This window comes from Christiangramia sp. 3-2217-3z (assembly GCF_051195275.1).
Taxonomy (GTDB): domain Bacteria; phylum Bacteroidota; class Bacteroidia; order Flavobacteriales; family Flavobacteriaceae; genus Christiangramia; species Christiangramia marina.
The window spans coordinates 173,015-230,685 of sequence record NZ_JBNJLI010000005.1 but is presented as its reverse complement, the minus strand read 5'-3'; the positions used below and the strand labels follow the sequence as shown (position 1 = coordinate 230,685).

The window sequence follows — 57,671 nt, the reverse complement described above, 5'->3', positions numbered from 1 at the left end:
ATCGTGGCTTCTCTGCTTACGAGAAAACTAAGTACCGTAACAACCCGGAATGGCAGATTCCTATCGAACTACAAAATAAATTCCCGGACCTTCCTTTAATCCTGGATCCATCTCATATTGCAGGAAGAAGAGACATCATCTTCGATCTTTGCCAAACAGGACTTGATCTTAATTTCGACGGAATCATGGTGGAGACGCACCATACTCCAGATAAAGCATGGAGTGATGCGGCTCAACAAATTACACCGGCTGCCTTGATCCAGATGATGGAGGATTTAAAGGTTAGAAAAGAGATCTCTGCCAGTCAGGATTTTCAGAATAAGCTAACTGCTTTGCGTTCTAAGATTGATATTACCGATAGTCAGATTCTGGAGATCTTATCTAAACGTATGAAAATTTCCGAAGAAATAGGACAGGTGAAGAAAGACCAGAACGTAGCAATTCTGCAAACTAAAAGATGGAACGAGATCCTTGGGAAAATGGTACTGGAAGGTGAAGATAAAGGCCTGAGCGAAGAATTCGTTTTAAGATTATTCAAAGCTATTCACCAGGAATCTATTAATCACCAACAGAAAATCCTTGATGTATAAGGGATGATTTCACGCTACCCGGTAGCTTCATAAATTAATGCCTAAATTTGCGGAAAGAAATTATTAGATATGAATAGTTTAGCTTAATGCAGGGAGTTGTTTATAAGTCTACCGGGAGCTGGTATCATGTAAAAGCCGAGAATGGCCGTTTTTACCAATGTCGGATCAAAGGAAAGTTCAGGATACAGGGAATTAAAAGTACAAATCCTGTTGCTGTTGGAGATGTCGTAAGATTTGATGTGGAAGATGGCGAGGAGGAAACCGGGGTGATCAAAAAGATCATCGAACGGGAAAACTATATTATCCGGAAGTCGGTTAATCTGTCAAAGCAAACTCATATCATTGCTTCAAATGTCGACCAGGTCTTTTTGCTGATAACCCTTAATAATCCGCCTACCTTAACCACTTTTATAGACCGCTTTCTGGTGACTGCGGAAGCCTATGCTATCACCGCAGTGCTGCTTTTTAATAAAGTTGATACTTATAGCATTGAAGAACTTGCTGAGGTGAAATACCTGGCAGAACTTTATCGAGGTGCAGGTTATGAGTGTATTGGAATTTCAGCTAAAGAAGGTAAAAACGTAGATAAGGTAAAAGATAAGATGATTGGAAAGACCAGTATGATCTCTGGTCATAGTGGTACCGGAAAATCTACTCTTATCAATGCTATAGAGCCTACTCTTGATCTTAAAACTTCGGAAATTAGCAGGCAGCACAGCCAGGGGCAGCATACCACGACTTTTGCTGAAATGTTCGACCTTCAATTTGATGCTAGAATCATTGATACTCCCGGAATCAAAGGTTTTGGAGTGGTGGATATGGACAAGGAAGAAATTGGCGATTATTTCCCGGAATTTTTTCAGCTAAAACAGCATTGTAAATTTCATAATTGTCTGCATCTTAATGAACCAAAATGTGCTGTAAAAGATGGTCTTGAAGAAGGTGAGATCGCCTGGTCCAGGTACAAAAGTTATTTGCAGATCATGGAAGGTGAAGATGAAAACTACAGAGTAGATCAATACCAGAAATAATGCGAGCAGTAATACAACGAGTTACAGAAGCATCGGTCACGGTTGATCATAAAGTATGCGCGGTAATGCGCGATGGCTTATTGATCCTACTTGGAATAGAGGAGGCCGATACGCAAGAAGATATCGACTGGCTCTGCCGTAAGATCATCAACATGAGAATTTTTGGCGATGGTGAGGGCAAAATGAATGAGTCTCTCAAAACGGTGGATGGAGATGCTATTGTTGTAAGTCAGTTTACCCTACACGCCAGTACGAAAAAAGGGAATAGGCCCAGTTTTATAAATGCTGCAAAACCTGATATCGCAGAACCATTATACCAGGATTTTGTAAAGTCCTTCGAAAAGGAATTTGGTAAAAGCGTTGGGGTAGGAGTCTTTGGAGGAGATATGAAAGTATCCTTGCTCAATGATGGTCCGGTAACAATTATCATCGATTCGAAAGAAAAGCGTTAAAAAGAGTTAATTTTTTATATATTGCCGGCTGAACCAACCTATTTTCAGCTTAATGCGCAAAAGAATCATCACTTTTTTGCTGCTGGTCTGCATGTCTTTCATGTATTCCCAGCAAGAATATTCTATTTTAAAAATTTCCCCGGAATTATTGGAAAATGCAGATGCGGTCGTTCGCAAGATGCATACAAAACTCGTTGTTGAAGACATAGATAAAGTTGTAGTATATACTACGCGGATAGTCACTGTTTTCAATGAGAATGGTGAATACTTCATTGACGCTTACCAGCACTATGATGAGGGTGATGGGATAGAAAAACAACAGGCCATCATAGTTGATGCTATGGGAAATGAAGTTGAAAAGTTCAGGAAAAAAGACTTTTCAGACGTTAGTGCTTTTGGTTCAGGGACCTTATTTGCAGACAATAGGGTTAGTTATTTGGATTATAACGCCAGGAACTATCCATATACCGTAATTTATACCTGTGAATTTGAGAATGAAGACACTGTATTTCTCGATCAATGGTTTCCTCTGGAAGGTTATAATGTAAGCATTGAAGAATCTATTTTCGAGCTTGAAAATCCTGATGCGCATGCACTTAGATTTCAGGAAAACAATTTCGACAAGGTTTCAATAGAAGATCATTCGGTGGAAAATCATTTCCTTTATAAACTGCAAAATGTCAAAGCCAGAAAACACGAAGATTTCGAACCCTCTTTACGCAGAACTACACCCAGCCTTCTATTTAGCCTGGAAAAATTTGAGCTGAAGGGTGTGGCCGGGGAAACCAGAAACTGGAAACATTTTGGTAAATGGATGTATGATAATCTGGTTGCAGAACATGATCACCTTCCGGAGAGCACTATTAAGAAAATAGAAGAGTTGACCAGCTCTGCCAGTAGTATTGAAGAAAAAGCCAGGCTTATATACCAGTACGTTCAGGAAAATACCCGATATATTTCTGTGCAATATGGCATTGGTGGCTGGGAGCCTGAAACTGCCATGAAGGTGGACAGGCTGGGCTATGGCGACTGTAAAGGATTAACGAATTATACGAAAGCTTTGCTTAAAAGTCAGGGGATCGAATCTTATTACACTGTAATCCATGCAGGCGATTCAAAACGTCATATAAAGCCAGATTTCACCATCATGCAGGGGAATCATGTGATCCTGAATATTCCTTCGGAAGATGGTACAGATCTGTGGTTGGAATGTACAAGCCAGACTACTCCTTTCAACTATATGGGTGACTTCACAGATGATCGCTACGCGCTAAGAGTTACAGAAGAAGGTGGAGAGATCATACGTACCAGAAAATATGAAGTATCAGATAATGTACAGGCGATAGAATGCGATATTCAGCTGGACGAAAACGGTAATTTCGATGCAGAATTCATCAGAATCTCAGAAGGTATTCCTTATGGTGATCGCTACGGATTAAAGAGAGAAACTGAAGATGATCTTAAAAAATACTATAGAAATGAATGGGGCAGACTTCAGAATCTGCATTTTGAGAACATTGCTTTTGAAGATGATCGGGTCGCTATTCAATTTCAGGAGAAACTGAAGTTTAGTGGTAGCAGGCTGGCGAGTCCTGCCGGGGAGAGATTACTGGTTCCGCTCAATTTTATTCAGCAGGGAAACATCATGAAGAAAACTTCACAGGAGCGAACGATGCCTTTTGTGTTCGAACGTGGAAAAACCTACAAAGATCACTTCAGCTTTAAGATTCCGCTAGGTTATAAGATCGAAGCATTACCTGGAAGTGACGAGATTGCTTCAGAATTTGGAGAATTCAGCATAAGCATAAGCGCTTCCGAAGAAAATAAAAGTATAGAAGTAGAAAGAGTTCTCATTATTCACGAAGGGGAGTGGCCTAGGGAGCAATTCCAGAATTTCACCCAGTTTATTGACAAAGTAAACACCTTAAATAATTTAAAAGCAGTAATCGCCAAATCTGAAAAATCCTAACCATGACCAAATACCTTTTTATCCTCAGTTTCCTAATTCTGAGCAGCACAACCTATGCGCAAAATTATAAATTCGGGAAAGTATCTAAAAGTGAAGTTGCCCAGAAACAACATGACAAAGATCCGGATGCGAATGCTGCCATTTTATATAAATATCAGCGCACATACTATGATTATAAACAAAACACCGGCTTTTTTGTGGTAACCGAATATCACGAGAGAATCAAGATCTACAATAAAGATGGTTTTGACTGGGCAACGCATAGTATAAATGCCTATAAAGGCGGTTATGAGGAAAGTGTTTCTGGAGTAAGAGGAGTAAGTTATAACCTGGAAAACGGAAAGGTTGAGGAAACCAAGCTTGATCGTAAGGATATTTATGAGAATGAGGCAAGCAAATATCGCGAGCTTACTACGTTCACCATGCCGGCAGTAAAAGAGGGAACGGTGATCGAATATGAGTATAAGAAAATCAGCGACCGAATCACGACCTCCATGGATCGTATCAATTTACAGTATACAATTCCTATTGACAAGCTGAACATTAGCGTGACAATTCCGGAATATTTAAATTTTGGAGTTTATAATAATCCAAAAGCAGCTTTTTACGCTAAAATTAATCAGGGAACCAAGCCATTTAAAAGATCCTTTTCTAATAATCAGAGAAATTCTTCCTACGGCGGAAAAGTTGTTAGCCATTCTACCAGTAACAGTGTGCTAGATTATATGCAGAACACTTATGAGATCGACCAGGAAGATATCCCTGCCCTGAAGACTGAAAGTCACGTAGATTATATGGAGAATTACGCAGCATTTTTAGATTGGGAATTAAAGTTTACCAAGTTTCCAAATTCTCCTATTGATAATTATTCGCAAACCTGGGAAGGTGTTTCCAAGTCCATTTATAATGATAGCGGATTCAATACAGAACTACGCAATCAGCGTTTTTTCGATGATGATATCGATGCTTTGCTTGGCACATTGACCAACCAGGAACAAAAAATGAATAAGATCTTCAATTTTGTAAAGCAGAAGATGACCTGGAATGATTACGTGGGATATATAGCTGAAAATGGACTGCGTGATGCTTACGAGGAAGGCATTGGAAATACCGGGGATATCAACCTGTTACTGGTTTCCATGCTGAAGTATGCTAATATCGATGCAAATCCAGTCCTGGTAAGTACGGTTAGCAATGGAACTCCATTGTTTCCAACAAAAAATGGATTTAATTACTTAATTGCTGCCGCAAAAATCGGGGATAAAGTGATCCTTATGGATGCAAGTGATCCACTGGCTATTCCTGGGGAGCTGCCTAAAAGAGCAAGAAACTGGCAAGGTAGATTGATTCGTGAAGATGGTACTTCAGAATGGGTGAACCTGCAACCTTTATATTTTTCAGAAAATAAAACCAGGCTGAATGTCCAGCTGGCAGAAGATGGAATTTCAGGTAAATACTTCAATAATCTTGATGCTCTTTATGCTAGAAACTTCAGATTAAATCATGGGAATTTAAGCGATGCTACGGCCAACCTGGAATCGGCATCGAGCAACTATTCCATTTCCGAAGTAAAGATTGAAAACTTTGAGCAGCTTGGAGAAGGAATTCACAATACCTATGAGTTCAATACCCAAAGTGGTCAGGATGTGATCGGGGACAAGATCTACGTAAAGCCTATGTTGTTTGATGTAACTTCTGAAAATCCTTTTAAAGCTGAAACCAGAACACTTCCAATCTATTTTGATTTTCCAATGAAGAAGCATCACCAGGTGAATATGTTGATTCCTGAAGGCTATGAGGTAGAATCGCTTCCGCAGAGCGCTATGGTACATTTAAAAGATGCCGCCGGAGAGTTTAAATACCTGGTAAAGCACAGCAACAATGTGATAAGAATAGATTCTGAAGTGAATCTGGCACAAACAATTTTTGCTGCGACAGACTATGAATACATTCAAAAGTTTTACGACAACATTATCAAAAAACAAAATGAAAGCATAGTTTTGAAGAAAATTTCAGCAGATGGACTTGAAGAACGCGCAGATAGCGGTAGATAACTGGATACAGGAACACGGGGTGCGATATTTCAATGAGCTTACCAATATGGCTCAGTTAACAGAAGAAGTTGGAGAAGTTGCCCGTATCATTGCCCGTCGTTATGGGGAGCAGAGTGAGAAAGAAAGCGATAAGAACAAAGACCTTGGTGAGGAGCTGGCAGATGTGGTATTTGTAGTGCTTTGCCTGGCAAACCAGACTGGAATTAATTTGCAGGATGCATTTGATAAAAAGCTTGACCTCAAGACACAACGTGATAAGGACAGACATAAGAACAACGAAAAACTGCAATAATGAAGTTCAAAGAAATGGTTTCTGAACGTCCATTCTGGAAGTCGGTTTTCTGGTTAGGTATTTCATTTCTCGTATTGTATAATGTAATCACGATGCTATTCGAATATGGTGGTTTCGAATTTACGAGGTTCTTTGAAGAGCGTACGGCAAATGGGAAATTAGCTCGCTTTATTATAGGACAGTTGATCGCTTCGTTTCTTTACGGTTTTATTTTGTCTTTTGGACAGTTTCGCAGTAAAGAAAAGAAAGAGTAATTTCGTAATTCATCTTTACGAACTCTCATGAATTTATCCCTACATACCGAAGAAAAAAATCTGAAAGCAGCGCTTCAAATCACCGGTTCTAAAAGTGAATCGAATCGTTTGCTAATTCTGCAGGCATTATACCCTGAAATTTCGATCGAAAATCTTTCGAATAGTGATGATTCTGAAGTATTGAAAAAAGCCATTGAAAAAGGGAACGGGATCATAGATATACATCACGCGGGAACGGCAATGCGTTTTCTAACGGCTTACTTTGCGGTGAAGGAAGGCTGTGAAGTTGAGCTTACCGGAAGCAAAAGAATGAAGGAGCGACCAGTTAGATTACTGGTGGATGCCTTACAACGTATGGGCGCCGATATCACTTATAAAAATGAGACCGGTTACCCACCTTTAGTGATTAAGGGAAAAAAATTACACGCTTCTTCAGTCAAGCTGGAAGCCAATGTGAGCAGCCAGTATATTTCTGCATTGATGCTCATAGGTGCAACCTTACCAAAAGGGCTTGAGATCATTCTGGAAGGTCCCGTAACTTCCACGCCCTACATTCTTATGACGCTGGAAATTATCAAACAGGTAGGGATTAATGGTAAATTTGTAAAGGACCGGATCTTTATTGAACCTCAGGAATCTGTAAAAACTGTAACTATTCCTGTGGAATCAGACTGGAGTTCTGCTTCTTACTTCTATAGTCTTGCCGCTATTTCTGAAACTGCGGAAATTAAACTTAATAATTACCAAAAGGAAAGCAGGCAGGGAGATTCTTCCCTTGCTGAAATTTATAAGCATTTTGGTGTGGAAACCATTTATACTGAAAATAGTATCACACTGAAGAAGACAGGAAAGGCTCGTGCTCGAAGTCTTCGGGAAGATCTTCGTAACTCTCCTGATATCGCACAAACTATCGCCGTTACCTGTCTTGCAACAAAAACCGAGTGTATGCTCACAGGTCTACATACTCTGAAAATCAAAGAAACTGACCGGTTGCAGGCTCTCAAAAATGAAATTGAGAAATTTGGTACAGAAGTCAGAATTACTGGAGATAGTTTGCAACTAATTCCAAATCCCGAATTGAAGCAGGGTGTTGAGATCGAAACTTATAATGATCATCGCATGGCGATGGCTTTCGCTCCACTTGCTTTAAAGACAGATCTCCGTATTCTGGACGCTGGAGTCGTGTCTAAATCTTATCCAGATTTCTGGGAAGATCTTAAAGAACTTGGCTACACCTGTAAAGAATAGAATTATTCTATAAATAAACCGCCATTTACTTGACAACGCCTATGTTGAGATTGTATATTTGCAGCTTTTAAAACAGGAACTATGGGAATGAAACTTTCTAATTTCAATTTTGAACTGCCTCAGGAACTTTTGGCTGAATATCCTTCTGAAAACAGGGATGAAGCAAGGCTAATGGTTCTAAACCGCAAAGAGCAGACGATTGAACATAAAAAATTTAAAGATTTAATTGATTATTTCGAACCGGAAGATGTGATGGTTCTTAATAACACGAAAGTTTTTCCTGCGCGGCTCTTCGGAAATAAAGAGAAAACCGGGGCCAGAATTGAAGTTTTCCTACTTAGAGAGTTGAACCCAGAAACAAAATTGTGGGACGTACTTGTTGATCCTGCAAGAAAAATAAGAATTGGTAATAAATTATACTTCGGTGAAGACGAAAGTCTTGTTGCTGAAGTAATCGATAATACAACCTCAAGAGGTAGAACGCTTCGTTTTCTTTACGATGGATCTTACAGTGATTTCAGACAGAAATTAAAGGATTTAGGGCAAACCCCTCTTCCGAAGTATATCAAGAGAGAAGTAGAGCCTGAAGACGAAGAAAGATACCAGACGATCTACGCCAAAAATGAAGGTGCTGTTGCAGCTCCTACTGCAGGACTACACTTTTCCAAGCACTTACTTAAACGCTTGGAGATTAAAGGTGTTGATTTCGCTGAGGTTACACTCCATGTTGGACTGGGAACTTTCAGCCCGGTGGAAGTTGAAGATCTTTCCAAGCATAAGATGGATAGTGAGGAAGCTTTTATTGAAAAGAACGCTACAGATGTTATCAACCAGGCGAAACGCGATAAGCGCAGAGTTTGTGCCGTTGGTACAACTGTAATGAGGGTGCTTGAGAGTGCTGTATCTTCAGACCAAACCTTAAACGAATTTGGTGGATGGACTAACAAGTTCATCTTTCCTCCATACGATTTCAATATTGCAAACTGTATGATCACTAATTTCCATACGCCAAAATCTACGTTATTGATGATGGTTTCTGCATTTGCCGGTCATGATTTTATGAAAAAGGCTTACGAAGAAGCAGTAAAGGAAAAATACAGATTCTATACTTATGGTGACGCAATGCTGATCATCTAATGAGTTTTAAATAAAATTTAAAGGCCATAATCCGATGTCGGTTTATGGCCTTTTTTGTAAGCTATTGTCTGGTAAAAGACTGAAGCTTCGGTAATAACTTTGTAATTTAGCAGCGTGAAAGACAGGAAAAAAGATATACGGGCATTAACCAAGCAGCAATTGCAGGAGTTCTTTGTATCACAGGGAGATAAATCCTTTCGTGGAACTCAGGTTTATGAATGGCTATGGAGTAAAGCAGCGCATTCTTTTGAGGATATGACGAACCTCACGAAGTCTACCCGGCAAATGCTGGATGAGAACTTTGTGATCAATCATATTCGGGTAGATCGTATGCAGCGAAGCAGTGATGGTACGATAAAAAATGCGGTGAAACTACATGATTCACTTACTGTAGAATCTGTATTGATCCCAACAAAAACAAGAACTACGGCTTGTGTTTCCTCACAGGTTGGTTGCAGTCTTGATTGCCAGTTTTGTGCTACTGCAAAGTTAAAACGCATGCGTAATCTTAATCCTGATGAAATTTACGATCAGGTGGTTGCGATCGATAACGAAAGCAGGTTATATTTTGACCGACCATTGTCCAACATCGTATTCATGGGAATGGGTGAGCCTTTAATGAATTACAATAACGTAATGAAGTCTATTGAAAAGATCACTTCTCCGGAAGGTCTGGGCATGTCACCAAAAAGAATAACAATATCAACCTCTGGCGTTCCCAAGATGATTAAGAAGCTGGCTGATGATGAAGCTAAGATCAAACTGGCAGTATCACTGCATTCGGCCAGAAACGAAGTACGGACACAGATTATGCCTTTCAACGAAACTTTCCCGCTGGAAGATCTTAGAGAATCTCTTGAATACTGGTATTCAAAAACCGGAAGCCGGATTACTTACGAATATATTGTCTGGAAAGATATTAACGATACCCGGGAAGATGCGCAGGCGCTGGTACGTTTCTGTAAATATGTTCCTTGTAAGGTTAACCTTATAGAGTACAATCCAATTGATGATGGTAATTTCCAGCAGGCAGCTGGAGAAGCAACGAGAATGTACGAGCAAATGCTGGAAAGAAACAATATTACAGTAACGGTAAGGCGTTCAAGAGGTAAGGATATTGATGCAGCCTGTGGGCAGCTGGCGAATAAATCGGCTTAATGATAAAGGATAAAACCTCTTTAAAACTCTTATATTTACAGCCTTAATGAAGGTCATCTCTCAAATAAAGCTACCGGTAGAAAAAGAGATGGAACTTTTTGAAAAAAAGTTCTTCGAATCCATGTCTTCCAAAGTAGCCCTTCTAAACAGGATCACTCATTATATCGTAAACCGAAAAGGGAAGCAAATGCGTCCCATGTTCGTATTCCTGGTTGCCAAAATGGTTTCTGAAGGTAATGTAAACGAGAGAACTTATCGTGGCGCATCTGTCATTGAGCTGATACATACTGCCACCCTGGTACACGATGATGTTGTAGATGATTCCAACAGAAGAAGAGGTTTCTTCAGTATAAACGCTTTATGGAAAAATAAGATCGCCGTTCTTGTGGGCGATTATTTGTTAAGTAAAGGATTATTACTTTCTATAGATAATAATGATTTTGATCTGTTAAAGATTATTTCTGTAGCTGTTCGCGAAATGAGCGAAGGAGAGCTACTGCAAATCGAGAAAGCCCGAAGACTTGATATTACCGAAGCGGTTTATTATGATATTATAAGACAGAAAACTGCAACACTAATCGCGGCTTGTTGTAGTCTTGGTGCGGCTTCTGTAAATCCTGAAAGTCCTGATGTCGCAAAAATGCGAAGATTTGGGGAGCTTATAGGTATGGCCTTCCAGATCAAGGATGACCTTTTTGACTATGGTACTGAGAAGATAGGGAAACCTACGGGAATTGATATTAAGGAGCAAAAAATGACCTTGCCTTTAATCTATACCTTAAATACTGTTTCTGAAAAAGATCAGAAGTGGTTGATCAATTCTGTCAAGAATCATAATAAGGATCGCAAAAGGGTAAGAGAAGTAATTGATTTCGTGAAGGACAACGGCGGACTGGACTACGCAGTTAAACGTATGAAAGAGTTCCAGAAAGAAGCTCTATTATTATTGCAGGACTATCCGGAATCTGAATACCGGGACAGTTTAGAGCTAATGGTAAATTACGTTATAGAACGAAAAAAATAAAGCGACACATCGTGCCGCTTTTCATGCTACTGGACAGCATCGTTTGTCGCTTCCTCATTATTCACATCGTCTGTATCGTGAATTTCTTCATCGATCTCTTCACCAACTTTCTTAGCTCCGCGCTCGATCTTTTCTCCAGCTTCTCTCGCTCCATCTTCAATGTCATTTCCAATCGCTTCTGCTGCTTCCTCAGTTTTTTCCTGGGTTGTTTCTCGGCAGGAATACATAGAAATACTCATTGCAGCTAAGGCCAGGATCATTACAGTTTTTTTCATTATTTATAAATTTTAGGGTTAAACTAAAAAAAGCCATTCAAATGAATGGCTTTAATCATATTAAGAAAGAAAATGATTACATATCATCATCACCGTTCATATCGTCAGTTCCTTCTACTTCTTCTTCCATTTCGGTTTCAGCGTTCTCAGCAGCAGCTTCTACTTCCTGACCAGCTTCTTCCAATTCGTTTTCTACGTTTTCACCTGCTTGCTCCATGTCTTCTTCGATGTTCTCTTCAGTAGTTTCTCTACAAGAATAGATAGAAAGGCTCATTGAAGCAACTGCAAATAATAATAAAAATTTTTTCATTGTAAAATGTTTAATTAGTTGAAGACACAAATTTAAACAAAATTTTATTATGCAAAAGGACTCTTTTCACTTAAATATTTCCAATATCTTTTAGGAACGTGTTGTATGTGAAGCCGCATATTTACTCGACTTTTGATATTTGTAGAGTCAAAATAATCTTTCCATAAATGCTGAAAGTAGATTTCGCCTTCAGCAAAATAGTCGGGATTTCCGCCTGAGATGCCTATATCTTCGGGTAATTCCATCGAAACATATTCTGCCTTCTGAAGATCATAGTGTACACCTAATTTTCGCTTAAGATCATAGATCAACCATCGCTGGTCTGCATATCTGCTTTTGAAATGCTTCGTGATCACAGGCAATACATTAAAGTCTGGTTCGATCACCGCGAAATAAAGATCATCTTTAGTAAGTCTGAATCTTATGAATGCCTCCATTCTATGCTTTTCGCGTCCAACTTGTTTTGCAGCTTTAGATATATCCAGCACTGAAGGATGCGAATAGTCCAGTTCTGCTTTCTCCTGCGAACTATAGACATATCGTATCATATCATACATCTTAAGTTCGATCCCGGGAATTTCACTCAGGAAAGAATAGTACAATCTCGTAAACCCGTTAGATGACAACTTTTTCTTCAACGATTTTAAAACTCTCTGTACCTTGAAATCTTCAGTTATTACTTCTAGAGTTTCACTAAATAGTTGTTTTTGATCTTCTCCTTCAGGAATGATCTCAGCGATTTCCAGCTTCTGCTCATAGGCATTGAAGACACAGGTTAAAAATCCCGGAAAACTACCATCATATTTCAGTACAACGCTTTTCATTAAAATAAACTAAGTTGCTGATTAAATTCCTTTCGATATTTACTGAAGGAATTCTGAATAATTAACTGCTTTAAGTTTTCACTGCTTACGTCTTTAAGTTCCTTTTCCCTGGCATCACAAGTGATAAAATATTTAGCGCGATTCATAGAAATGCCGATCTTTTTAAGATGCTCCCAATTCAATTTTCTAAATTTTCGTGCCTGAAGAATTTTATTAACCGACTTTAGTCCAATTCCCGGAACGCGTAATAATAACTGCTTGTCGACTTTATTGATATCTACAGGGAATAAATGTCGGTTGCGAAGTGCATAACTCAGTTTAGGATCTATGTCCATTTCAAGATGCTGGAAATCATTATTTAAAAGTTCCCGAACATCATAGCCATAGAAGCGCATCAACCAATCTGTTTGATAGAGCCGGTTTTCACGCATCATGGGTACCTGGGTCCCTAATGCAGGTAAACGCGGATCATTACTAATCGGGACATAACCAGAGTAATAAACACGCTTCATATTATAGTTCTTATAGAAGAATGCTGATGAATACATGATATCCCGATCGCTTTCGCCAGTAGCCCCAACAATCATCTGGGTACTTTGACCAGCGGGAGCATATTTAGGAGTGCTCTTAATAAGTTTCGATTCAGATTTGTACTGAATGATCTCATTCTTCACCTTCTCCATTGGCTTCATAAAGTCCTCATGTTTCTTCTCGGGCGCAAGTAGTTTCAAACCGGATTTTGTTGGGATCTCAATATTTACGCTTAGTCTGTCCGCGTAGAGTCCGGCCTCTCTCATTAATTCATCACTGGCTCCGGGAATACTCTTAAGATGTATATAGCCATTAAAGTTCTCCTCTTCCCGCAACTTTTTGGCTACCCGAATCAATCTTTCCATCGTATGATCGGGACTCTTAAAGATTCCGGAACTTAGAAAAAGACCTTCGATGTAATTCCTACGATAAAAGCTTATGGTAAGATCTACAACTTCCTGTACTTTAAAAGCAGCTCTTTTAATATCATTAGATTTTCGAGTAACGCAATAAGCGCAATCGAATATGCAATAATTCGTAAGAAGGATCTTTAATAAGGAGACGCAACGGCCATCCTGAGTATAGGAATGGCAAATGCCCATCCCTGAAGAGTCACCCAGACCTTTCTTAGTATTGGTTCGCTTAGATCCACTACTAGAACATGAAACATCATATTTTGCAGCGTCTGCAAGGATATTTAATTTTTCTTTTATTCGATCGAAATCCATAATTAGGAATTTATCCAAAAATAGGAAATATTCCATAACCGTACTGACTACTAAACGATAAACTATTAGCTCAAAAGATTAATTTTGTTTTAAATATTGATAACCTTCATAAGTATCTGGCTCCTCATCAGCAAGACGTGCAAAATTTTCATAGGCTTTTTTAACCTTTGCTTTTGGCGTAGTGGCAAATTCCTCTTCGGTCACTGCGTATTTTTTCTGCAGTTCTTTCAACTCTAAGTATAGTTTTTGCTGAATGTCCGCGTACTTTTGATCACCATATAGATTATTCAATTCTTTTGGATCTGTCTCAAGATCGTAAAGTTCCCATTCGTCAATATCATCGTAAAAATGAATCAGTTTATACCGGTCCGTTCTTATTCCGTAGTGCCTTTTCACCATATGAAAAGCTGGAAAATCATAATAATGATAGTAAATGGCATTTCTGAAGTTCTTATTGTTTTCAGAATTGGAGAGTAACGACTTAAGAGTTTTGCCCTGCATTTTTTCAGGTATTTTAGCGCCGGCATAGTCCAGAAAGGTTGGAGCGAAATCCAGATTTTGAGTCAGTGCGTCGATGACAGTTCCTTTTGCAATCGCTTTAGGATATTGAATAAGCAAAGGCATGGCCAATGACTCTTCATACATAAAACGCTTATCAAAAAAGCCTTTCTCACCCAGATAGAATCCCTGGTCTGTGGTATAAACGATAATGGTGTTCTCAGTGAGTCCTGCTGCATCCAGGTAATCGAGGATTTTTCCAACACCTTCATCTACGGCCTGTACAGTTCCCATATAATCTCGCATATATCTTTGCCCTTTCCATTCCGCAAGATCTTTTCCTTTCAGATCAGCTTCATGGAACGCGTCATTTTTGGGTCGGTAGGCTTTATTCCAGTTGGCACGCTGAGGTTTTGTCATTCTATCAAAATCTGTTTTCCACGGATTATGTCTCAACGAATCACTGCCTTTCTCAATGCTCATTTTGAGATCATGGCCTTCATACATGTCATTGTAAATAGTTTGTAACTGGTGTTTTGCAGCAAGCTGATTTTCATGTTTACTGTAAAAACTTTCTGGAAGTGGAAATTTGATAGAATCGTAGGTGTTGATGTGTCTTATTGGTGGCATCCAGTTTCTATGTGGAGCCTTATGATGAACCATCAGAAAGAAAGGTTTCTTCTTTTCATCGGAATCTCGGTTCTGTAACCATTCTATACTCATATCGGTAATGAGGTCTGTTGCATATCCTTCAACAACGCTGGTGTCATTTTTGGTAATAAACTCGGGGTTGTAATAATTTCCCTGGTCGTTGAGGATCTGCCAGTGATCGAAACCCTCTGGCTTACCATGCAAATGCCATTTTCCAACGATAGAGGTATTGTATCCTGCATTTCTAAGGTATTTTGGCAGTGTAGGCTGAGAACCATCGAAGGTGTCCCCATTCATTCTGAAGCCATTAATATGACTGAACTTTCCAGTTAAGATCACAGCCCTGCTGGGACCACAAATAGAATTCGTGCAGAAATTATTCAAAAAGCGAGCTCCATTATTTGCAATCCGGTCAATATTTGGAGTTGGAGCTAGTTGACTTACCGGATGCCCATATGCGCTTATAGCCTGAGCCGCGTGATCATCTGTCATAATAAAGATGATATTGGGTTTTGTATCTGTAATTGGATCTTCAGAAGTTTTTTCCTGGCAGGATTGCAAAAGGATCAAGGATAAAAGTGTTAGAAATTGAATAGGCGAGATTCGATGTAGCATTAAGATAGATTTTGTACTGAGGAAAAATACAAAAGTTTTATAGAAATTGTTTAATTTTCACCTGCTCATAGCATGCACAATTACCTGTACGTAATGATTTATAAAATCTTTAAAATACTGATAATCATATTTATAGCCCTGAATACGGCTTATGCTCAGGAACTACTTCCACCTATACAAAACTATAAACCTACTTTATATAACGCTGCCAGCCAGAATTGGGATATTGCAGTAGACGACCGTGGGGTGATTTTTGCCGCAAATAACCAGGGTCTTCTTGAATTTGATGGATTAAGTTGGGAATTGCATAAACTTGAAAGTGGTTCCATCATTCGATCTGTATTTCCAAAAGGAGAGAGAATATACACAGGATCCTTTAGAGAATTTGGTTATTGGCAGACCGATGAAAAAGGTAAAATGGTTTATCACTCATTGAGTGAATTAATGGCGGGACTGGAATTGCAGAGTGATGAATTCTGGAGCATAGAATCCCTGGGTGAAACCATTTACTTCAGATCTTTTGGAGGTGTTTTCAAATATGAAAATAATGAGATCTTAAAAGTTCAGAACCATATTTCCACGGCAATGGAAGTTTTTAAAGATCGGTTGGTAATTGCCGAAAGAAGCAAGGGAATATATTATTTAACGAATGAGAATACCAGGCAGGAACTGGAAGGAGATCTTTCAGATCTGGAAGGATTAAATATTGTAGAATTATTCGCTCTAAACGATACCATATATATAGGAAGTAAAAATTCTCTTTTTATTTTTTCCGAAGGGGAATTAGAAAAGATCGAGGACACAGTACTAAATGAATTTCTATCAGAATCTGAGCTTAACCATATTCTAAGCGTTTCAGAAGAAAAAGTTCTTATAGGAACCATCAATAATGGTGTAGCAGAATACGATCTTGATACTAAAGAACTTCGGTTTTACAATCGTATTGAAGGTTTACAAAACAATACGGTCTTAGGGATGAGTTATCATCAGGGCAATTTATGGTTGGCACTAGACAAAGGAATTGACAAACTTGATCTTGATTCACCTTTAAAATTCTTTACAGATCATTCTGGCGAACTAGGCGCAGTCTATGATATCGAAGAGTTTAAGGCTAAAACTTATCTGGCTAGTAATACAGGCGTACACACTTTTCAAAATGGAAAGATGAGATTGCTGGAAGGAAGTCAGGATCATGTCTGGAACCTTGAAATTGTTGATGATCAACTTTTTGTGAATCATAATACAGGTATTTATCAGGTACAAAATGATCAATTCATTCCAGTTAAGAAAAGAACGGGTAGTTTCTGTATAGTGCAAGTTCCCGGGAGTGAAAGCCTTTATTTACTGGGAGAGTATACGGGAATTAGTATCTACGATCAAATTACCGGAAAGGTAAGGGAAATAGAAGGAGTGAACTTTCCAGTGAAGCAAATTGTATTTGAGAATGATGAGGTACTTTGGGCAGCTCACCCTTACGAAGGTTTGTACCGAATAACGCATAATAATTTTCAAAATGTAGAAGTCCAGAAACTTCCGGCATTAGGAGAAACTGAAAACTACAGAGTAAACTTATATAAACTGAATGGCCAGATCATTTGCTTTGTCAACGCGAACTGGTACAGGTATAATCCATTTAAGGAGACTTTTGAAGAATTTAAAGAATTCAAAGATCTTAAAGGTTTTAGGTTACTTCAGGATACTAGCGATTACTTTGTCTTTAATAATGAGGAAGATGGAAGTATACTATTTACAGACTTCGATAAAAGCAAACTTGCACTTTCTGCAAGTCTTCTGGATAACAGGTTAGTGAAGGCAAATGAAAATTTAATCAGACCGAATGACTCTACTTATTATATAACACTCAATGATGGCTTCGCGAAACTCGACTTTTCTGCCTTTCAAGTGATGGATTCCGAAGAATGGGAATCGGTGGCATTTATAAAGAAGTTCGGTGATAATGATGATTACTATGATCTTACTTCTTCTCCAACCTTGAAGTACAGAACATCAGGAAATATTAGGGTACAGGTTGGAGCTCCAGATCTTAATCTGGATGAGCTTTCATATAGACTTAAAGGAGAGGAAGAATATACAGGTAAAATAGGTAGTGACGGCTGGTTAAATCTTCGAAACCTCTCTTATGGTGATTATGCATTGGAGATCATTCATGAAAGTGAGCAGGATAGCGAGAAAGTACTGGCGAAGTACTCCTTTGCAATAGCTCCTCCATGGTATTTATCTGCCTGGATGAAAGCCTTGTATGTATTGCTTTTTATAGCTCTTATAGCCGTAGTCTTTCTAATTAACCGAAAAAAGCTGAGAAAGCATCAGCAGAAGCTGGAAGAAAAATTTGAAAATGAGCATCAGGAAAGATTAGCAAGAATAGAGCACGATCGCCTGGTTAATGAAATTGATCTGAAAAGAAAAGAACTGGCGAATACTACCATGATGGCAGCAAAGAAGAATGAGGTTCTTATGGAAATACAGAGTGAGCTTTCCAAAGATCAAAATTCATTCTCCAACCAGTATCGAATGAAACATATTATGAACAAGATCAATGCGGCTGTGAAAAGTAAAGATGAATGGAAAGTCTTTGAAACTAATTTTAATGAAGTTCATGAGGATTTTTTTAAGGATATTCTTGCCGAGTATCCAAAACTATCTAGTAAGGATCTCAAACTTTGTTCTTACTTAAAAATGAATTTAAGCTCGAAAGAAATTGCTCCATTAATGGGGATTTCTGTTCGGGGTGTTGAGGTTCACAGATATCGCTTACGAAAGAAAATGGCGCTCGAAAGCGATGTGAATTTGACAAAATTCCTGATAAAGAATTTCTAAATTATCAGTAAATAGTCATAAATTTTACAAAATTTAAGTACTACAACACTACATCAACTTCAAAAGCTTTTAATTTCAAATTACTTCAAAACTAATGCAGGCCTATATTAATTAGGTAGTTACACTGGTTTTTTACTTGAAGTAGTAGATGTGTACTATAACGTTTGCGTAAAATTTGAGCTTGGATGTATATTGTGACTTCAAATAAGCATAAACACCCAACAAGTATGAAGGTAAAATTACTATTAGCCTGTGTGATTTTTGGAGTATGTTCTGTACTCGCTCACGCACAGCAAACAAAAACCATTTCTGGTATTATTACAGACACAGGAGGTGTTCCATTACCAGGTGCAGAAATTAAAGTAACAGATAAGGATATTTTTGATGTTACAGACTTCGATGGTAACTTCAGCCTCGAAGGTGTCGAAGAAGGTGATACATTCAGAGTTACTTTCTTAGGATTTAAACAACAAACCATTCAGGTTACTTCTAATAATGAATACAATATTTCTCTGGAAGAAGATGCTGGTCAATTAGACGAGGTTGTAGTAGTTGGATATGGTACTCAGAAGAAAAGAGACCTTACCGGAGCGATCGTTTCAGTAGATTCCGAAGAAATTGAAAAAACTCCTACTTCGAACGTGATGCAGTCATTACAAGGTAAAGTTTCTGGTGTGCAGATAGTAAGTGCTGGTTCTCCGGGCAATTCGCCTACAGTAAGAATTAGAGGTCTTGGTACTTACCAGGATGCAACTAATGTACTTTATGTAGTAGACGGTACATTATATGACAATATCGATTTCCTGAATACAAAGGATATCAAGTCAATAAACATTCTAAAAGATGCTTCTTCTTCCGCTATATATGGAGTAAGAGCGGCTAACGGGGTAGTAATCATCGAAACCAAGTCTGGTAAGAAGAATCAAAAGCCTCAAATTGAGTATGACGGTTACACCGGGATACAACGAGCTCAGAACGTTCTGAAAATGGCAAATGCCGAGCAGTTTACTACGATGGCGTACGAATCTGGTTCTGCTCCAGATGTGCAATTTATTTTAAATGCTATGGAACGTTATGGTCGTAGCAGGATCAATCCTAATGTACCTGCGGTAAATACAGATTGGTATGAAGAAGTTCTTCGTGATGGGATTATTCAAAACCATAGTATTGGAATCACTGGAGGAGCAGATAAAGTAACTTACTCCTTAGGAGCGAACTATTTCGGACAGGAAGGGATTCTGGATATGAAAAACGAATATGAAAGATTCAACCTTAGATCTAAAATTGATGTAGACGTTACAGATCGTTTTAAAGCCGGCGTGAACACGGTTTTCAGTAATGCTACAAAATATGATCCCGAAAATGCAGCGTGGTTCAAGTCATATTTCGCAGTGCCAATTATGCCAGTACTGGACCCTACGAATACAGATGCGCAACCAATTCCATATTCAAATGCTCAAAACCTGGGTTACCGTGGAACGCAGAATCCATTTACAGATCTTACTTTTAATGAGAACAGGCTTAAGATTAGAAAGATTTTAGCCAGTGTATATTTTCAATATGAGGTGATTCCTGAATTACTTGATTTCAAAACGACCTATAGTCACAACTATTCAGCACTGGAAGAGCGTTATGTAGATCTTCCATATACTTTAGGAAATAATGTAGAAAGAAGATCAAGTATAAAAAGAGTAAACAATACATTTTCAAATCAATACTGGGATAATATCCTAACTTATCAAAATGAGTTTGGCGATCATGATCTTACCGTGATGGCTGGTGCTTCTTATCGTGATGAGGCAAGCAATGGTTTTTCTGCAACGGGAACCGACATCGCAGGTATTAAACTTGAATCAAGCTGGTATCTGGATTTTGCAGATAATGAGTCTTTTAATAATAACGTAAGTGAAATTGGAAGGAGATATTACGGGATCTCCTACTTCGGAAGAATCGCTTACAATTTTGATGATAAGTATCTTCTCTACGGAACTTTTAGAGCAGATGGTTCTTCAAAATTTACCAAAGATCCATGGGGTTATTTCCCTTCAGTTGGAGCTGGTTGGGTAATTTCTGAAGAAGAATTTATGGAGGATAACGGAGTTGTCGATTTTCTGAAGCTCAGAGCGAGCTGGGGAAAACTGGGTAATGATAATGTTGCTGCCAGTGATGGATCAAATACCATTGAAGTAATTACTGCTGCTCTTGGTGAACAACCGGTTTCAGGAATAACTTCTACCAGTGTGTTCTCTAACAATACCTGGGAAATAATAGAAGAAAAGAACTTCGGTCTTAATATTGAAGCTTTAGATAACAGGTTATCCATTGATGCCGATTACTATATAAGAGATACCAAAGATGCCATTCTTCCGGTATTCATTCCTATAATCAACAGAAGTGTAAATCAAAATTCTGGAGTAATCAGGAACGAAGGCTTGGAATTAGCTGTGAATTGGAATCAATCTGTAAATGATGATTTCAGTTATAGAATTGGTGCAAACTTTACTACTATTAATAATGAAGCGTTAGAAATAGCTAATGAAAGTGGTTATATAGATTCTGGTTCAGCAGAATTTCGTCAAAGAACACAGGAAGGTGGTCCTCTTTTCGCCTTTTATGGTTATGAGAGAACCGGAGTTTACCAGAATCAGGCCCAGGTTGACGCAGATCCAATTGCTGTAAACAACGGTCTTGTTCCCGGAGATCTTATTTTCAAGGATCAGAATGGTGATGGTGTCATTGACGATGCCGATAGAGTTATTCTTGGATCGTTTCTTCCGGATTTCACTTTTGGTGGAAATATAGGATTCAACTATAAGAATTGGGATTTCTCCACAAGTTTTTATGGACAGGTTGGGAACGAAATCCTAAATCGTAAAAGAGGGGAGATCATTTTCACCAATGATACGAACATGGATGCCGATCTTGCTGTTAACAGATGGCATGGTGAAGGTACAAGCAATACGTATCCATCATCTGCAGGATTGCGTAAGGTGTGGAACCAGAAACTGAGTGACTTCTGGGTAGAAGAAGGAGATTTCTTCAGAATTCAGAATATCCAGTTTGGCTATACGATCGAGAGTCCTTCACTACCTCAAACCAGACTGTATTTTACAGCTGAAAGACCTTTCACTTTCTTTGATTACAATGGTTTTGATCCTGAAGTATCAAATGGAGTAGACAGACAAACCTATCCTATACCTTCGGTATATACTATTGGATTAAACATTAAAATTTAAAAAAAAACACGATATGAAAAGAATTGATAGATCAGTAATTCTTGGCGTATTTTCTATGCTTTTCCTTGCTACTGCAATTTCGTGTAGCGATAAGCTGGATACGCGGGAAGGTCAGCTAAATACTGGCGACCTCGATTATACAAATACCAGTGATATGATCCAGCCTGTAATTGGAGCCTATTACGAATTTACCACCAGAGGTTGGGAAGAACCGTTACTTCTTGGAGTTAGAGGAGATGATGTGAACGCCGGAGGAGAAGGGGATCAACAGCCATTTTCTGCAACAGACCAATTTACATACGATAAGGATTACTGGATGTACAACTCTCTTTGGAATGTACATTATAATGATATCGTAAATATGAATACGGCAATCCTTCAGGTAGAATCTTTTAAAGAGTTTGCTGAAGGAGATGATATAGCTAAAGCAGATCAGTATATTTCTGAGATCAGTGTGCTTCGAGCATGGTTTCATTTGAACCTTGCAAGAACCTGGGAAGATGTATTCATTATTACTTCAAATCAACCGGCTAGTGAAGTAGAAGCTGGACCAGCTTCTAAAGCTGAAGTAATGCAGTGGATCGTAGATCAAATGGAGGAAGCGATCCCGAATTTGCCAGATATGAGACCTAACCAGAGAACAGATATTCCTGGTGGAGTTACCAGGTATACGGCTTTGGCCATTCAGGCTTTAGCTTATCAGGAATTAGAGGATTATCAGGGTGTTGCGAATGCTACAGGACAAATCATTAATAATGGAGGTTTTTCTCTGTACAATGATTTTTACCAGTTATTTAAAAAACCTGGAGAGCTGAGTGATGAAAGTCTTTTGGAGATGCAATATTCGGATTTTGGTCAGGAAAGTGGTGGAGAAGTTTATCATCTATACGCACCATTCGGACCTTCTAACTGGACACCTGCAAGAGAAAATGCTAGTAGTGGTTGGGGATTCTATGAGCCAAGCATGAAGTGGATCGAGTTTATGATAGATAGAGGAGAAGAAAGACGTCTCGAAACTTCAGTTCTATTTACAGACAGAGGTATAGCTGCTTTAGAGGCAAACGGTGTAAGTGTACCAGGTTTTATAGATAATACTACAGAGTCTGGTGATGTGATCAATGATTATGCACGTGCACTTTTTGCTAGCGGAAAACACTATTTACCTTCAGTACAACTTACCGATGGTAGAAATGATTATGGTGCCGGAAAGAACAGTCTCGTAATTAGATATGCTGAAGTTTTATTGATGTATGCAGAAGCCGTAACTCAGGGTGCTTCAGCTACAGCCATTTCAGCAGATGAAGCGGTGAACCTGGTTAGGGAACGAGCAGGACTTTCATCACTCTCCGGAGTAACTACTCAGGATGTGATCGATGAGAAGTTCGCTGAATTAGCCATGGAATGGGGTAATAGATATTACGACTTGATAAGATTAGATCTATATGATGAATTAAGTTATGACGGTAGAAATTTCTCTGCAGCCAATGAGTATTTACCTTATCCACAAGCTCAGGTTGATGCCTTGCCGCTTAACGCAACCTCTGTTGACAGGAATACGGTTATGAATGAGATTTTGAACCAATTAAACTAAGTGAAAATGAAAAAATTCAACATATATTTTCTGGGACTTCTATCCGCTTTATTTGTGTTCGCTTCTTGTGAATACGAAGGAATAGATCCTATTACAGAAGTAGATCCAGGTCCAGATCAGGGAGCTCCGCAAGTGACTATCATGTCTCCGGCAGATGGAAATGTAATCAAGGTTATAGACGAAGTATCCAGTATCGTGATCAAATTTGGAGTAGAAGACGATATTGAAGTTGCTATGATTGAGGTACTGGTGAACGATAATGTGATCACTACCATGAGTGAATTCATGGATTACCGAATTGTAAATCGTGAAGTTGTTTTTGATAATGTAACCAACGGAGAACATACTGTAACGGTTAGAGCAACAGATCTTGAAGGGAATGTAACATCCAAGACAGTGAACTTTAGTAAGGAACCACCTTATACACCAAAATTCGAAAATGAGCATTTATATATGCCGTTCGATGGTGATTATGTAGACCTTATTACGCTTCAAAGTTCTGATGTAACCGGAGATCTTAGTTTTGCGGGAGAATCTTTCGGAGGATCGAATGCTTTTACAGGATCACCAGATTCGTGGTTAGAATTTCCTTTTAATGGATCTGTGGGAACTGAATTTACAGCGGCCTTTTACTATAAAGTAAGTGGAGATCCTTCTCGAGCAGGGATATTGGTAGCCGGAGCAGACGAAAATCGTACTCAGGGATTCAGATTATTCAGAGAAGGAAGTGCTGATGAGCAAAGAATTAAACTGAATATAGGAACCGGAGCCGGTGAAAGCTGGAACGACGGTGGAGTCATAGATGTGAATGCCGGAGAATGGGTACATGTAGCCTTTACGGTGACAGAATCACAATCTACTATCTACATCAACGGAAATCCTGTAAATACAGGTAATCTTGCGGCACCTATTGACTGGACCGGTGTAGAGCAATTAACGATTGGAGCTGGTGGTGAAACTTTTAGTTACTGGGATCATAAATATGATAGCAGTGCTTTGGATGAACTAAGATTTTTTGACAAGGCGCTTAGCCAGGATGAAATTTCTAATCTAATCAATGCTTCTGCGGAAACTTTGAGTCTTTCTTTTGATGGAAATTATCAGGATGCGGCAAGCAATCGTGAAATTACTGCGGTTGAAAATCCAGGTTATGCTGGTGAAGCTGCTGTTGGATCGAATGCCTATGCTGGTGCCGCAGATTCTTATTTAACTGCTTCTACGGAAGGGCTTACGTCTTCACAATTTAGTGCCACATTCTGGTACAAGGCAGACGCAACGAACGATCGCGCTGGAATTTTAACGATGGCTGCTGCAGACTCAGAAAATCCTGATGCTCAGAATAATCGTACCAAAGGTTTTAGGTTATTTAGAGAAGGGAATGCTGAAGAACAACGTATAAAACTCAACGTTGGGACCGGCGATGGCGAAAGCTGGAATGATGGTGGAGTAGTAGACGTAACCGCTGGAGAGTGGGTGCATGTAGCTTTCACCATTTCAGAAACTGAAAGTGTTATCTATCTTAACGGCGAAGCTGTAAATACAGGTACTCTTGCTTCCCCAATAGACTGGACAGGAGCAGATCTTCTTTCTATCATGTCTGGAGCTCCAAGATTTACCGGCTGGGGTCACCTTGCCGATACCAGCTATATGGATGAGCTAACATTCTTCAATAAAGTTCTTACTGAAGATGAGATCGAATCTATGATGGCTCAGGAATAATTTGTTTACAGGCTTCGGAGTATCACTCCGAAGCTTTTCTTAAATCCACATAATCATTAATTCCTGATTTAAAATTTCAAAATTTTGAACCAGATCAAAGCTTTATTATGCTCAAAATCAAAATTCCGTCAGTTTTTCTTCTTCTGAATATCCTGCTTTTTTCAGCTTGTTCAGACGATTCTGGTCCAGGTTATCAGGAACCCTACAACCCAGACCCAACAGATGATGACGTGGCTGAAGTTCCTTCGCTTACAGATGAGGAATTGCTGGATATGGTGCAGGAAACAACGTTCACTTACTTCTGGGATTTCGCGGAACCAAATAGCGGCATGGCAAGAGAGCGATCTCAGGATAATGCCTATGGTGGAGATGCTCCTAATATCGTAACAACCGGTGGAACAGGATTTGGATTAGCCTCTTTTCCTGCAGCAGTTGAACGTGGCTGGATTAGTAAAACTGAAGCTCAGGACCGTATAATAAAGATTCTTGATTTTCTGGAAACGGTGCCAACTTATCATGGTGCTTTTTCTCACTGGTATATGGGAAACACCGCTCAAACTAGAACATTTGGTGAATTTGATGATGGTGGAGATCTAGTAGAAACAGCATTTTTAATACAGGGTTTGCTTATTTGTCGGGAATATTTCGAGAACGATGAGATCGATTCTAGAATTACTGGTTTATGGGAAGCAGTTGAATGGGATTGGTACACCAAAGGAGAAAATGTGCTTTACTGGCACTGGTCACCAAATTTTGCCTTTCAAAAAGATCTACAGATCAATGGATGGAATGAATCGCTGATTGTTTATGTGCTGGCGGCTTCTTCTCCCACGCATTCTATAGAACCTGTAGTTTACACAAATGGCTGGGCATTGAATGGAAATATGGTCAATAACCGTGAGCATTATAATATCAATCTGCCGCTAGGTCCATCATATGGCGGACCTCTATTTTTCAGTCATTATTCCTTCATTGGTCTGGACCCCAGAAACCTAGAAGATCAATACGCTAATTACTGGGAACAGAACACAGCACATACATTGATAAATTATGAGTACGCCGTTACGAATCCCAAGGATTTAGAAGGCTACGGACAGAATTCGTGGGGCCTTACAGCCTCAGATTCTAAAGATGGATATGCCGCTCATAGCCCTACGAATGATTTGGGAGTGATTACTCCCACTGCGGCATTATCCTCTTTTCCTTATACTCCGGAAAAGTCAATGGCAGCATTACGTTACTTCTACGAAGAATTAGGAGATGATCTTTGGGGAAATATGGGCTTTTATGATGCTTTTTCTGAAGAATATAACTGGTATGCCGATGGTTACCTGGCGATCGATCAGGGACCGATTATTGCCATGATCGAAAATTATCGAACTGGCCTGCCATGGCAACTTTTTATGCAGAATACTGAAATTCAGAATGGTTTGGATAAACTGAATTTCAGCTATTAAATTTTTGAATGGAATGAAATTGAAATATCTACCCTTACTAATTTTTTCAATGGTCCTTTTTGTTTCCTGTAAAGAGGAAGGGAAACAAGAAGATAAATTAATTGCTGAAAATATAGCTGAAACCCAAAAGCTATCTGAAGCTGAATTATTAGACACGGTTCAAAAGCAAACCCTGAAGTATTTCTGGGATTTTGCGGAACCAAATAGCGGGATGGCTCGTGAACGGTATCATCCGGACGGCAATTATCCTAAAAACGATAAGCATGTGGTTACTACCGGCGGAAGTGGTTTTGGGCTCATGGCGATAGTGGCAGGAGTTGAAAGAGGTTTTATTCCGAAGGATTCGGCTTTGGCGAGACTAAACAAAATTGCAGATTTTCTTGATGCCGCTCCAAGATTCAACGGCGCCTGGTCACACTGGCTCAATGGAGAAACAGGTGATGTACAGGCTTTCGGAGAAAAGGATAATGGAGGCGACATCGTAGAAACCTCATTTCTTGCGCAGGGCTTTATAGTGGTACGTGAGTATTACAAAAATGGAACTACAGAGGAAAAAGCAGTGGCTGCTAAATTCGATAAACTCTGGAAAGGCATAGAATGGAACTGGTACACCAACAATAAAGATGGTATATACTGGCACTGGTCTCCGGAGTATGAGTGGGAAATGGATTTTATGATCGAAGGTTATAATGAATGCCTGATTACTTATGTTCTTGCGGCTTCCAGTCCTGAATACGCTATAGATGCTGAGGCTTATCATAAAGGATGGGCGAGAAGCGGAAATATTAAAACAGATGCGGAAGCTTACGGGCTTCCTCTTATTCTGAAGCATAACACCCGCGGCAATATGGGAGGTCCGCTATTCTGGGCACATTATTCTTATTTAGGACTTAATCCGAAAGGCTTGAGTGATCGGTACGCGAATTATTGGGATCTTAATGTAAATCATACGCTCATCAACTATGAGTATGTTCTTTCGAAGGCTGATAGCTCAAAAACTTATGCTGAAAATTCCTGGGGCTTAACCGCGAGTTATACCCGTAATCAGGATAATTCTACTGGTTACACAGCACATTCACCAGATAATGATCGTGGTGTGGTTTCACCTACGGCAGCGATTAGTTCCATTCCATATACTCCGGAAAAGTCTTTGGCAGCAATGCGATACTTTTTCGAGGAGCAAAATGATCTGCTTTGGGGACCTGCTGGCTTTTATGATGCTTTCAGTCTGGAAGATGAACCCTGGGTGACCAAAAAATATCTGGCCATAGATCAGGGACCTATGGTGGTCATGATCGAAAATTATCGTTCCGGACTTATCTGGGATCTTTTTATGCAGGCACCGGAAGTTCAGAAAGGATTAAAAAAGCTTGATTTTCAATTCACTAAATAGAAGACATGAGATTTAGAATGACACTTTTAGTATGCTTTTTCAGTTTGATAGGCTTTGCTCAGGATAGATCAGAATATAAAAAAGAGCATTTCATTTCAGGAGCTGACACCTTAAACTATCGTATTCTTTTTCCGAAGAATTTTGACAAGGAAAAGCAATATCCACTACTTCTGGTTCTTCACGGTGCTGGTGAACGCGGGAATAACAACGAATCTCAACTGGTACACGGTGGTGATCTGTTTCTAAAAGATTCAGTTAGAGAGCAATTTCCGGCAATTGTCATTTTTCCTCAGGCTCCAAAAGATGATTACTGGGCGAGAGTAGAAGTAAATCGCGACGTCAAACCTTTCGAATTCGATTTTAAAAATAAAGAAGAAAGTTCGAAGTCTTTGACCCTGGTGATGAACCTGATGGATGAGATGGTCAACGAGAAATTTGTGAATAACGACCAGGTTTATGTTGGTGGTCTGAGCATGGGTGGTATGGGAACTTTCGAGATCATCTATAAAAAACCTGAAATGTTTGCCGCGGCATTCGCCATTTGTGGAGGTGCCAATACTGAGATCGCACAGGAGTATCCCGATAATTTTAATATCTGGCTATTTCATGGCGAAAAAGATGATATCGTGCTTCCAAAATATTCAAAGTCAATGGCACGCGAGATCAATCATTATGGTGGAAACGCGAAGCTTTCTTTGTATCCAAATGATAATCACAATAGCTGGGATTCTGCATTTTCAGAACCTTATCTACTACCATGGCTTTTTTCATTCAGTAAAAACAGTTCAAAATAAAAGCATTTCAAGCTAAGATCTAATGACAGGTTTCAGAAAATTATCTACCACGATATTAGTACTGCTTTCAGGGTTTCTGATGGCACAAGACAACCTGCCAAAAACTTATTGCAACCCGTTGGATATCGATTATACTTACATGGTTTATAATTCCAGTAAGAATCTTTCCTATAGATCTGGCGCAGATCCGGCGGTGATCGAATATCGTGGGGAGTATTTTATGTTCGTCACCCGTTCTTTTGGATACTGGCACTCTAAAGACCTGGTAAACTGGGAATTTATTAAGCCAAAACAGTGGTATTTTGAAGGTTCCAATGCTCCTACAGCCTTCAATTATAAAGATTCGCTGGTTTATTTTGCCGGTGATCCAGCTGGATACGGAAGTATTATTTATACCGATGATCCTAAAAAAGGGGAGTGGCAACCGGTCGCTTCGATCTCAAATAATATTCAGGATTCGGAATTGTTTATTGACGATGATGGTAAAACCTACCTGTATTGGGGATCATCAAACGTTCATCCTTTAAAGGTTAAAATGCTGAATAAAAACGATCGGTTCCTGGAGACCGGCGATCAGAAGGAGCTTTTCAATCTGGTAGAAGAGGAGCATGGATGGGAGCGATTTGGAGAGAATAACTTTCATCCTACTTTGAAAGAAGGTTATATGGAAGGAGCTTCCATGACCAAACACAATGGTAAATATTACCTGCAATATGCTGCACCCGGCACGCAATTCAACGTGTATGCAGATGCTGCTTACGTGGGTGATACTCCGCTAGGTCCTTTTAAATACATGAGAAATAATCCCTTTAGCTTTAAGCCGGGTGGATTCACCAACGGAGCAGGCCACGGAATTACAGTAAAACAAACCAATGGTCAATACTGGCATTTTTCTACCATGGCGCTGGCGTCCAATTCTCACTGGGAACGAAGACTGGCGATGTTTCCTACCTATTTTGATGAGGACGGACTCATGCATTCTAATACCAGTTATGGTGATTATCCGCTCTTTGCACCAGATCATCCAACAAAACCAGGAGAACATACGGGTTGGATGCTACTTTCTTACCAGGTGAAAACCACGGTTTCAACTTCGAAGGTACAGGTGCGAAAAAGTACATCTACAGACGGGCAATTTGATATTGAAGAAATTGCAGCAGGCAGGGATGCCCATGATAATATTACTACGGAATTACTTACAGATGAAAGTCCTAAATCTTACTGGGTTGCTGAAAGTAATAATGCGGAACAATGGGTAGAATTAGAAATGAAATCTTCCGGTGATATCTATGCACTTCAGCTAAATTTTCATGATCACGAGGCCGGTATATATACCAGAACTGAAGGATTGAAACATCAGTTTACTATAGAAACTTCCGAAGATGGAAAGAAATGGGAAATGATCGTGGATCGCAGTAATAGTGAGATAGATGCTCCTAATGCTTACCTGCGTTTAGATCAACCCGTGAAAGCGAAGTACGTGAGATATCGAAATGTCAAAGTACCGGGAAATAACCTGGCACTTTCAGAAATAAGAGTATTTGGAAAAGGCTATGGAGCTGCACCAGAAAAAGTAAAGGATTTTAAAGTTGACAGAGAGGATGATAGACGGGACGCCAGTTTGAGCTGGAAGGAAGTAAATGGTGCCCAGGGATACAATATCCGTTGGGGAATAGCTCCAGATAAATTGTATCACTCCTGGCTGGTGTATGGTAAAACAGATCATTTTATGAGAAATCTGGATAGAGTTACTAAATACTTCTTCTCTATTGAATCCTTTAATGAAAATGGAATTTCAGAAAAGACCCAAATTATAACTGTAGAATAACCGAAAATTAAATTTAGAAAAGAGAAGTAATGAAGAAAGTCTATTTATCCCTGCTATGTTTTACCCTATTTGGTATAACGATACAGGCGCAGGAACGCATTCCCGAGGTAGAAGAAATTCTATCCAAAATGACGATGGAAGAGAAGATCGGGCAACTGAATCTTGTGACTCCCGGAGGTGGAGTTGCCACCGGTGCGGTAGTAAGCAAGAATGTAGAAGATAAGATCAAAGAAGGAAAGGTTGGAGGGCTTTTCGGGGTATCAGGACCAGATAAGATCAGGATCGCTCAGGAATATGCGGTAAACGATACCCGCCTGGGAATTCCGTTACTAATTGGTTCTGATGTGATTCATGGATATAAAACAACATTTCCGATTCCGTTGGGAACTGCTTCCAGCTGGGATATGGAATTAATTAAAAAGACAGCTGAGGTTGCGGCAAAAGAGGCTACGGCAGACGGGATCAACTGGAACTTTTCACCAATGGTGGATATCGCACGCGATCCGCGTTGGGGTAGAATTGCTGAAGGAGCTGGTGAAGACCCATATTTAGGAAGCCAGATCGCCAAAGCGATGGTAGAAGGTTACCAGGGAGAGGATCTTGCTTTGCCAAATACGATGATCTCTACCGTGAAGCATTTCGCGCTTTACGGCGCTGCGGAAGGGGGAAGAGATTATAATACTACCGATATGAGCAGGTTAAGAATGTTCAACGAATACCTGCCACCTTACAAAGCGGCATTAGATGCAGGTGCGGCCAGTGTTATGAGTTCGTTCAATGATGTAGAAGGAATTCCGGCTTCCGGAAACAAGTGGTTGCTTACCGAATTATTGCGTGATCGCTGGGGATTTGACGGTTTTGTAGTTTCAGATTACACTTCTGTTAATGAAATGATCGCTCATGGTCTGGGAGACCTGCAGGCAGTTTCCGCTTTATCTTTAAAGGCAGGCCTTGATATGGACATGGTTGGGGAAGGTTTCCTGACGACTCTTGGAAAATCTGTAAAAGAAGGAAAAGTTTCCGAAGAAGAAATTACGACTGCTGCCAGAAGAATTTTAGAAGCAAAGCATAAATTAGGGCTTTTTGAAGATCCTTATAAATATTTGGACAGCAAAAGACCGGAAACTGATATTCTTACTCAGGCACACCGGGACCTTGCCAGAAAAGCTGCACGCGGTTCTTTTGTACTTCTGAAGAAAAACCAGAATGCGTTGCCAGTATCAAAATCGGCTAAAATCGCGCTTGTTGGTCCTTTGGCTGATAATAAGAACAATATGCTGGGCACATGGGCGCCAACCGGTGATCCATCCCTTTCGGTTTCAATTCTGGAAGGTTTTAAAAATGTAGCGCCGGAAGCAACCATTTCTTACGCGAAAGGAGCGAATATTTCTAATGATACAAGTTTTGCCAAAAAAGTGAATGTCTTTGGACCACGTATCATGATTTCTGAAAAGTCTGTGGAAAGTATGCTGGTAGAAGCACTGGCAGTCGCTGAAAAATCGGATATTATTATCGCTGCGGTTGGAGAAGCGACAGAAATGAGCGGTGAAGCGGCGAGCAGAACCGATATTAAAATTCCCGAAAGTCAGAAGATACTTATCCGTGAATTGGCGGCTACCGGTAAACCGGTTATACTTGTACTAATGAGTGGAAGACCTCTGGATATTTCTGAAGAAATGGACCTACCAGTGAGTATTTTACAGGTTTGGCATCCAGGAGTGGAAGCGGGAAATGCGATTGCTGATGTTGTTTTTGGAGATTACAATCCTTCCGGAAAAATTACTGCTTCATGGCCTAGAAATGTTGGTCAGATTCCAGTTTATTATTCAGTGAAAACTACGGGAAGACCCGCGCCTTCCGAAGATTTTGCCAAATTCAAAACCAATTACCTGGATGCGAAAAATTCAGCTTTGATCCCATTTGGTTACGGTTTGAGCTATACAACTTTTGAGTATTCTGATGTAAAAGCTGATCAAAAGGAGCTTTTAAAAGATGGAACGATTAGCCTGAAAGCGAAAGTGACCAATGCCGGAAATTACAATGGAGAAGAAGTTGTGCAGCTTTATATTCATGACAAGGTGCGGAGTGTCACTCCGCCGGTAAAGGAACTAAAAGGTTTTCAAAAAATAAGTTTGAAAAAAGGCGAGTCGAAAACGGTCACTTTTGAGATTACTGAAGAAGATCTAAAATTTTATAATTCTCAACTGGAATTTGTTGCAGAACCGGGAGAATTCGAATTTTTCATTGGAGGTTCTTCCGCTATAGAAGCAGCAGGTAGCTTCAAATTAAAAAACTGATATCATATTAATTAAATCAAAGAATTATTAACCACCATCTAAACCAATTTTTATGAGAGTTTCAAGACAAATATCCAGATTTAGCTATGTCTTCCTCATTTTCGCGGCAATGCTTCTGGCATTCACAGCTTGCGAAGACGATGACATTCAAGAACCACAACAAGCGATCGCATTAGAACTCGACTATGCGCATATGGTGGTTGGAAATGAACTAACGCTGACTCCCCTAATTAGAAATTTTAAAAATACTTCTAAAGAGTACGAATGGTCGGTTTCAGATTCGACCGTCATTGAAATCGTATCTGTGGCAAATAATTTTGCGGCAACGGTAAGAGCCATTGGGGAAGGGAGTGCAACAGCAACTATCAATTCATTAGACGGAACGGAGGAAGCCAGTACTACGATCGAGACGAATTTGATACAGGAGTCTGAAGTTAGATTGCCGGCTACCATTACCGCTTATACTCAATCTACGGTTAGCATTGTTCCGGATTTCAATCTCGTAGATAGACCAACCAGAAATTACACCTGGTCTGCAAATCCAGAAGGTATCGTCTCTATTGAAACCGACCCGGAAACCTACGCTATCGAGATTCAGGGATTACAGGTAGGTACTACAGAGCTAACCATTTCTTCTGATGATGGGGGAGTTGTGGGTACTACAATCGTCACTGTAGAAGATGAAAATGATGGAGTTCTGAAAATCCTCGCTATTGGAAATAGTTTTTCTGAAGATGCCTTAGAATCTTATTTATATGGACTTGCTGATGCAGCAGGCGAAGATATCGTGATTGGAAATCTTTACATTGGTGGTGCTGAACTAGATCTTCATGCGCAAAATGCCACTGAAAATAATGCAAATTACAGCTATAGAAAGGTCAATGCGCAGGGTGCAAAAAATACCACGGCAGATGTGGCGATCTCTACTGCATTGAATGACGAGAACTGGGATTATATCAGTTTTCAGCAGGTGAGCCAAAAATCTGGACAATATGAAACCTTTGTAACGCCATTAAATGAATTATACGAATATGTAGTTCAAAATGTGGACAACGCTGATACTAAATATTTGCTTCACCAAACCTGGGCATATTCTGAAAACTCTACTCATTCCGGATTTGTAAACTATGATAATGACCAGATCACAATGTATGAAGCGATAGTCGATGCGTATGATCAGGCCAGCGATCTAATTCCAACGTATAGCGTTGTTCCGGCTGGTACGGCTATTCAGAATGCAAGAACTAGTTACATTGGTGATAATTTCAATAGAGATGGTTATCATTTAAATGAAATAGGAAAATATACTGCCGCAAGTACATGGTTCGAGATCCTTTTTGGTCAAAGTGTAGTGGGTAATAGCTATGTTCCAGAAGGCTTTGTACCACTGGATGCTGAAATCGCTCAGCATGCTGCTCACGAAGCTGTTCAGAATCCAATGATGATCACCGAGCTTACCGACTATCAAACTGCAGGAGGATCTGGTGTTATAACTAAGAATGTATTGATTGATTTTGCAACAGCTTCAAATTCTGCAGGATGGAATGGTTTAACCAGTTTTCTTGAGGATGCTACCATACCAAATCTAAAGTATGAAGACAATGAGTTTACTGGAATTGAGCTGAAAGTTACAAGCAGGTTTAACGGTCAGAATACTGCAGGAGAAACTGCAACTTCAACACCATTAAATATGCCGGCGGAAGTTTCCGGAAATTCATTCTACGGGAACTCGAAAGGTGAATGGGCAGGATTATTAATAGAAAAAGGTGTGCTTAAGCTAAGCGGGTTTCAGGACGATAACACTTATGAATTCTGTTTCTTCGGTTCGAGAACAGCCAGCGATAATCGAGAAACGCTTTATACTGTGATAGGAAGTAATACCGGTTCAGCAGCCGTAAATGCCGCGAGTAATACAGATGAGATTGCATGTGTTCAGGGCATACAGGCAGATGCAAATGGAGAGATCATGATTGAAGTTACTTCAGGAGCTAACAACGACAACGGCAATGGTTTCTTCTACATAAATGCTATGAGAATAGCTCCGGAAGAATAAGAAAGAAAGAAAGTTGATTTCCACCCAATTTAAATCGTAAGTTTTAGTTTGTTGGCCCCGGGTTTAGGTTTTTGCTCCCGGGGCTTTTTTATTGAAATCTGTTGATTTCTAGCCGAGTGGATATGCTGATGATTTATACGGAATTGTGTTAATACTATTACTTCATTTTCCTTCTATGATTCTATAGTGTTTTCTTGTAGAAAATTTTATCTTCGCTGCATAATTTTTCAGTCATGAGTTTACAGGAAAAAGTAATGGTCGAAATGAAAGCGGCCATGAGAGCTAAAGATAGTATGAAATTAGAAGCATTACGCGCAATCAAAAGCGGAATTCTTTTAGCAAATACTGAATCTTCTTCTAAAGACGGACTTACCGAAGACGAAGAAATGAAGTTATTGCAGAAACTTGTGAAGCAGCGAAAGGATAGTGCTGAAATATATAAGGAGCAGGGTAGAGAAGATCTAGCTGAACCTGAATTGGCTCAGGCTGCTGTTATCGAAGAATTTCTTCCAGAACAATTGAGCGAAGCTGATATTGAAAAAGAGGTAGATCAGGTGATCGCAGAAACTGGTGCAAGCGGAATGCAGGATATGGGAAAAGTAATGGGTGCTTCTACGGCGAGATTAGCTGGTAGAGCAGATGGAAAGACTATCTCAGCAATCGTTAGAAAAAGACTGAATAAGTAAAAGATTAATGGCCCCGTGGCGCAACTGAATAGCGCATCAGATTTCGGCTCTGAGGGTTGCAGGTTTGAATCCTGCCGGGGTCACAAGAAGAATCCGTAGAGCATTTGTTCTACGGATTTTTTATTTCCGTTACTTTTTTAGCAAAGTACTTTAATTGTATATAGCTATAGAAGCTTACATCTGCTCAAATTTTTTAGAAGTAAAATTGATGGGTATACATATAAAAGCCAGATCGGATATTGCAAACCGACCCTACTCAGTTTACAAATCCATATGATCTGGCATTTTATGATGAATGAAAAATTATAAATCCTTCAAATCAAATTCACTGCAATGTATAAAAGTTTCAACATTCAAATTATGGATAACCGTAATTGAATAGCGATGCATTAGATAGCTGCGTACTATCTATTCATGCATACGAAAATATACAATATTGTGAATTATCAATCTGAATCATCTGCCTAATTACGTTAATCATATTCCTCAGCTCCAAAGATCCTTTGTCCTTCTTGTGTCATAAATTAATAGATTCCAACACAGGCTTAAAATATTATTAAGTTACCTGAATACTCTCCAGAAAATTTTGATTTATTTAGACAGTGGCGTTAAACATTCTATAAATAGTTTTCGAAGCCTTAGGTATCCGATACTTTAGCCATGAGATAAAAAAGCAAGTATTATGGCAGCATATTTTAATACCAACCAGTTGAGATTGACAATGAAGGAACTGGTAAAGATTTACATGAGTGATTGTGAGGAATGTAACGAACTTTCTCAGGATTGTATGGATCTTTTAAGACACAATTTCCAGGCTGAGTACGCAGTGTATAATAAACAAACGAAAGCCGTTGAAATTGGAATAAATAAAAACGAGGATGATTTTAATAATTATCCCGAGATTGAAGTTTATTCATTTCCGATAAAAGAAATAGGTAAGAAGATTGATCATTCTTTCAAACATAATCAAGAGGACCTTGAGTTTTACGGTAAGCTGATTGGTAGAAGGAAAGGTCTTGGTTCCAATTCTGTGGTCTTAATGGACTAAGGTTCTACACCGTTATAAATAAAAAAAGTCGATTCATTTGAATCGACTTTTTTTTATTTACCTATATCATTCATGATCATCTTTGCATGAACTCTTGAGTTTTCAATAAACCATTTATGAGTTTCAGTACCCCCACAAATTACTCCAGCAAGATAGATTCCAGGAATGTTTGTTTCCATGGTTTCTGGATCATACTCTGGTATTTTTCTGCCATCGTCAGAAAGATTGATTCCAATATTTTGCAGAAATCCAAAGTTCGGCCTGTAACCGGTGAGTAATAAAGCAAAGTCATTTGGAATCGAAACTTCACCTTCATCAGTATCAATTATTACCTCTTTAGTTCTAATCTCTTTAATGCCGGCATTAAAATATGCTTCAATGCTTCCTTCCTCAATCCTATTTACAATATCTGGTCGTACCCAGTACTTCACTCTTTCTCCAATTTCTGGTTTTCGAACGATCATAGTCACATCACCACCTTTCCGGTAGATTTCGAGTGCAGCATCCACTGCAGAGTTACTTGCCCCTACAACAATTGTTTTCTGAGTTGCGTAGTAATGAGGGTCATTGTAATAATGTGAAACCTTTGGCAGGTCTTCACCGGGAACCCCGAGGTAATTTGGAATATCATAGAAACCTGTTGCGATGATTACTTTTGAAGTATGATATTCAGACTTCGTAGTTTTTACAATATGACCTGAACCTTCATTAGACTCCACTGCCGTAACTTTCTCGAAAAGGTAAATATTGATCTTATTAGCAACAGTGATTCTTCGGTAGTATTCCAAAGCTTCTCGCTTTCCCGGCTTAGGATTGTTACTAATGAATGGAATGTTATCCAGTTCCAGTTTTTCAGAAGTGGAAAAGAATGTCATATTCGTAGGGTAGTGGTATAGCGAATTCACCAGGCAGCCTTTTTCAAGGATCACATAAGAAATACCTTTTTTTTCTGCTTCTAGCGCACAGGCGATACCAATAGGACCACCACCAATAATAACCAGTTCGTAATTCTTGTTAGGAGTTTGCAATAGATCTTAGATTTTTAATGGTTCCAGGCTGATCATCAGACTTAAACACAAAACTACCTGCCACCAATACATCTGCTCCGGCCTTACTTAATTCCGCAGCATTTTTATCGGTAACACCACCATCAATTTCTATAAGTGTTGGTGCGTTGTTTGTCATGATGATCTCCTTCAATTTCTGTACTTTCTTAAAAGTATTCTCAATAAAACTCTGTCCACCAAATCCCGGATTTACGCTCATTATACAAACCAGATCAATATCCTTGATCACATCTTTTAATAGATCTACGCTTGTATGCGGGTTGATTGCCACCCCAGCTTTCATACCTTCAGCTTTTATAGCTTGCAGAGTACGATGCAGATGGGTGCATGCTTCGTAATGAACTGTAAGTATATTAGCACCTAAAGCGGCAAATTCCTTAATATACCTATCTGGGTCCACGATCATAAGATGAACATCGATGGTTTTAGTCGCGTGTTGAGAAATAGCTTTCAAAACGGGCATACCAAATGAGATGTTTGGTACAAAAACACCGTCCATTATATCAATATGAAACCAGTCTGCTTCACTTTGATTGATCATTTCTACATCTCTCTGTAGATTCCCGAAATCTGAAGCCAGAACTGAAGGGGCAATAAGTGTTGTGCTCATTAATAATTTGTTGTGTGAGCTGCAAAAATAAGAAGAATTACAGGCTTTTAGAGCATTAGACGATAAATGCTTTTAGAATTTTAGCAACGGCATTTTTCGTTGGTTTATCCAGAACCTCCAGGTAATGCTCATAATTTTGAAGTCGGGCACTGCTATAGCGAGCGTCTTCTGAAATAAAATCACTTTTGAATCCATCGAAGGATTCCTTGTTAATCTCTTTTCCGAATAATTTGATAACATTAAAATGGCGGGAATCATCCTCGATAGTTTCGTAAAGCTGAACAATCTGTTTTTGATCTCCCTCAATGATCTGGAAAAAGTTTCCTTCTGAATAGAGTAGTAGTCCGGTAATATTTTGCTTATTATTATTGTTTTCAGAATCATTTAGAATTTGTCTAATTTCTGTTTCTGAAAGACTTCTTTTAGCTGTGCTAACGTAACTTATGGCATATCGCATGATGAAAGTGATGATTTAATCTATTTAATTATATAAGGTTTTACTAATTCTACCAAACCTCTAAGGGTTTTATTTTTTCTGAAGGAATTTTTCAGCCGACTTCGCTGCGTAATATCCTCCCATTCCATGTACTCCACCCCCAGGAGGTGTGGAAGAGGAGCCTATAAAAATCTTAGGATTTGAAGTAGCATATGTGTTGATACTCGCAATTGGTCTGGTAAATAACTGACTAATATCCTGTTTGCCTCCATTAATATCACCTCCAATTAAATTAGGATTTAAAACTTGCAGTTCATTTGTCCTCATAGTGCATTTCGCAATTATACTTTCTTTAAAGCCTGGAGCTGCTCTCTCGATCTGGTTCTCAATTTGTTTAGAAACATCCTCGGTGTTTCCATTTGGAACATGGCAATATGCCCAGGCCGAATGTTTTCCTGCGGGAGCCCTGCTAGAGTCAAATACTGAAGGTTGTGCCAGCAAGACGTAAGGTTCGCTGGATAATCTATTTTCATGTGCCGCTGCTTCTGAATCTTCAAGTGATTCTTTACTATATCCAAAATGCACGGTTCCGGCTTTTTTGCAAATTTCGTTCGTGAAGGGGATAGGTTTGTCGAGAGCCCAATCCATCTTGAAGATACCGGCTCCATACTTATATTTGTCCAATCTGCTTCTGTAAGTCTTGCTGAGATCAGTATTCTTGATTTTCAGGATTTGTTTTGGAGTGAGGTCCAGAATGAAAGTTTTGCTCGAAGGCAATTCTTCAAGATCTGATACTGTTTGGTTCAGGTATATTTTACCACCCTGATCTTTATAATAAGCAAGGAGAGAATCTACGATCTTAACCGCCCCGCCTTCAGGAAACGGCCATCCATGCCTATGCGCCAGAATATTCAATACCAAACCGAAAGAGGAGGATACTAATTTTGAAAGTGGTAACGTGGAATGAGCAGCGGCACCATAAAAGAAGATCTTACTCTTTTCCTCTTTAAAGTAATGATCTACGGTAAATTTAGCTGATGGTAACGCCTTCAGACCAAATCTGAACATCATTTCCAGATTCTGTGGTAGTCGCAATGGAGCAAGTAAATCTTCTTCCAGTTCTGGCCATTTCTCAACAAAGTTTAAAAGTAGATCAAGATAGTTCTGTTCATCCTCTCCTAACTGCGCGGCAGTTTTACGAATATCCTTATAACACCCAAAAGCAGTACCATCTTCGAAAGGATGTGCAAACGGAATCTCGGGATGTATCCATTTGAGTCCGTAATCTTCCAGTGGTAAAGTTTTAAAATAAGGAGATGCAAAGGCCAACGGATGCACAGCAGATCCAAGATCGTGCTTAAAACCGGGTAAAGTAATTTCCTCTGTTCTGGCCGCTCCGCCAGGTTTCTCTGCCTGTTCAAATATTGCCGTTCTGTAACCTTGCTTCTGAAGATAGGTGGCTGCAGCCAGCCCGTTTGGACCACTTCCAACTATAATGACATCATATTCTTCGTTCATCAGGGTAGCTCGTTTTCATCAATATTCTCTAAATACTCTTTAAAAGTCTTTGTTCCGTAGGACTTTCCAATCATATCATGTGTGGTGATATATTTAAAATTTTCAAGTTTGTGTTTAATATCTTCAGAAAATGAAGATAATAGTACACCTGCTTCAGCAATACTTTCGGGAACTTTTAGTGTCTTAGCATCAAATCTTTCAGCAATCATTTCAGCCATTTCCAACCGGGTATGAATTTCAGGACCACCTACTTCAATTAGTTTATCACCATTTTCCAGTACTTCAGTAATGAATAGCGCAAGATCTGCCTGGTGCATGGAATTGGTTTTTGCTTTTCCGTCGCCTATTACCGGAACCAGCTTTCTTTTCGCCATGATCCCCAAATCGTGCAGACCACTAAATAAACCTACTGGCCTAATTATCGTATAATCAAGACCTGAGCTTTCTAAAGATTTCTCAAAAAGTCTATTAGAGCCTGGAAGGCTCATTTTCTCATTTTCCTCTGCGCCCAGAATCGATACATATACAAATCTATCAACCTGATTCTTTTCTGCATCTTCAAGAATTTTTTTGTTGGTATAAAGATCAGTTTGATAGAATGATGAGTCGTTTTTAGTAAAGAGACTCACACTATTCCCAAGTGCAGAAATCACAATATCTATATCCTCAGCAATACCGGTAAGGTCATCCTCGTTTCCCGCGATAAAGATGTCGGTACTATACTTTTTTAACTTTTCAGCTCCTTCACTGGAACTGGTTTGCAGTCTGAGCGCTATACCGGCGTTTTGACTCAATAACTTGCAAAGTTCCATGCCTAATACTCCCGAAGCTCCTGCGATTAATACCTTTTTCATGATTAGAATTCTTTTTGAATAGAATTTAAGAACAAAATCATGGATTAGAGTAAACCGGAATTAGATTAACAAAAATTTAGTCTGGTATAGAAAAGAAAAAACCCCGGTCATCACTCCGGGGTCATTCATCAATCAAAAAACGAACAGTTATTCTCATAACGGGTCATCACTCCCGTCACTAAACTGTTGTCATCTTAAATATTTTAACCAAGATAGGTTTTTAAAATCTTACTTCTGGAAGTATGCTTTAATCTTCTAATAGCTTTTTCCTTGATCTGGCGTACTCTTTCTCTAGTAAGATCAAAAGTCTCGCCAATTTCTTCCAGAGTCATGGGATGTTGATCACCAAGTCCAAAATAAAGTCTGATCACATCAGCTTCACGCGGAGTAAGAGTTTCCAACGCACGCTCGATCTCAGTTCTAAGAGACTCATGTAGAAGTTCCTTGTCTGGATTTGGAGATTCACCTGAGCGTAGTACATCATACAGGTTCGAATCCTCACCCTCTACAAGCGGAGCATCCATGGATACGTGACGACCAGAATTCTTCATTGATTCCTTTACGTCATTAATTGTCATATCCAGCTCTTTAGCAATCTCTTCAGCACTTGGCGGACGCTCGTGTGACTGTTCAAGGAAAGCAAAAGTTTTATTGATCTTGTTTATAGATCCAATTTTATTCAATGGAAGACGAACAATACGAGATTGCTCAGCTAATGCCTGCAGAATAGATTGACGAATCCACCATACGGCGTAAGATATAAATTTAAAACCACGAGTTTCATCGAAACGTTTCGCAGCTTTTATAAGTCCTAGATTCCCTTCGTTAATAAGGTCAGGAAGGGTCAATCCCTGGTTTTGATATTGTTTGGCTACAGAAACAACAAAACGAAGGTTCGCTTTGGTTAATTTCTCCAGCGCGCGGTCATCTCCCGCTTTAATTCTTTGTGCCAGTTCAACTTCTTCATCAGCCGTGATCAGGTCCACTTTTCCAATTTCTTGCAAATACTTGTCTAACGAAGCGGTTTCACGATTGGTAACCTGCTTCGTAATCTTCAGTTGTCTCATCTATCTCTCTTGGATTTTAATTGTGCATAGGGTCTCTGTGTAGTTATACGTAAGAATTCCAAAAAATGTTACAAAAAGTTTTAAAATATTTTTCCGGGCGTTGCACTTCGTGCCGGGCTTTACGCTGCTAGTCCTCGCTCCTTGCAGTCGCTGTGGGCTATTCGCTACAATCCCTAACGCAAATTCTTATTCAAAATAATGTTGAAAAACCTTTATATGAGTCTGCAGGAAGTTGAAAACCTTACAGGCTAGAATCAAAAAAGCCCGGAAGATCCGGGCTTTTTTTTATTAAGAAGAGAAAAATTATTCTTTGTCTTCTCTTGGTTTTCTATCGTCACGACGATCGTCTCTGCGATTATCACGGCCTCGGTTATCACGAGAACCACGATTATCTCTATCTCTGGATCCACGATTATCACGTTTGTCATCTCTTGGTGGTCTTGCCACGTAACCTTCAGGTTTTTCAAGCAATGCCTTACGGGAAACTTTGTCTTTTCTGGTTTTAGGATCAAGACCAAAATATTTCACATCAATCACATCACCCATTTTAAGAACATCGTTCACGTCATTGGTGCGTTCCCATGCAAGCTCAGAGATATGAAGTAATACTTCATTTCCTGGTGCATCCATATATTCCACAACAGCTCCAAAATCAAGGATTTTGATCACTTTCACTTCATATACGCTACCTTTTTCAGGCTTGAAGGTAATAGATTCGATCTTTGCAATAACTTTATCAATTCCTTCCTGCTGAGTTCCCAGAATTTCAACAACACCTTCTTCTGTAACCGGATCTTCATTAATAACGATCGTAGTTCCAGTTTCTTTTTGAAGTTCCTGTATCACTTTTCCCCCCGGTCCAATCAATGCACCAATGTATTCATTAGGAATTCTTCTGGTGATGATCTTAGGAGAATGAGCTTTAACTTCAGTATTTGCGGTTGGAATAGTCTCAGAAAGTTTCTCAAGAATATGAAGTCTACCGTCTCTGGCCTGTTTCAATGCAGCTACCAGGATTTCATAAGAAAGTCCTTTAACCTTGATATCCATCTGGCAAGCGGTAATACCATCTACAGTACCCGTCACTTTAAAGTCCATATCACCCAGGTGATCTTCGTCTCCAAGAATATCAGAAAGTACTGCGTAGTCGTCACCTTCAGAAATTAATCCCATTGCAATACCTGAAACTGGTTTTTTCAATTGAACACCAGCATCCATTAACGCCATTGTACCAGCACAAACTGTAGCCATTGAAGAAGAACCATTAGATTCCAAAACTTCAGAAACTACACGTACGGTATAAGGACAATCTGCAGGGATCATTCCTTTTAATGCTCTTTGAGCAAGATTCCCGTGTCCAACCTCACGTCTTGAAGTACCTCTAATTGGGTATGCTTCTCCAGTTGAGAATGGAGGGAAGTTATAATGCAAATAGAAAGTTTCTTCTCCCTGTTGCGTTGGAAGATCTACCTGGTTAGCTTCTCTTGAAGTACCTAAAGTAACTGTTGCCAGTGCCTGAGTTTCTCCACGAGTAAATATTGCTGAACCGTGTGTAGATGGAAGGTAATCTACCTCACACCATATTGGTCTGATCTCGTCGGTTTTTCTACCATCTAATCTGGTTCCTTCTTTTAAAGTAACATCACGAACTGCCTTTTTCTGAGCATCGTTGAAGTAACCGGAGATCATTTTACCTTTTTCTTCTAACTCTTCTTCAGAGAACATCGCTTTCACTTCTTCTTTTAATTCAGAAAAAGCTTCACTTCTCTCTTTTTTGCTGGTACCGCTTTTAGCGATATCATATGATTTCTGGTAAGTAGCATCAAGAATTTTCTTCTCGATATCTGCATCTGTTGCAGCTACTTCGTATTCTCTTGGTTCTTTCTTTCCAAATGCCTCAGCAAGTTTTACCTGAGCTTCACACTGAATTTTGATAGCTTCATGTGCGAATTTAATCGCTTCAGCCATCTCTTCTTCAGAGCATTCGTCAAACTGTCCTTCTACCATCATTACAGAATCTGCAGAAGCTCCAACCATAATATCCATGTCTGCTTCAGCAAGTTTCTCTCTGCTTGGGTTTAGAACAAACTCTCCATTAATTCTTGCTACTCGAGCTTCAGAAATAGGAGTTTCAAAAGGAATATCAGATAATTGGATAGCTGCAGAAGCTGCTAATCCTGCTAGTGCGTCTGGCATAACATCATCGTCATGAGACATTAGCTGGATCATTACCTGAGTTTCAAATTTGTAGTCTTTTGGGAATAGTGGACGCAATACACGGTCTACTAAACGCATTACCAAAATCTCTTCATTGCTTGGTCTCGCTTCTCTCTTGAAGTAACCTCCAGGGAAAAGACCTGCAGCTGCAAATTTTTCACGGTAATCCAGTGTTAATGGAAAGAAGTCCATGGTGGTAGGCTTGTAAGAAGATACTACAGTACAAAGTAACATAGCCTTACCCATTTGAACGACCACAGACCCGTGAGCCTGTTTTGCTAATTTTCCGGTTTCGAGGGAAATAGTTCTACCATCTCCTAAATCGATAACCTCCTTAAATGTTTGTGGAATCATAATAATTTCAAATTCGATCTGAATAACTTCAACCAGATCATTTTAGTTAAACAAAGGTCTCCGCCATCCGGACGGCCGGGTTGTGTGTTGTGTGTAGTTGTTGTGACCAATGAAAAACTACCCCCTGGGCGACAATTTTAAGCAACCTGTAACAGGTTGTTCCAAGATATAAAAAAAGGGGGCATAAAGCCCCCTGAAAATTATTTTCTTAGTCCAAGTTCCTTAATGATTGCACGATATCTCATGATATCCTTTTTCATCAAGTAATCAAGTAAGCTTCTTCTTTTACCAACAAGCTTTACCAGCGAACGCTCTGAATTAAAATCCTTACGGTTTTTCTTCAGGTGCTCAGATAGGTGAGCAATTCTGTAAGTAAATAATGCGATTTGTCCTTCTGCTGAACCGGTATCATTTTTTGATTTACCGTGTTTTTCGAAGATCTCTTCTTTTCTTTCTTTTGCTAGATACATTCCAATATTATTTAAATGATTTTTATGTATTGACAGCATTTCTGTCAGGCGGCAAAGATATCATTTATTTTTTATTCCGTATGTATTAGGTTTTAAATTTATAGACTCAATCAAAAGTCGTATTTTTGCAAAGTGATAATTGCATTTCCTCATAAACTTCTGGTATCCTTGCTAGCATTATTAGTGCTGGTAACTACAAATTCATTCGCTATTGAAAAGCATTTCTGTGGCGAGCGATTAATTGATACTTCTGTTTTTGCTGAATTGGAGAAATGCCCTGGTTGTTTAGATGCTAAGGATAACATTCCTTCTGAATCTGAATGCTGTAAGGATGTGGTTGATGTGCTGGAAGGACAGGATATTACAACTGTTAAGAAAATTGACGACCTGGATGTAGATCAACAGGTCTTTCTTATGGCATTTGGCAATGCTTTTTTTTTACTCTTTCAACCGGAATCCAGAAGCCCGGAAAATTCACTTCAATACGATCCGCCTACTATTAGCTTTGACCTTCAGTCATGCTATCAGGTATATTTAATCTGAATTTAGATTTTTAATAGAATTATTACTTTCCGCAGAAAGACACAAGCGGAGGGTACTTTAATTATTATCAAAAATCAAAATTCAATTGATGAAAATCATACAATCACTCATATTATTACTACTCCCTACGGTAATATTTTCACAGGAAGCTTTCAAGGGTAAAGTACAGGAACTGGGAACAAAAATGCCTGTTCCCGGAGCAAATGTCTACTGGCTAAATACCGAAGTTGGAACCATAACCGACTTCAACGGTGAATTTTCAATTCCGTATAAGAAAGAATACAATAAACTGATCATTAGTTTTATGGGCTATAAATCAGATACTCTTAGTATAAAGAACAATAAGGATAATTTTGTTCATGAACTAAGTCCTTCAGCAAATCTTGATGAAGTAGACCTGGTTTCTCGTAAAAAAGCAACTTCAAGATCCTATCTGGAGTCTACGAATGTCATGAATATTAGCAGTGATGAACTTTTAAAAGCTGCGTGTTGTAATCTTTCTGAAAGTTTTGAAACCAATCCTTCCATAGACGTTAATTTCGCTGATGCTATTTCGGGAACCCGGCAAATAAAGATGTTGGGATTAACCAGTCCTTATATATTGATTGCTACCGAAAATATTCCGTCAGTAAGAGGAGCCGCTCAGGCTTACGGACTTTCCTTCACACCGGGAACATGGGTGGAGAGTATTCAGATTACTAAAGGAGCGGGTAGTGTGGTTAATGGTTATGAAAGTATTGCAGGCCAGATCAACGCTGAGCTTCAGAAGCCTGCAAATTCAGATAGACTATTCGTGAACCTTTATGGCGCCAGCAGTAAGCGCCTGGAAATCAACACTCATTATAATACTCAGCTGAATAAGAAGTGGAGTACAGGAATTTTTGTACACGGAAACTCGCAACAGGAAGAGCACGATGTCAATAACGACAACTTCCTGGACATGCCATTGTATAATCAGATCAATTTAATGAATCGCTGGCAATATATCGATAACGAGAACGGGATCATGGCATTTATGAATTTCCGCTATCTCAATGATGAAAAGCAAACCGGAGAGCTCGATTTTGATCCTGAAACAGATAAACTTACCACAAATGTCTGGGGAAGTGAGATCAATACACAGCGCTATGAGTTTTCAGGAAAACTTGGATATGTAAATCCAGAACTTCCGTGGCAGAGTATTGGGATGCAATTAGCGGTGAGTAATCATCAGCAGGATTCCTATTTTGGTCTTAGGGTTTATGATATAGAGCACAATAGCATTTATTCCAACATTATTTATAATAGTATTATCAGTGACTCCAGACATAAGATCAAAACTGGTCTTGATTTTACTCAGGATTCTTATAATGAGCTGGTAGAAGATACAGATTACGTTCGTAAAGATAATTCTGTAGGTGGTTTTTTCGAGTATAACTTTGACGATATGGACAAGCTTAATCTTACCGCAGGAGTGCGTGCAGATTATCATAACCGTCTTGGTTTCTTTCTTACTCCAAGAGTTCATGCGAGGTATCGACCTTGGGCGAAATCGGCTTTAAGAGTATCATTTGGTCGTGGTAAACGGGCTGCTAATATCTTTGCTGAAAATCAAAATCTATTCGCCTCTTCCCGGGAGATCAACATTCAAAGAAGTTCCAGCGGAGATATTTATGGTTTGGATCCCGAGATCGCCTGGAATTACGGAATTTCATATATGCAGGGTTTCAATATTTTCAGTAGAAAAGCAGAGCTGATCTTTGATTATTATCGAACTGATTTTCAGAACCAGGTGGTAGTCGACTGGGAAAACCCACAGGAGATCAGTTTTTATAATCTGAAAGGAGATAGCTATGCGAATAGTTTTCAAGCTGAATTAAGCTATAATGCTGCAGAGCGCCTCGATCTAAGAATGGCTTATAAATTTTACGATGTAAAAACAAAGTACCAGACTGGAACTAAGATAAAGCCCCTTATCCCGGAACATAGAATCTTTGCGAATCTTTCCTATGAGACCGAAATTAGAAATAATAGTCAGTGGAAGTTTGACGCTACCTATAATTGGCTCGGGGAGCAAAGATTTCCGTCTACAGCCACAAATCCAGAGGAGTTCCAGGTAGGAGAATATTCGCCTTCATTAAGCACAGTAAATGCACAAATAACCAGGGTTTTTTCAGGTAAGTTCGAGGTTTATATTGGAGGAGAAAACATTACTAATGTAAGGCAGGATCGACCAATTCTTGCTGTGGAAGATCCCTTTGGAGATTATTTTGACTCAACCCTAGTTTATGGTCCCGTTTTTGGTAATTTATACTACGCAGGTTTTAGATTTAAATTGAATTAAACAGAAGAATATGAAATATTTACTATTATTAATTTTTATGATAGGTTCTACCAGTATGTTTGCTCAGGATCGCAATGCAAAGGCATCATTTCAAGTGGATGGTGTTTGTATGATGTGTAAGGATAGAATCGAGAAAGCAGGTATAACATCGAAGGGTGTGAAATTTGCCGATTGGAACTTAGAAACTCAGGAATTACAGTTGATCTTCAATGAAAATAAAACAGATCTTAAAACGATTCAAGGCAATATTCTGGATGCCGGGCATGATCTCGATAGCTTAAAAGCTACAGATGAAGCTTATGCTAAGCTTGACGATTGTTGCAAGTATCGCGATCCAGAAGTTAGAGAAGATCATGTTTCAGGAAAGATCGATTAATGCTGAAGTACAGAAACAAAAAAAACGACATGAGAGAACAGGTCGTTTTTTTGTTATGTAAACACAGAAATATCTACTTATTTTCTCACTGGTTGATTCTGAATTAAATCAAGGTATAAATTCACCTTATTTTTCAATTCAGATCTATGTGTGATAAAGTCTAAGAACCCTTTTTCTTTCAGAAACTCTGAAGTCTGGAAATCCTTTGGAAGATCTTTCCCGGTGGTATCTTTCACAACTCTTGGTCCTGCAAATCCAATTAATGCTCCTGGTTCAGAAATATTAATATCTCCTAACATAGCGAAACTCGCAGTAGTCCCTCCAGTAGTAGGATCTGTGGCAAGGGATATATAAGGAATCTGTGCATTGGCAAGTTGCGCTAACTTCACTGAAGTTTTTGCAAGTTGCATCAATGATAGTGCAGCTTCCTGCATTCTGGCACCTCCAGATTTGGAGATGATCATAAATGGAATTTTATTCTGAAGTGCATAATCTGCTGCTCGAGCAATTTTTTCTCCTACAACAGACCCCATGGAACCACCAATGAATTTAAAATCCATACATGCGATCACCAGGTCTTTTCCCTTAGATTTTCCAACAGCAGTTCGTACAGCATCTTTTAAACCAGTCTTTTCCTGCGCAGCTTTAAGTCTGTCTGTGTATTTTTTAGTATCCTCAAAATTTAAAGGATCCTTAGAAGTAACATTCTTATCAAGTTCCTTGAAATTATTATCATCAAAAAGGATCTTAAAATATTCATTGCTACCAATTCTTACGTGGTATCCATCTTCCGGACTTACGTAAAAATTGCTTTCCAGTTGTTCAGCATCTACGATCTTCCCGGTAGGTGATTTATACCACAAGCCTTTAGGGACATCTTTCTTATCTTCAGTAGGAGTTTGAATTCCTTTTTGTGTTCTTTTAAACCAAGCCATTTCTTTCAAATTTTAATCGTCAGGGTTGTCAAATTTATGGCAATAAAAAACAGTCTAATTCCGAAGAAAAAGACTGTTTAAAATATTATTTATAATGTATTTACGTTATTAAGGTCCTCAAAAGCTTTCTTTAGACGTGTCTTGAAAGTCAATTCACCCTCTCTAACCCATTTACGTGGATCGTAATATTTCTTGTTAGGAACATCTTCACCATCGGGATTTCCAATTTGTCTAGCCAGGTAATCCTTTTTAGCTTCCATATAATCACGAATTCCTTCCAAATATGCATATTGAAGATCGGTATCAATATTCATTTTGATAACACCATATCCAATAGCTTCACGAATTTCTTCTACTGTAGAGCCACTTCCACCATGGAAAACAAAATCGATATGGTTTTCTTCTACATTGTATTTCTTAGTAATATATTCCTGAGAATTCTTCAGGATTTTTGGAGTCAACTTTACGTTCCCTGGCTTGTAAACACCGTGCACATTTCCGAAAGCTGCAGCGATAGTGAATTGATCACTCACTTTGCTTAACTCTTCGTAAGCATAGGCAACTTCTTCAGGCTGAGTATAAAGTTTGGAAGCATCAACATCAGAGTTGTCTACTCCATCTTCCTCACCACCGGTAATTCCAAGTTCGATCTCCAGAGTCATTCCCATTTTGGACATTCTCTCAAGATATTTTTTACAGATCTCCATATTCTCTTCCAAAGGTTCTTCGGAAAGATCTATCATGTGAGAACTATATAAGGGTTTACCAAATTGTTCGTAGTGTTTTTCACTGGCATCTAAAAGTCCGTCAATCCACGGAAGTAATTTTTTAGCACAGTGATCTGTATGCATGATTACTGGTACACCGTAAAGTTTAGCCATTTCGTGCACATGTTTTGCACCAGCAACTCCACCGGCAATTGCAGCCTGTTCTCCTTCATTCGATAATCCTTTACCAGCGTTAAATTGCGCACCACCATTAGAAAATTGAATAATAACAGGGGAGTTTAACTCAGCAGCAGTTTCCAGAACAGCATTCACACTACTTGATCCAATTACGTTAACAGCGGGAAGGGCAAAACCTTTCTCTTTAGCATAATTGAAAATCTCCTGAACTTCTTTTCCAGTGGCAACGCCCGGTTTGATATTGTGACTCATAACTTTTAGTTGATTATGTTCACAAAAATAAGAAAATAAACTGGCTTAGAAAGGATAATTGATTCCTACGTTATAAACAGCATGGTTGAAATTATACTCCTGAAACCATCGATCTCCTTCAGGTTGTCCTGGATCGTGAGTTTTAAAGCCGATATCAAATCTTAAGACAAAAAAGTTAAAGTCATACCGAAGTCCAAATCCACTACCAACAGCTAATTCCTCAAGATCTGAAAATTCTTCAAAAACTACATCTTTAGAAGTCCTGGAGTCGAGAACATTCCAGATGTTTCCAACATCTACGAATAAGGCACCCTTGAACTGGTCAAAGATTCCGAAGCGATATTCTCCGTTGAAGGCAAGTTTAAGATTAGCTTCATTGAATTCCAGAATACTACCGCTGCTGCCGGGTCCAAGGTCATAAGCTTGCCACGCACGATTGTCATTAGGGCCGCCGGCGAAAAAAGTCTTAGTAATTGGAATATCATTCGCATTGCCATATGGAATAGCGATTCCTCCAAATGCTCTCACGGCAAAGATCTGGTCATTACCGAGATCCCAGTGTTTGATAAAATCCAGTTCGGTTTTCACATACTGTGAATAAGCCACCCCAAGAACTTTCTCATTACCCTGGTCGTTTACAGGATAGTTAAAAACATTTGAAAGGGCAGATAGAACATTCCCTGCGGTTTCCAGTTTGAACCTGAATCGGGAAAACTCTCTGTCATAAAGGTTCTCTCTCGTATTCCAGAGATAGGTGTAGCTGGAGGCGAAAATAAGGTTATTTTGAGTGAGTCTTAGTTTTCGTTCATATATGTCTAGCGTATTCAAATAGTCTTCATTTTCGAGTCCCGTGTTGGTTCTGTCCTCGTTAATGACATAGTCTATAAAACCATCGGCCTCTTCCGGGATTTGCAGGTCACTTCCCGGAGTGCTGAAGTTAAAATTACTTCGCTGTGCAATAGAATTTAATTCTTCAAATGAATTCCGATAGACATTAAAGTAGTTTTCAGTATTTAAATTTCGAACGTATTGGATATTGAGTAGATCGAGGCTGTTAGTAAGCTGTTTGGATGGATTCCAGTTATAATTCAGGATTCCTGAAAACGTTTGCTTATCCAGACCAATATTTCGCTGGGAGCTAAATCCAAGACTCATACTGGTAAAAGGTGCCATGTATTTCTTAATAAGCCTTTCCGTATCTATAGGTAGAAATATCCTCGGAAGGGTCAGCTTTAGATCGGCACCAACTTCAGTAATATCGAAAAAACGGTTTTTATCAGCGCTAGCGGCTGCATCTGTTGATGATGCTATACTGCCGCGACCGGATAATTCAAGATTCTCCAGTCCGCCAAAAATGTTCCTGATCAGGAAGGAACCTCCAAATCCAATACCGAATTTCTGAATATTACTTTGTGATACATCAAAATCGAAACCAAGTGAATACTTTGGAAGCGGACTAAGAAAAATATTAGAGATCAATTTAGTATTGGTGCTATCTGAAGGATCTGGAGTATACTGAATATTGGGATACTTAAAAACTCGCAGTGAATTGAGTCTGTTATAGGTTCTTGTCCTGTCGAGATCACGATAGATCATGCCAGGTCTTATAAAAACAGCATCGGTGACCGCTTCGGGTTTGTAGCGCATTTCATCAAAACTAAACAGCTCATAACGCCGATAAGTAGCACTGTCCAGAATCGGCATGTTACGGTTAGCGAAACTATAATCTGTGAAGATCTTTACTTTACTTATCGTATGGATCTTGAAGGGTGTTCTTGTGATACTGTCTCCTATATTATTCCGCTCATTCTTGATGATCAGAGTAGTGTTCAATCTGTGGTTTGTATCCACAGTATCTGCGTCGAAACTAATATATTCCTGATCAAAATTATAAACGCCATTATTTCTAAAAAGGTCTGATAATCTATCTCTTTCTTCGTTGAAAGCTATAGTGTTATACTGGGTGCCAGCTATGATCTCACTTTCGGTTTTGTTAGATTGGTAAAGACTATCCAGAGCTGGTGAAGCAATTTCTGTAGTAAGGGAATCCAGCGTGTAAGGCTTTCCCGGTTTGATATAGTATTCTACTTTAGCCCGTTTTTCTTTATTTTCTATAGGCAACACCTTGTAATCTGCTTCTACATTGAACCAGCCATTATTCCAGTACCAGGATTTCAAACGGTTGACAGACTTATCGGCTTGTTCTTTATTCAAAACGACAGGTGCCTCTCCAGTTCTTTTGATCCACTGATTAAACTCCTTTTTGGAATAAATGTATTGATCAAATTGTTTTTTGGATAGTATTGCTGTGAGACGCTTTCTTCTGGATTCGTTCTCAAGAAATTTTTCTGTAAGGATGCTGTCAATTTCGGGCCGTGCTAAATTGTAGAAATGCAGTCTAAGCGGAAAACCTAATAGTTTGGTATTAGGTTCCTGGTAAAGCTGATTCTTAATTCGGGAATCCTTGACTAGTTCGTCATTGGCAAAGATTTCGTTTTTAACCAATAAATTTTGATCGGCTTCTAATCGTTTTACAGCATTACAGCTAAGGATAAGAACAGTCGTTAAAAAAAATAATAATATTTTTGCGAGAAGCCGTGTCAAGTATAATCGATTAGGGCTCAAAAATACATTTTTTGTATGGTAAGCAAAAGCCAGATTAAGTTAATAAAAAGTCTTTCTCAAAAAAAGCACAGGCTTCGTGAAAAGCTATTCATTGTTGAAGGAATTAAAGGGGTAAAAGAGTTTTTAAGATCTGATTTTGAATTATATGCATTATTTGGCTCAGGTAATCTAGATGAGGTTCACGAGCAAGATTTCTATGAGGCGAACTCAGTCGATCTGGCCAGGATAAGTTCCCTGACTACGGCTCCAGATTATCTAGCAGTTTTCAGAATGCGAGAAGACTTACCGATAGCAGAAAATGGTTTAAAGGTAGTTTTGGATGGCGTTCGAGACCCTGGAAATCTTGGAACGATCATCAGGCTTTGCGACTGGTTTGGGATCACAGATCTTATATGTTCCAGAGATACAGTAGACTGTTTTAATTCCAAAGTAGTACAGGCCAGTATGGGTTCTCTGTCCCGTGTAAATATTGTGTATACAGACTTGCATGAATTTATTTCTAAAAAACAATCTTTCCCCATTTACGGAACTCTTTTAGAGGGTGCCGATATTTATCAAAGTGCGTTAGATTCAGAAAGTTTTGTCATCTTCGGAAATGAGGCAAATGGCATTTCTTCTGAAATTCAGAAATTAGTGAAGCAGAAGATAAGCATTCCCCAATATGGAAAGGAGCAAAATACTGAAAGTCTTAATGTGGCTACGGCAACAGCTATTACGCTTGCGGAATTCCGAAGACAGGAGTCTATTGGAAAGTGAAGTTGATAAAAACTGCTCTTGAGGACATAGAATCTACGTTGCCCGTATATATGCTATTGGGGTCTTCATCTCGTACTAATTCGTCATTAATTGCAAATACTCCTCTAATTGATGGCGTTAGTTTGAAGTAGTATAAATACAGATCTATACCAAATCCAATCTCGTAATAATATGTATTAGTTTTCATGCGGAATTGCCCGGCAGAATTGTCATCAGGATTATTCTCGTTGCTACTTAGATTGATCGACGTAGAAAGTCCACCGGTCACGAAAGGCCTGAAGTTATTAAGTCTGTTAGCGTTGAACTTTAGCAAGAGTGGTATATGAACATATGTAGCGCTTATTTCCCTGAAAGTACCTTCATCTGCCTTTAACGCTTGAAAGTCTCTCGTATTAAAGTTTACACCAGGCTCTAGCCTAAGATCTAGATTGTTGTGTAATTTTAAGTTTCCGATTAATCCGACGTTGAAACCAGTTCTAGTTCCAACTCTAAAATCCTGACCCGTTACTGGATCTGGATTATAGTTGATATAGTCGAAATCAAAATCATAGCTATTAAATCCTAGGAAATAACCCCATGACCATCTAGCATTATCAATATTAGGTTGGTTTACAACACTCTCACCTGAAAATAGCTGGGCGAATGATGCATTTGAAATGAATAGAAAAAGGGCAATTATAAAAAATTTCTTCATGTATCTACTTTGAAGCAATGTATATAGTGGAGACTCCCAGAGTTTGAGGTAAGTCTCTCACATTAGTAAACCCGGTTTTTGACAAAATATTGTTGAACTCCTTACCATAAGGAAAACTTGCAGCACTCTCGCTCAGGTAGGAGTATGCATCCTTGTCCTTCGAAAATAACTTTCCTATAGCCGGTAATATCATAGATGAATATATCTTATAGCCCTCTTTAAATGGAAATCTCGTTGGAACTGAAGTTTCCAGAACCACGAAAATCCCACCAGGTTTTAAAACACGAAATATTTCTGATAGTCCGAGTTCCAGGTTTTCAAAATTTCGAACCCCAAAGGCAACTGTAATTGCATCAAAACTGTCAGCTTCAAATGGCAAATTTTCAGAATCCCCCTGAATCATCTCAATTTCAACATCCAGCTCTTTAGCAGCAATCTTTTTTCTACCAACACTTAACATTCCGTCAGACAGGTCAAGACCAACGATTCTAGACGCCCCGGTATTAGCCATTTGAATGGCCAGATCGCCAGTTCCGGTAGCAATATCAAGGATACTATCTGGATTTGTTGCAGCAACTGCAGCAACAACCTTCTTTCGCCAGCTAACATCGGTTCCCATAGAAATAACCCTGTTAAGCCCATCATAGTGGTCAGATATATTGTCGAACATTTGTTCTACCTGCTTTTTTTTGGTGAGCTGCGAGTCTTTATATGGAGTAACTTTCTTACTCATAGGTGAAATTTGTTTCAAAGATAACTGATATGTGGAAAATAACGGATATTAGCCGATTTTTTATCTCTGAAAAGAGATTTTTCCTTTCTGCAAAATAACTTAACTTTGCTTCCACAATTTGAAGCTGTTATATGAAAATAATTATCGCCGGCGCAGGTGAAGTAGGATTTCATTTAGCTAAATTACTTTCCTTTGAATCTCAGGATATTACGCTAATTGACCCAAACAGAGATAATCTTGCTTATGCTGATACTCACTTGGATATTAGGACTATTAAAGGCGATGCCAGTTCCATCAGGATATTAAAGGATGCGCAGGTGAAACATACAGATATGGTAATTAGTGTCACCTCAAGTGAGGCAACTAATATTACCGTATGTGTACTGGCCAAGCAGCTTGGAGCTAAAAGAACGATCGCCAGAATTTCAAATACCGAATATCTCGAAAATCAGGGAGAACTGGGATTCACTCGTTTCGGGATAGATGAACTTATTTCTCCGGAAGCTCTTGCTTCGCGTGAAATCGAATTGCTGCTGAACCAGTCGGCGTTCAATGATAGCTACGAATTTGAAGAGGGTGCACTAACCATGATCGGAGTGAGTTTATCCAGAACTGCGACCTTTGTAGGAAAGACAGTAAAGGAAGCAGCCAAGATATTTCCAGAACTAAACTTTGTTCCTATTGCAATTCAAAGATTTGGAACACAGTATACATTGATACCTAGAGGAGATACCCAATTTAAAGAAGGTGATCAGGTATATTTTATCACTTTAAAAAATGGTGTAGAGGAATTATATAAACTGACGGGGAAAGTTCGACAGGATATCAAGAATATAATGGTTCTTGGGGGTAGTAAGATTGGCAGAAAAACAGCACAGGATCTTTGTCGTAATAATTTCAATGTAAAGCTGGTAGAGAAAGATCGTGAAAAAGCATACGAACTGGCTGATGAACTTCCCAACGTATTAATTATCAACGGAGATGGTCGCAATGTTGAATTACTGGAAGAAGAAAACATCCATGATATGGATGCTTTTATTGCTGTGACAGGAAATTCAGAAACTAATATTATGTCCTGTTTGGTAGCCAAATCCAAAAGCGTTAAGAAAACTATCTCTTTGGTCGAGAATATGGATTATTTTCAGCTAAGTCACTCTATTGGAATAGATACTCTTATAAATAAGAAACTACTGGCTGCCAATAATATCTTCCGTTATGTAAGAAAAGGTGAGGTCGTGGCGATGACCAAGCTGAATAATATGAATGCCGAGCTTCTGGAGTTTATCGTAAAACCAAATTCTCAGGTTTCAAATAAAAAGATCAAGGATCTGGATTTCCCACGTTCAGCAATAATTGGTGGAATTATTCGCGATGGAAAAGGTTTAATCGCTCTAGGTGATTTTCTTATCAAACCCGGAGACAGAATTGTGGTTTGTTGTCTACCGAGATCTATTAACAAAGTAGAAAAACTGTTCCTCTAATGCCCAGATTGAATTATCAGATAATTCTTCATGTGATGGGATTATTGCTGCTGTGTAATGGTGGCTTTATGCTTTTAGCAACCCTTGTAAGTTATATTTACGATGACGGTGTAACTCTTGAAATTTCAACCGCTGCTCTTGTAACATTATTTACGGGGACCTTGCTGATGTTCACTACCCGTGGCCATAGTAAGGAGGTAAAGAAAAGAGAAGGTTATATTATTGTAACTTTTGGATGGATCTTTATGGCCCTAAGTGGTAGTCTCCCTTACCTCATTAGTGAGTCTATACCAACTTTTACAAATGCGTTTTTCGAAACTATGTCTGGATACACCACTACCGGTGCCTCCATTCTTAATGATATTGAAGCGATTCCAAAGGGTATTCTATTCTGGAGAAGTTTAACTCATTGGATTGGCGGAATGGGAATTATCGTTTTGGCCATTGCGATCCTGCCGTTGCTTGGAATAGGAGGGATGCAGCTATTCTCTGCTGAATCCCCTGGTCCAAGCGCAGATAAATTAAAGCCTCGAATTACAGATACCGCCAAGCGTCTATGGCTTATCTATGTTTCCTATACAGTAGCCGAAACTATTCTATTGTGGGTAGCTGGAATGACATTTTTTGACGCCATCAATCACGCTTTCAGTACCTTATCTACAGGAGGGTTTTCTACAAAAAACGCCAGTCTGGCTTACTGGAACGATAATCCTGCAATTCAGTATATTATCATTCTCTTCATGCTGCTCGCGGGTAGTAACTTTGTACTGAGTTATTTTGCTTTTAAGGGTCAAGTGCAGAAAATTCTACATGATGATGAGTTTAAATGGTATATGTTTTTCATCTTCGGTTTTACGGCAATTTCAGCACTGGT

General features: G+C 39.1%; 47 protein-coding genes and 1 tRNA gene (2 of these 48 running past the window's edge). 30 read left to right on the top strand and 18 right to left on the bottom strand.

All coding sequences use genetic code 11. From position 1 onward, the window contains the following. The 11 genes from ACSHZO_RS10965 to ACSHZO_RS10915 all read left to right on the top strand — a co-directional run. Window positions 1-590: the 3' portion of a bifunctional 3-deoxy-7-phosphoheptulonate synthase/chorismate mutase type II gene (locus ACSHZO_RS10965; protein ID WP_295180528.1), read on the top strand. It extends 493 nt beyond the left edge of the window; the window shows 590 of its 1,083 coding nt (coding positions 494-1,083); the start codon falls outside the window, past its left edge; the stop codon is at window positions 588-590. Window positions 591-676: 86 nt separating this feature from the next. Next, window positions 677-1,621: a ribosome small subunit-dependent GTPase A gene (rsgA, locus tag ACSHZO_RS10960; RefSeq protein WP_298247671.1), complete on the top strand. Its 945-nt coding sequence runs from the start codon at window positions 677-679 to the stop codon at window positions 1,619-1,621. Then, the gene (gene dtd / locus ACSHZO_RS10955) at window positions 1,621-2,073 is read left to right on the top strand and encodes a D-aminoacyl-tRNA deacylase (protein ID WP_298247670.1); all 453 of its coding nucleotides are present in this window, start codon (window positions 1,621-1,623) and stop codon (window positions 2,071-2,073) included. The genes rsgA and dtd overlap by 1 nt, the downstream gene beginning before the upstream one ends. Window positions 2,074-2,125: 52 nt before the next feature. Continuing rightward, window positions 2,126-4,042 (top strand): DUF3857 domain-containing protein, encoded by a 1,917-nt coding sequence (locus ACSHZO_RS10950; protein WP_298247669.1) that lies wholly within the window; start codon window positions 2,126-2,128, stop codon window positions 4,040-4,042. A gap of 2 nt (window positions 4,043-4,044) precedes the next feature. Further along, complete coding sequence (locus tag ACSHZO_RS10945) at window positions 4,045-6,096, top strand: DUF3857 domain-containing protein (RefSeq protein WP_298247668.1); 2,052 nt, start codon at window positions 4,045-4,047, stop codon at window positions 6,094-6,096. Then, a complete protein-coding gene (locus ACSHZO_RS10940) occupies window positions 6,062-6,388 on the top strand; it encodes a nucleotide pyrophosphohydrolase (RefSeq protein WP_295180536.1) in 327 nt (108 codons plus the stop codon). Before ACSHZO_RS10945 ends, ACSHZO_RS10940 begins: the two co-directional genes overlap by 35 nt. After that, window positions 6,388-6,642 (top strand): hypothetical protein, encoded by a 255-nt coding sequence (locus ACSHZO_RS10935; RefSeq protein ID WP_298247667.1) that lies wholly within the window; start codon window positions 6,388-6,390, stop codon window positions 6,640-6,642. The genes ACSHZO_RS10940 and ACSHZO_RS10935 overlap by 1 nt, the downstream gene beginning before the upstream one ends. A 27-nt stretch (window positions 6,643-6,669) precedes the next feature. Continuing rightward, window positions 6,670-7,890, top strand: coding sequence for a 3-phosphoshikimate 1-carboxyvinyltransferase (gene aroA, locus ACSHZO_RS10930; RefSeq protein ID WP_298247666.1), 1,221 nt, complete (start codon window positions 6,670-6,672; stop codon window positions 7,888-7,890). Window positions 7,891-7,977: 87 nt separating this feature from the next. Beyond that, a complete protein-coding gene (gene queA, locus ACSHZO_RS10925) occupies window positions 7,978-9,027 on the top strand; it encodes a tRNA preQ1(34) S-adenosylmethionine ribosyltransferase-isomerase QueA (protein ID WP_295180556.1) in 1,050 nt (349 codons plus the stop codon). 114 nt (window positions 9,028-9,141) lie between these two features. Next, a complete protein-coding gene (gene rlmN / locus ACSHZO_RS10920) occupies window positions 9,142-10,185 on the top strand; it encodes a 23S rRNA (adenine(2503)-C(2))-methyltransferase RlmN (RefSeq protein WP_298247665.1) in 1,044 nt (347 codons plus the stop codon). Between the two features lie 46 nt (window positions 10,186-10,231). Further along, window positions 10,232-11,209, top strand: a complete 978-nt coding sequence (locus ACSHZO_RS10915) for a polyprenyl synthetase family protein (protein ID WP_141878566.1) — start codon at window positions 10,232-10,234, stop codon at window positions 11,207-11,209. Window positions 11,210-11,235: 26 nt separating this feature from the next. Here the strand turns inward: ACSHZO_RS10915 and ACSHZO_RS10910 are convergent, their stop codons facing one another. The 5 genes from ACSHZO_RS10910 to ACSHZO_RS10890 all read right to left on the bottom strand — a co-directional run bounded on the left by ACSHZO_RS10910 (window position 11,236) and on the right by ACSHZO_RS10890 (window position 15,641). After that, complete coding sequence (locus ACSHZO_RS10910; RefSeq protein ID WP_298247664.1) at window positions 11,236-11,484, bottom strand: hypothetical protein; 249 nt, start codon at window positions 11,482-11,484, stop codon at window positions 11,236-11,238. Between the two features lie 76 nt (window positions 11,485-11,560). Then, entirely contained in the window at window positions 11,561-11,794 is a 234-nt protein-coding gene (locus ACSHZO_RS10905; RefSeq protein WP_295180548.1) for a hypothetical protein, read from the bottom strand. Window positions 11,795-11,841: 47 nt separating this feature from the next. Next, window positions 11,842-12,618: a TIGR03915 family putative DNA repair protein gene (locus tag ACSHZO_RS10900; RefSeq protein WP_295180550.1), complete on the bottom strand. Its 777-nt coding sequence runs from the start codon at window positions 12,616-12,618 to the stop codon at window positions 11,842-11,844. Beyond that, entirely contained in the window at window positions 12,618-13,877 is a 1,260-nt protein-coding gene (locus ACSHZO_RS10895; protein ID WP_298247663.1) for a putative DNA modification/repair radical SAM protein, read from the bottom strand. Before ACSHZO_RS10895 ends, ACSHZO_RS10900 begins: the two co-directional genes overlap by 1 nt. 78 nt (window positions 13,878-13,955) lie before the next feature. Then, a complete protein-coding gene (locus ACSHZO_RS10890) occupies window positions 13,956-15,641 on the bottom strand; it encodes a sulfatase family protein (protein ID WP_298247662.1) in 1,686 nt (561 codons plus the stop codon). Window positions 15,642-15,734: 93 nt separating this feature from the next. Between ACSHZO_RS10890 and ACSHZO_RS10885 the strand changes: the two genes are divergently transcribed. The 13 genes from ACSHZO_RS10885 to ACSHZO_RS10825 all read left to right on the top strand — a co-directional run bounded on the left by ACSHZO_RS10885 (window position 15,735) and on the right by ACSHZO_RS10825 (window position 36,581). Then, the gene (locus ACSHZO_RS10885; RefSeq protein ID WP_298247661.1) at window positions 15,735-18,479 is read left to right on the top strand and encodes a helix-turn-helix and ligand-binding sensor domain-containing protein; all 2,745 of its coding nucleotides are present in this window, start codon (window positions 15,735-15,737) and stop codon (window positions 18,477-18,479) included. Window positions 18,480-18,706: 227 nt separating this feature from the next. Further along, window positions 18,707-21,715 carry a SusC/RagA family TonB-linked outer membrane protein gene (locus ACSHZO_RS10880; RefSeq protein WP_298247660.1) on the top strand — a complete coding sequence of 1,003 codons (3,009 nt, stop codon included), beginning with the start codon at window positions 18,707-18,709 and terminating at the stop codon, window positions 21,713-21,715. Window positions 21,716-21,728: 13 nt separating this feature from the next. After that, window positions 21,729-23,306: a RagB/SusD family nutrient uptake outer membrane protein gene (locus ACSHZO_RS10875; protein ID WP_295179912.1), complete on the top strand. Its 1,578-nt coding sequence runs from the start codon at window positions 21,729-21,731 to the stop codon at window positions 23,304-23,306. A gap of 6 nt (window positions 23,307-23,312) precedes the next feature. Then, window positions 23,313-25,025: a LamG-like jellyroll fold domain-containing protein gene (locus tag ACSHZO_RS10870; RefSeq protein ID WP_298247659.1), complete on the top strand. Its 1,713-nt coding sequence runs from the start codon at window positions 23,313-23,315 to the stop codon at window positions 25,023-25,025. Between the two features lie 107 nt (window positions 25,026-25,132). Then, the gene (locus ACSHZO_RS10865) at window positions 25,133-26,482 is read left to right on the top strand and encodes a glucoamylase family protein (RefSeq protein WP_298247658.1); all 1,350 of its coding nucleotides are present in this window, start codon (window positions 25,133-25,135) and stop codon (window positions 26,480-26,482) included. Between the two features lie 13 nt (window positions 26,483-26,495). Continuing rightward, the gene (locus tag ACSHZO_RS10860) at window positions 26,496-27,875 is read left to right on the top strand and encodes a glucoamylase family protein (protein WP_298247657.1); all 1,380 of its coding nucleotides are present in this window, start codon (window positions 26,496-26,498) and stop codon (window positions 27,873-27,875) included. 5 nt (window positions 27,876-27,880) lie between these two features. Beyond that, window positions 27,881-28,669: a prolyl oligopeptidase family serine peptidase gene (locus tag ACSHZO_RS10855; RefSeq protein ID WP_298247656.1), complete on the top strand. Its 789-nt coding sequence runs from the start codon at window positions 27,881-27,883 to the stop codon at window positions 28,667-28,669. Window positions 28,670-28,691: 22 nt separating this feature from the next. Further along, the gene (locus ACSHZO_RS10850; protein ID WP_298247655.1) at window positions 28,692-30,497 is read left to right on the top strand and encodes a family 43 glycosylhydrolase; all 1,806 of its coding nucleotides are present in this window, start codon (window positions 28,692-28,694) and stop codon (window positions 30,495-30,497) included. Window positions 30,498-30,526: 29 nt separating this feature from the next. Then, complete coding sequence (gene bglX / locus ACSHZO_RS10845; protein ID WP_298247654.1) at window positions 30,527-32,794, top strand: beta-glucosidase BglX; 2,268 nt, start codon at window positions 30,527-30,529, stop codon at window positions 32,792-32,794. 52 nt (window positions 32,795-32,846) lie between these two features. Next, window positions 32,847-34,847 carry a DUF4886 domain-containing protein gene (locus ACSHZO_RS10840; protein WP_298247653.1) on the top strand — a complete coding sequence of 667 codons (2,001 nt, stop codon included), beginning with the start codon at window positions 32,847-32,849 and terminating at the stop codon, window positions 34,845-34,847. Window positions 34,848-35,080: 233 nt separating this feature from the next. Next, window positions 35,081-35,533, top strand: coding sequence for a GatB/YqeY domain-containing protein (locus ACSHZO_RS10835; protein WP_298247652.1), 453 nt, complete (start codon window positions 35,081-35,083; stop codon window positions 35,531-35,533). Window positions 35,534-35,542: 9 nt separating this feature from the next. Next, window positions 35,543-35,616, top strand: a tRNA-Arg gene (locus ACSHZO_RS10830). A gap of 599 nt (window positions 35,617-36,215) precedes the next feature. Further along, a complete protein-coding gene (locus ACSHZO_RS10825) occupies window positions 36,216-36,581 on the top strand; it encodes a hypothetical protein (protein WP_298247651.1) in 366 nt (121 codons plus the stop codon). 53 nt (window positions 36,582-36,634) lie between these two features. Here ACSHZO_RS10825 and ACSHZO_RS10820 read toward each other — a convergent pair whose 3' ends face one another. From ACSHZO_RS10820 to rpsO, 8 genes are all read right to left on the bottom strand, one after another. Further along, window positions 36,635-37,609 carry a YpdA family putative bacillithiol disulfide reductase gene (locus tag ACSHZO_RS10820; RefSeq protein WP_298247650.1) on the bottom strand — a complete coding sequence of 325 codons (975 nt, stop codon included), beginning with the start codon at window positions 37,607-37,609 and terminating at the stop codon, window positions 36,635-36,637. Next, window positions 37,596-38,258: a ribulose-phosphate 3-epimerase gene (rpe, locus tag ACSHZO_RS10815; protein WP_295179891.1), complete on the bottom strand. Its 663-nt coding sequence runs from the start codon at window positions 38,256-38,258 to the stop codon at window positions 37,596-37,598. Before rpe ends, ACSHZO_RS10820 begins: the two co-directional genes overlap by 14 nt. A gap of 55 nt (window positions 38,259-38,313) precedes the next feature. Continuing rightward, entirely contained in the window at window positions 38,314-38,715 is a 402-nt protein-coding gene (locus ACSHZO_RS10810; protein WP_298247649.1) for a BLUF domain-containing protein, read from the bottom strand. Between the two features lie 69 nt (window positions 38,716-38,784). Continuing rightward, window positions 38,785-40,212 carry a phytoene desaturase family protein gene (locus ACSHZO_RS10805; RefSeq protein WP_298247648.1) on the bottom strand — a complete coding sequence of 476 codons (1,428 nt, stop codon included), beginning with the start codon at window positions 40,210-40,212 and terminating at the stop codon, window positions 38,785-38,787. Next, window positions 40,212-41,066: an NAD(P)H-binding protein gene (locus ACSHZO_RS10800; RefSeq protein ID WP_298247647.1), complete on the bottom strand. Its 855-nt coding sequence runs from the start codon at window positions 41,064-41,066 to the stop codon at window positions 40,212-40,214. The genes ACSHZO_RS10805 and ACSHZO_RS10800 overlap by 1 nt, the downstream gene beginning before the upstream one ends. A 203-nt stretch (window positions 41,067-41,269) precedes the next feature. Continuing rightward, complete coding sequence (locus tag ACSHZO_RS10795) at window positions 41,270-42,133, bottom strand: sigma-70 family RNA polymerase sigma factor (RefSeq protein ID WP_011708302.1); 864 nt, start codon at window positions 42,131-42,133, stop codon at window positions 41,270-41,272. A 303-nt stretch (window positions 42,134-42,436) separates the two neighbouring features. Then, window positions 42,437-44,704: a polyribonucleotide nucleotidyltransferase gene (locus ACSHZO_RS10790; protein ID WP_298247646.1), complete on the bottom strand. Its 2,268-nt coding sequence runs from the start codon at window positions 44,702-44,704 to the stop codon at window positions 42,437-42,439. 200 nt (window positions 44,705-44,904) lie between these two features. Beyond that, complete coding sequence (rpsO, locus tag ACSHZO_RS10785) at window positions 44,905-45,174, bottom strand: 30S ribosomal protein S15 (protein ID WP_141878553.1); 270 nt, start codon at window positions 45,172-45,174, stop codon at window positions 44,905-44,907. A gap of 132 nt (window positions 45,175-45,306) precedes the next feature. On the opposite strand from rpsO, the gene ACSHZO_RS10780 reads away from it, so the two are divergent. The 3 genes from ACSHZO_RS10780 to ACSHZO_RS10770 all read left to right on the top strand — a co-directional run bounded on the left by ACSHZO_RS10780 (window position 45,307) and on the right by ACSHZO_RS10770 (window position 48,416). Further along, entirely contained in the window at window positions 45,307-45,717 is a 411-nt protein-coding gene (locus tag ACSHZO_RS10780) for an HYC_CC_PP family protein (RefSeq protein WP_435067079.1), read from the top strand. A gap of 88 nt (window positions 45,718-45,805) precedes the next feature. Next, the gene (locus ACSHZO_RS10775; protein WP_298247644.1) at window positions 45,806-48,040 is read left to right on the top strand and encodes a TonB-dependent receptor; all 2,235 of its coding nucleotides are present in this window, start codon (window positions 45,806-45,808) and stop codon (window positions 48,038-48,040) included. A gap of 10 nt (window positions 48,041-48,050) precedes the next feature. Next, window positions 48,051-48,416 (top strand): heavy-metal-associated domain-containing protein, encoded by a 366-nt coding sequence (locus ACSHZO_RS10770; protein WP_298247643.1) that lies wholly within the window; start codon window positions 48,051-48,053, stop codon window positions 48,414-48,416. 77 nt (window positions 48,417-48,493) lie between these two features. On the opposite strand, the gene accD is transcribed toward ACSHZO_RS10770, so the two are convergent. The 3 genes from accD to ACSHZO_RS10755 form a co-directional block, all read right to left on the bottom strand. Then, window positions 48,494-49,351: an acetyl-CoA carboxylase, carboxyltransferase subunit beta gene (accD, locus tag ACSHZO_RS10765; RefSeq protein ID WP_298247642.1), complete on the bottom strand. Its 858-nt coding sequence runs from the start codon at window positions 49,349-49,351 to the stop codon at window positions 48,494-48,496. Window positions 49,352-49,440: 89 nt separating this feature from the next. Beyond that, a complete protein-coding gene (gene fbaA / locus ACSHZO_RS10760) occupies window positions 49,441-50,508 on the bottom strand; it encodes a class II fructose-bisphosphate aldolase (RefSeq protein WP_298247641.1) in 1,068 nt (355 codons plus the stop codon). A gap of 45 nt (window positions 50,509-50,553) precedes the next feature. Then, window positions 50,554-53,013 carry a BamA/TamA family outer membrane protein gene (locus ACSHZO_RS10755; protein WP_366878185.1) on the bottom strand — a complete coding sequence of 820 codons (2,460 nt, stop codon included), beginning with the start codon at window positions 53,011-53,013 and terminating at the stop codon, window positions 50,554-50,556. Between the two features lie 135 nt (window positions 53,014-53,148). Between ACSHZO_RS10755 and ACSHZO_RS10750 the strand changes: the two genes are divergently transcribed. Then, a complete protein-coding gene (locus ACSHZO_RS10750) occupies window positions 53,149-53,889 on the top strand; it encodes a TrmH family RNA methyltransferase (protein WP_298247639.1) in 741 nt (246 codons plus the stop codon). On the opposite strand, the gene ACSHZO_RS10745 is transcribed toward ACSHZO_RS10750, so the two are convergent. Next, window positions 53,876-54,583, bottom strand: coding sequence for a porin family protein (locus tag ACSHZO_RS10745; RefSeq protein ID WP_298247638.1), 708 nt, complete (start codon window positions 54,581-54,583; stop codon window positions 53,876-53,878). The two genes, ACSHZO_RS10750 and ACSHZO_RS10745, sit on opposite strands and share 14 nt — an antisense overlap. A 4-nt stretch (window positions 54,584-54,587) precedes the next feature. Further along, window positions 54,588-55,316, bottom strand: coding sequence for a bifunctional demethylmenaquinone methyltransferase/2-methoxy-6-polyprenyl-1,4-benzoquinol methylase UbiE (ubiE, locus tag ACSHZO_RS10740; RefSeq protein WP_298247637.1), 729 nt, complete (start codon window positions 55,314-55,316; stop codon window positions 54,588-54,590). Window positions 55,317-55,447: 131 nt separating this feature from the next. Here ubiE and trkA point away from each other — a divergent pair, with 131 nt between their 5' ends. Then, the gene (trkA, locus tag ACSHZO_RS10735) at window positions 55,448-56,797 is read left to right on the top strand and encodes a Trk system potassium transporter TrkA (RefSeq protein WP_295181161.1); all 1,350 of its coding nucleotides are present in this window, start codon (window positions 55,448-55,450) and stop codon (window positions 56,795-56,797) included. Beyond that, a protein-coding gene (locus ACSHZO_RS10730) for a TrkH family potassium uptake protein (RefSeq protein ID WP_295181163.1) crosses the window boundary here: on the top strand, window positions 56,797-57,671 show its 5' portion. It continues 622 nt past the right edge of the window; the window shows 875 of its 1,497 coding nt (coding positions 1-875); the start codon lies at window positions 56,797-56,799; the stop codon falls past the right edge of the window. Before trkA ends, ACSHZO_RS10730 begins: the two co-directional genes overlap by 1 nt.

Coding starts and splice junctions, on each gene's coding strand:
- rsgA (WP_298247671.1), top strand. CDS start 677: ATGCAGGGAGTTGTTTATAAGTCTACCGGGAGCTGGTATCATGTAAAA.
- dtd (WP_298247670.1), top strand. CDS start 1,621: ATGCGAGCAGTAATACAACGAGTTACAGAAGCATCGGTCACGGTTGAT.
- ACSHZO_RS10950 (WP_298247669.1), top strand. CDS start 2,126: ATGCGCAAAAGAATCATCACTTTTTTGCTGCTGGTCTGCATGTCTTTC.
- ACSHZO_RS10945 (WP_298247668.1), top strand. CDS start 4,045: ATGACCAAATACCTTTTTATCCTCAGTTTCCTAATTCTGAGCAGCACA.
- ACSHZO_RS10940 (WP_295180536.1), top strand. CDS start 6,062: ATGGACTTGAAGAACGCGCAGATAGCGGTAGATAACTGGATACAGGAA.
- ACSHZO_RS10935 (WP_298247667.1), top strand. CDS start 6,388: ATGAAGTTCAAAGAAATGGTTTCTGAACGTCCATTCTGGAAGTCGGTT.
- aroA (WP_298247666.1), top strand. CDS start 6,670: ATGAATTTATCCCTACATACCGAAGAAAAAAATCTGAAAGCAGCGCTT.
- queA (WP_295180556.1), top strand. CDS start 7,978: ATGAAACTTTCTAATTTCAATTTTGAACTGCCTCAGGAACTTTTGGCT.
- ACSHZO_RS10915 (WP_141878566.1), top strand. CDS start 10,232: ATGAAGGTCATCTCTCAAATAAAGCTACCGGTAGAAAAAGAGATGGAA.
- ACSHZO_RS10910 (WP_298247664.1), bottom strand. CDS start 11,484: ATGAAAAAAACTGTAATGATCCTGGCCTTAGCTGCAATGAGTATTTCT.
- ACSHZO_RS10905 (WP_295180548.1), bottom strand. CDS start 11,794: ATGAAAAAATTTTTATTATTATTTGCAGTTGCTTCAATGAGCCTTTCT.
- ACSHZO_RS10900 (WP_295180550.1), bottom strand. CDS start 12,618: ATGAAAAGCGTTGTACTGAAATATGATGGTAGTTTTCCGGGATTTTTA.
- ACSHZO_RS10895 (WP_298247663.1), bottom strand. CDS start 13,877: ATGGATTTCGATCGAATAAAAGAAAAATTAAATATCCTTGCAGACGCT.
- ACSHZO_RS10890 (WP_298247662.1), bottom strand. CDS start 15,641: ATGCTACATCGAATCTCGCCTATTCAATTTCTAACACTTTTATCCTTG.
- ACSHZO_RS10885 (WP_298247661.1), top strand. CDS start 15,735: ATGATTTATAAAATCTTTAAAATACTGATAATCATATTTATAGCCCTG.
- ACSHZO_RS10880 (WP_298247660.1), top strand. CDS start 18,707: ATGAAGGTAAAATTACTATTAGCCTGTGTGATTTTTGGAGTATGTTCT.
- ACSHZO_RS10875 (WP_295179912.1), top strand. CDS start 21,729: ATGAAAAGAATTGATAGATCAGTAATTCTTGGCGTATTTTCTATGCTT.
- ACSHZO_RS10870 (WP_298247659.1), top strand. CDS start 23,313: ATGAAAAAATTCAACATATATTTTCTGGGACTTCTATCCGCTTTATTT.
- ACSHZO_RS10865 (WP_298247658.1), top strand. CDS start 25,133: ATGCTCAAAATCAAAATTCCGTCAGTTTTTCTTCTTCTGAATATCCTG.
- ACSHZO_RS10860 (WP_298247657.1), top strand. CDS start 26,496: ATGAAATTGAAATATCTACCCTTACTAATTTTTTCAATGGTCCTTTTT.
- ACSHZO_RS10855 (WP_298247656.1), top strand. CDS start 27,881: ATGAGATTTAGAATGACACTTTTAGTATGCTTTTTCAGTTTGATAGGC.
- ACSHZO_RS10850 (WP_298247655.1), top strand. CDS start 28,692: ATGACAGGTTTCAGAAAATTATCTACCACGATATTAGTACTGCTTTCA.
- bglX (WP_298247654.1), top strand. CDS start 30,527: ATGAAGAAAGTCTATTTATCCCTGCTATGTTTTACCCTATTTGGTATA.
- ACSHZO_RS10840 (WP_298247653.1), top strand. CDS start 32,847: ATGAGAGTTTCAAGACAAATATCCAGATTTAGCTATGTCTTCCTCATT.
- ACSHZO_RS10835 (WP_298247652.1), top strand. CDS start 35,081: ATGAGTTTACAGGAAAAAGTAATGGTCGAAATGAAAGCGGCCATGAGA.
- ACSHZO_RS10825 (WP_298247651.1), top strand. CDS start 36,216: ATGGCAGCATATTTTAATACCAACCAGTTGAGATTGACAATGAAGGAA.
- rpe (WP_295179891.1), bottom strand. CDS start 38,258: ATGAGCACAACACTTATTGCCCCTTCAGTTCTGGCTTCAGATTTCGGG.
- ACSHZO_RS10810 (WP_298247649.1), bottom strand. CDS start 38,715: ATGCGATATGCCATAAGTTACGTTAGCACAGCTAAAAGAAGTCTTTCA.
- ACSHZO_RS10805 (WP_298247648.1), bottom strand. CDS start 40,212: ATGAACGAAGAATATGATGTCATTATAGTTGGAAGTGGTCCAAACGGG.
- ACSHZO_RS10800 (WP_298247647.1), bottom strand. CDS start 41,066: ATGAAAAAGGTATTAATCGCAGGAGCTTCGGGAGTATTAGGCATGGAA.
- ACSHZO_RS10795 (WP_011708302.1), bottom strand. CDS start 42,133: ATGAGACAACTGAAGATTACGAAGCAGGTTACCAATCGTGAAACCGCT.
- ACSHZO_RS10790 (WP_298247646.1), bottom strand. CDS start 44,704: ATGATTCCACAAACATTTAAGGAGGTTATCGATTTAGGAGATGGTAGA.
- rpsO (WP_141878553.1), bottom strand. CDS start 45,174: ATGTATCTAGCAAAAGAAAGAAAAGAAGAGATCTTCGAAAAACACGGT.
- ACSHZO_RS10775 (WP_298247644.1), top strand. CDS start 45,806: ATGAAAATCATACAATCACTCATATTATTACTACTCCCTACGGTAATA.
- ACSHZO_RS10770 (WP_298247643.1), top strand. CDS start 48,051: ATGAAATATTTACTATTATTAATTTTTATGATAGGTTCTACCAGTATG.
- accD (WP_298247642.1), bottom strand. CDS start 49,351: ATGGCTTGGTTTAAAAGAACACAAAAAGGAATTCAAACTCCTACTGAA.
- fbaA (WP_298247641.1), bottom strand. CDS start 50,508: ATGAGTCACAATATCAAACCGGGCGTTGCCACTGGAAAAGAAGTTCAG.
- ACSHZO_RS10750 (WP_298247639.1), top strand. CDS start 53,149: ATGGTAAGCAAAAGCCAGATTAAGTTAATAAAAAGTCTTTCTCAAAAA.
- ACSHZO_RS10745 (WP_298247638.1), bottom strand. CDS start 54,583: ATGAAGAAATTTTTTATAATTGCCCTTTTTCTATTCATTTCAAATGCA.
- ubiE (WP_298247637.1), bottom strand. CDS start 55,316: ATGAGTAAGAAAGTTACTCCATATAAAGACTCGCAGCTCACCAAAAAA.
- trkA (WP_295181161.1), top strand. CDS start 55,448: ATGAAAATAATTATCGCCGGCGCAGGTGAAGTAGGATTTCATTTAGCT.